A 57671-nucleotide genomic window follows, 5' to 3' on the forward strand; every position below is an offset into this window, starting at 1 on the left:
GCAGGGTCGGCAGATCCCGTTGAAGGCACCAGGCCAGTCAGGCGTTGGGCCAGACCCCAGCGGGAGGCGCTCACCTACATCATCACTGTCAGGCGTCGGTGGAGAAACGGATGGCGGTCGGGGGAAGCTCGATGCCGGGCCAGACGCGCAGGCCGGGGCGCAGCTCGTTGCCCGGACCGACGATCGCGGCGTCTCCCAGGACCACTCCGTCCAGGACGGCGCCGGGGCCGACGCGGGCGCCTCGGCTCAGGACCGAGTCGCGGACGGTGGCGCCTTCGGCGACGAACGCGTCCTCCAAGAGCACGCTGCCGGTCACCGTGGCACCCGACTCGATCACGGCGTTGCGGCCCACCGTGGTACCGCCGCGCACCACGGCGCCCTTGGCCACCCGGGCACCAGAGAGGGTCAGGCGCTCGCCAGGGTCACCGGGCATGGCGGGGGAAGTGAGGGCACCCAAGACCAGGTCCCGTGAACCCTGGACGAATGCTTCGGGGGTACCGACGTCCAGCCAGTAGCCCGACTCCACATGTCCCATGACCACGGCGCCCGACGAGATCAGCGACGGGAAGGTCTCGCGCTCGACGGAGACCACTTCGTCCTCGGGGATCGTGTCGATGGCGGAGCGGCGGAAGACGTAGCATCCCGCGTTGATCTGGTTCGTCACCGGATGCTGCGTCTTCTCCAGGAAGGCGGTCACGCGGCCGTCGGAGGACGTCGGGACGCAGCCGAAGCGGGACGGGTCGTCGACCTCGGTGAGATGGAGCGTGACCGCGGCGCCGGCCTCCTCGTGCAGCTTCACCTGGGCGCGGACGTCATGCCCGGACAGGATGTCGCCGTTCAGGATCAGGACGGGGTCGTCCGGCCCGCAGGTCAGCGCGCGCGCCGCGTTCCGGATGGCGCCGCCGGTGCCGAGCGGCTCGCGCTCGCTCACATAGGCGAGGTCGACGCCGTAGGCATGGTCGCCGAAGGCGGCCTCGAACATCTCGGCCCGGTAGGACGTCGCGAACACGATCCGCTCGACGCCCGATGCGTGCGCGCGGGCCAGCTGGTGGGCCAGGAACGCCACACCCGCGGTCGGGAGCAGGGGTTTCGGGGTGGAGATCGTCAGCGGGCGCAGGCGGGTGCCCTGGCCGCCCACCAGGAGGATCGCTTCCACTCGGTTCCTTTCTCCGGGTTGGAGAGAGAGCCTAGTGGGTGCGAGTGGCGGCGTATTGGGCGACTGCGCGCTGGTATGAGGCCATGTGGGCGGTTGCGGAGGCCGACCAGGAGAACTCCTTCGCGCGGACGTGCGCGGCCTCGGCCAGGCCCGCGCGGCGGGACGGGTCGTCCATGAGCGCGGTCAGGGCCTCGGCGATCCCGGCGGCGTCCGGTTCGGTGTAGGCGACCGCGTCGCCGCCGACCTCGGGCAGCGGGCCCCGGTGGGTGGTGAGGACGGGCGCCCCGCACGACATCGCTTCGAGGACGGGCAGGCCGAAGCCCTCACCGCGGCTCGGCAGCGCCACGACCAGGGCCCCGCCGAAGAAGCCCGGCAGGGACGGCCACGGCAGGTAGCCGGGGCGCAGCACCCGCAGGCCCAGCGGGACGGTGGCGAGCGCCGCGTCGACCTCGTCGTCCCAGCCGCCGCTGCCCGCGAGGACGAGCGCGGGCGGGTCCTCGCGTCCGGCGCAGGCGCGCACCCAGCCGCGGATCAGGTTCGGGACGTTCTTGCGCGGCTCCAGCGCCCCCAGATAGGCGACGTAGGGGCGGCCGTGCAGGCCGAGCCGGTCGGAGACCTGCTTGACCTCCGCCTCCGACGGGCGGTGGAACACCTCGTGGTCGACGCCGTGGTAGGCCACGTCGATGTGCGACGGGTCGGCGCCGAGGCGGCCGACCAACTCGTCGCGGGTCGCGCGGGACGGCACGATCAGCCGGGTCGCCCGGCGCGCGGCGCTGCGGGTCGCCGACTTGATGTAGGACGTGCGCACCGGGTCGTGCGGCTCGGGCTCGGCGAACAGGGTGACGTCGTGGATCGTCACGACGGTCGGCAGGGCCGCGCTCACCGGCATCGTGTACGTCGGCAGATGGATGACGTCCGCGCCGACGCTCTCGGCGACGCGGGGCAGGCCAGACTGCTCCCAGGCGAGGCGGCTGGCGCGGTGCGCCAGCGTCGCCGGCCCGGCGACGACCCGGGCCCCCGGGACGAGGCCCTCATAGCGTTTCTCGTCCGCCCGCTGGCACGCGACGGCGAGGTCGGCGCCCTGCGCGTGCAGAGCGGTCAGGAGCCCGTCCACGTACCGTCCGAGCCCGCCGCGGTCGGCAGGCACGGCGGTGGCGTCGAGGAGAATTCGAGGCGCCACGGTCCACTCCCCCATCCAGCGTGGTGGCGTAGATCACCCTTTACGTTCCGAGCCTACGCCCGCCGGGCGCGCGCTCGGGTGACCTCGTTCCACGCGATTCACGAGGGCCCCTACCCGATGGTCGCGTTTTATCTGTGGGGGGGCGACCCCCCACACCCCCCGCAACTACCTCTCACCTGTGGGGGGCCGACCCCCCACACCCCCCGCAACTACCTTTTGCGCGCCTGGACCAGCACAATGCTGCCGCGCTCGTTGGGCGCCTTGCGGTCGGCGAGGGCGACGAGCGGGGTCAGCGGCGCCGCGGCGTTGAAGCCGACCTTCCCGCCGTAGGTGGAAAGCGACAGGTAGAGGCGCTCGGTGGCGGCCGTGCGGAACTGGTAGCTGTGCCGGACGAGGTCGAGGCCGCGCTCGTCCATCAGCTTGCGCAGGCTGTCGTGCGTGTAGGTGTGCTGCACGTGGTACTTGGCCTTGTGCGCGTCGCGCAGCTTCGGCCAGGCGTCGGCGCGGCTGAGGACGTCGGCGGACATGAAGATCTGGCCGCCGGGCTTCAGAACTCGCGCCATCTCGTCCAGCGACTTGCCGCCGTCGTCGAAGTGCTCGATCGCGCAGACCGACAGGATCGCGTCGAACGAGCCGTCGGCGAACGGCAGCTTCAGGGCGTCGCACTCGATCAGCGCGGGCGCGTGCGCGAGCGTGCGCCCGTAGGTCATCTTGCCGCGGGCGAGGTCGATCGAGACGGCGTCGGCGCCGCGCCGGCGCGCCTGCCCGGCCCAGTACCCGTCGCCGCCCGCGACGTCGAGGACGCGCCTGCCGCGCAGGTCGCGCCCCATCCAGCCGAGCAGCGTCCCCGCCTCCCGGTACCGGCACACGTGCACCTGGTGCCCCATGAAGGCGACCACATCCGAAATCTTCATCGCCCCCAACTCTAGGGCGAGCGCGCGGGTGGCAGGCCGCGTTCGCCTACCCTGGGCGGGTGAAGATGAAGGTCGTCGCCGTCCGGGCGCTGCGGGTGCTGCTGGTGCTGCTCGCGCTGGCGTTCTGCGGCTACAGCGTGGCGTCCCAGTGGGACGCGACGGTCCGCGCGTTCCAGCAGATGTCCTGGCCGACGCTCGCCGGCGCGCTGGCCGCGGGGCTGGCGGGGCTCTTCGTCTGGATGCTCGGCTGGCGGGAGTTCCTCGCCGGGCTCGGGTCGCCGCTGCCGGTGCGCGCCATCTTCCGGATCTCCGGGATCTCCCAGCTCGGCAAGTACGTGCCGGGCAAGGTGTGGGCGCTGGTCACGCAGATCGAGATGACCCGCGAGCACAAGGTGCCGCCGGAGCGCAGCTTCGGCTCGACGCTGCTGGCGGTGGCGACGTCCACCGCGTGCGGGCTGGCCGTCGCGGCGGTCACGCTGCCGCTGACGTCGCAGACCGCGCGGGACGAGTACTGGTACCTGTTCCTGCTCGCGCCCGTCCTGCTCGCGCTGCTGCACCCGAAGATCGTGACGTGGGCGCTCGGCACGATGCTCCGCCTCATCCGCCGCCCGCCGCTGGAGCACCCGGTCAGCCTCGCCGCCACGCTGCGCGCCGTCGGCTGGACGGTGCTGGGCTGGGCGCTGTTCGGCGTCCACACCTGGCTGCTGTGCATGGCGGTGGGCGGCGACGGCGCGGGCCTGCCGTTCGTGGCGACCGGCGCCTACGCGCTGGCGTTCGTCGCCGGGTTCCTGGTGTTCATCGCGCCGGGCGGCATCGGGGCGCGGGAGGCGGCCCTGACGGTGGTGCTGACGCCGGTGCTGCCGGCGGGCGCGCCGGTCGTGGTCGCGATCGCGTCGCGGGTGCTGCTGACCGCCGCCGACCTGATCAACGCGGGGGTGGCGCTGCTGCTGGGGCGTACGACACCGGCCCCGGGGAATGAACCGCCGTCCGAGGCGCTTGTGACGGGTACACAGCCAACGAAGGAGGGACCGTGACGGCCCCGATCACCGTGACCGACGCGACATTCGCCGACGAGGTCCTCAAGAGCGACATCCCGGTGCTGGTCGACTTCTGGGCCGACTGGTGCGGGCCCTGCCGCATGATCGCCCCGATCCTGGAGCAGATCGCCGAGGAGCACGACGGCAAGATCAAGATCGCGAAGATGGACTACGACGCGAACCCGGACACGCCGAACCAGTACGGCGTGATGGGCCTGCCGACCCTGCTGCTCGTGAAGGACGGCGAGGCCAAGAAGCAGATCGTCGGCGCCAAGCCGAAGCGGGCGCTGCTCAAGGAGCTCGAAGAGTACCTGTGAGCGCCTCGACGTAGGCGGCCCACAGCGGGCCGTGGTCGACCGGGCGGACGCCGGAGCGCAGGCGCTCCGGCTCCCCCGGCTCGTAGAAGCGGCGCAGCGCGCCCGCCAGCGACGCGACGTCGTCCGGCGCGCAGATCAGCCCGTCGACGCCGTCCCGGACCTGGCTTGCGAAACCGCCCACATCGGTCGCGATCACCGGCAGGCCGTGCTCGTGGGCCATCCATACGTTCTGCGACGCGGTCGCCGTCCGGTACGGCAGGACGAGCGCGTCGGCGGCGGCGAACAGCCCCGGGACGTCGGCGGCGGGGACGTAGCCGGGCCGCAGCTCCACCCGCGAGGCGAGGTCCAGCGAGCCGATCAGCTCGCGGGTCTCGTCGAGCCCGCCCCAGAACTCCCCCGCGACGGTCAGCGACACGCCGTCCGGGCCTTCGGCGAGGGCGCGCAGCAGGACGTCCAGCCCCTTGTACGGGCGGACGATCCCGAAGAACAGCAGCCGCCGGCGCACCTTGTCGTCACCGGGCGCGGCGGCCCCCGCCGACGGCAGGTGCGCGGCCATCTCCGCGACCCGCACGGGACGGTCCGTGAGGCCGCGCGCGACCTCCGCCTGCGCCTCGGTGTGGACGAGGACGCCGTCCACCTTGCGCAGCAGGCGCTTCATCAGCGGCTCGTCGTAGGGCTTGCGCTCGTGCGGCAGGACGTTGTGGCACAGCGCCACCACCCGCGTCCCCCGCCGGACACCGGCGAGGATCCCCAGGTAGGACGGCACCTGCACGGTGCTCAGCACCACCAGCACGACCAGGTCGTGGGACCGCAGCGCGCGGCCCGTCCGCCACCAGCCGTCCGGGCGGCGCCAGTCGAGTCGGTGCCGGGTACCGGGGAACGGCTCGCCCTCGGGCTCGGCGATCGTCTGCTGCCCCGGATACAGGAACGACGGGTACTGCGCCCGCCACGACTCGATGGCGACCTCGTGCCCGGCCGCCGCGAGCCGGTGCGCCAGCTCGGTCGTGTGCCGGGCGCCGCCGCCCTTGTACGGGAACGCCGGCCCGACGATCGCGATGCGCATGCCGCTGGACGCCACCGCTAGACGTCGCCGCGGGACCGGACGATCAGGTCCGCGAGCAGCGCCAGCGACGCGATGATCAACCCCGTCACGAAGATCATGATGGTGTTGTTGGCGAAGTAGCCGAAGTGCACCACCATGTCGAACACGCCCTTGCCCAGCCCGATGACGATCAGCCACAGCGCGGGCGGCATCAGCACCTTGAGCGGGTTGAAGTACATCACCATCCGCAGCACCTGCAGGATGTAGCGGTAGGCGTCCTTGGTGAAGTGGAACTTGGACTTCCCGGCCCGCTTGGCATAGTCGATCGGCATGTACCGGACCGGGTGCTGGTTCGACAGGAACGCGATCGTGATCGTGGTGACGCAGGAGAACCCGGGCGGCAGCAGCCGCAGGTACGGCAGCGACACCTCGCGGCGGAACGCGCGCAACCCCGAGTTCAGGTCCGGGATCTTGGAGTTGGTGAGCCGCTCGGCGACCTTGCGGATGAACCACTTGGCGGGCACCCGCAGCACCTTGTGCGTGCCCTCCTCGGTGGTGCGCGCCCCGACGACCTGGTCGATGGACGGGTCGTCGTCGAGGGCGTCCACGAGCTCGGGGATCCGCTCGTTCGGGTACGACATGTCGGCGTCGGTCCACACGACGATGTCGCCGCGGGCCTGCTGGGAGCCGATGCGCCGGACGGTGCCCGAGCCGCTGTTGTGCTGGAACGCCATCACCCGCATGTTCGGGAAGCGCGGCTCCGCCTCCCGCAGCCGGGCGAGCGTGTCGTCCGTCGAGCAGTCGTCGACGGCCAGCAGCTCGTAGGTCTTGCCGCTGGCGTCCATCGCGGCGCAGATGCGCTCGACCTCGGCGATCACGTGGTCCTGCTCGTTGTAGCAGGGCAGGACGATCGTGACGTGGACGGGCCCGTCCTCCGGCGGGGCGGGCTCGGGCTCGGCCCGGGGCTCGGGCGGCGCGGCGGCCTCCGCCTGCGCGGCGGCCTCGGGCTGGACGGGCTCGGCCGCGGGCTGCGCGGCGGGCGCGCTCGCGGTCGCGGTCTCGGTCGTCGGCTCGGCAGACTGGGTGCTCACGCAGCGCGAGGATACTCGTCCAGCCGACCCTCGGCAGCCGCTAAGCCACGGATGGCGCGGCCGCCAAGCCACGAATGGCGCAGCCGTTAGGCCATGAACAGCGCAGCCGCTAAGCCGCGGACGGCTCCGCGATCCAGACCTCCATGGCCAGTCCCCACGTCCCGCCGGGCGGCTTGGTGAGGGTGCGCCCGTCCTGCCGCGTCCGCACCATCAGCACGCGTTCCGGGGTGCCGTAGGGCGCCACCTGCTCCCGCTTCGCCGCCATGATCACCGGACGGCGCCCGGCCCCGGTGACACCGGCGATGACGCGCCGGACATCGGCGGCCGTGGCGCCGCCGCTCACCCGCGCGGCGGGCAGCCCGCACATGCCGCGCACGACCTGGAGGAACCGGTCGGCGGTCGACTGCTCGACCACCACGACGGAGCTGCGCGGCTTCAGCGCGTCGCACATGCCGCGGACGGCGCCCACCTCGTGCTGCTCGGTCCGGGTCACCAGGAACCCGCCGGACGTCAGCACGATCGGCACCAGCATCAGCGCGACGCCCGTGACCGTGCCCCGGTTCACCATCTTCGGGCCGTACCCGACCCGGCGGACGCGGCGCACCGTCCACGCCGACGCGAACACGGTGAACAGCAGCAGCCCGGGGATGACCAGGCCGATCAGCCGCCGCGACGCCCACGGATGGTCGGGCGTGATGCCCGGACGCAGCAGCACCTGCGCGGTCGTCCAGACGACCATCGCGTAGGGAAGCAGCCACTCGGGCGACTGCCCGCGCAGCAGCCGCCGCACCAGCAGCGCCGCACCGAGCGTCGCGAACAGCAGCGCGGGGACGCCGATGTACCAGACGACCCAGTAGAGCGACAGCTCCGAGTACTGGCGGGTGCCGTCGACGGGCAGGTGCTGGATGCGCTGGATCGTCTCGATGAACTGCACGTTCATCTGGTCGTCGCGGGTGGCGGGCACCCGGCGGACGGTCTGCACCAGCGGCCGCACCGCGAAGCCCGCCATCACCAGCACGGTGAGGACGGCGGCGGCGCCGGGCAGCCTGCCCCGCGCGACCGCCGCGCCGAGCCGCCGCAGCCGCGTGCCGGTCCGGTCGGCACGCAGCAGCACGACCAGGGCGACGGCGGCGACGACGATCGCCGCGCTGATGGCCAGCAGCGGTTTCAGCGACGATTCCAGATAAGTGAGGTAGGGCCGCGACAGCGTGAAGCCCTCGACGAGGCCCGCGCCCGTGCCGAGCAGCAGCCCGCCGGCCAGCCAGTAGCCGGTGCTCCGCCGGCGTCCTATGAGCAGGCCCGCGAACACGAGGACCGGCAGGACGTCCCGCAGCCCGTCGATCCGTACCAGCACGATCAGCCCGAGCGCGGCGCCGCCCAGCAACGCCTTCAGGCGCGCGCTCCGCTCCTCCTCGCGGCGCATGTCGTACAGCAGCGACAGGCCGCCCAGCAGCAGGACGATCGCGGGCAGCTCGCTGAACGTGCTGCGCGAGACGTAGAGCATCGGCAGCGTCAGCCCCAGCAGCAGCGCCCCGGCGGGAGCCCAGCGCGGGCCCGCGAGCCGCGCGACGAGCCCGGCGAACGCGAGCACGCAGCACGCGCCGATCAGCGGCGCCATCAGCAGGATGCCGTGGGTGCCGCCGAGCCAGCCGCCCAGCGCGAGGATCAGCGGCAGGCCCGCCATGAACTGCGGGACGACCGCGCCGCCGTCCTCGTAGAAGGCGGGGCTGGCGAACCCGAGGACGGGGTCCGGCCCGCCGAACGCCGCCGCCGACTCCGGGATGGGCAGCGACCCGTGCCCGGCCAGCCACGTCGCGAACTGGACGTACGACGCCGGGTCGCGGCGGACGACGATCTGCTCCGCGCACATCACCACCTGGAGCACCAGGAACGCGGCGGTGATGCCGAGGACGCTCCAGGTCACCCACCGCGGCACCGCGTCGACCCCGCCGGGGGCGTTGAGGCTCCCGCGCTTCGCGGCGCCGTCCTCACCCGGACGGGACCGCAGGCCGAGCCACAGCACCACGGCCGCGACCGGCACGAACAACCCGATCGCCGGGGCCGGCCGGAACACGCCCGCCAGCAGCAGCGGCAGCGACACCGCCAGCCACGCCACCAGGAGCAGCGCGGGGGCGACCGTGACGCGGACGAGCAGCCGGCCAGCGTTCATCGTCCCGCCCCGTGTTCGTGTGCGCCGTGGTTACTTGCGCGGTGGTTACTTGCGCCGTGGTTACTTGCGCGGTGGTCGTGTGGGTGGTCGTCCACCCGTGCGGAGCGTAGCGGCACCCGGCGGGTGGTGGGCCTCGGGCGATCACGCGGGCATACGCTCGGGCCATGAGCGAACCCGACCCGAGCGCGGCCACGCCCGCCGAGCTGCTGCGGCGGCGGGTGGCCGAGGACCCCGCCAACCCGCTGGTCACCTTCTACGACGACGCGACCGGGGAGCGCGTCGAGCTGTCCGCGCGGACGTTCGACAACTGGGTCGCCAAGACGGCGAACTTCCTCGTGGACGGGCTCGGCGCCGAGCCGGGGACCCGCGCGGTGCTCGTCCTGCCGCCGCACTGGCAGACGGCCGTGTGGCTGATGGCCTGCTGGTCGGCGGGGCTCGTCGCGGAGCCGGTGGACCCGGAGGCGGTGAAGGGCCGCGCCGGCGAACCGATCGGCGGTTCTGGGCCGTATTCAGGTGGGGGGACGACCCCCCACACCCCCCGGAAGGGCCCGTACCTCCTGGCGGCGGCGCAGGAGGTGCTGGACGACGTGGTCGGCGACACGGAGGCCGAGGAGATCGTCGGGCTGTCGCTGCACGCGCTCGGCGGCCCGCTCGCCGACTGCCCGCCCGGGGTGACCGACTACGCCGACGAGGTCCGCGGCCACGGTGACCGGTTCACCGCACTACCCACTGTGACGCCGGAGACTCCTGCGCTCGATGTGACAAAGACCACACTCGGCCAGGGGGAGCTGGTGGCCGCCGCCCGCGAGGCGGCCGAGAAATGGGAGCTGGACGCGCGCGACCGCCTGTTGGTTGACATGCCGTTCACCACACTGGAGGGGGTACTGGCGGGTCTACTCGCACCACTAGCCTCGGGTGCTTCCGTCATAATTCAACGAAACTTTGACAAAGCCATCCTAGATCAACGCGTGAACGTGGAGCATGTGACGGTGGTGGCCGGAACGCCGGGTCCGAATGACGCATCCGGGTCCCCGTACCGGCTCTCCTGACCTACGCTCTCCTTGCCCTCGTCCAGACCCCGACCCCGGAAAGCGGGCGATCCCGTGTGGGAGGCCACCGCCCCCCACGCCCCCAAGAACCGCTGAGACCCCGGACCACGGAGCCGATGAACAGCAATCCGATGTACATGGAGTACGTCGACGACGCCGATCCCCAACCGGCGCCGCGACGCGGGTGGCGCATCCTCGGATGGGTGTGCATCGGGCTGTCGGCGGTCATGGTGGCCGGCTCCCTGACGGCCTACGGCCTGTACCGCAAGGCGTTCGGGAACATCTCGCACGAGGACGTCAACGCGCAGCTCGGCCCCAACCGGCCGAAGAAGCTGAACAGCGCGATGAACATCCTGCTGCTCGGGTCCGACACCCGCGCCGGGGCGAACGGCAAGTACGGGCGCAGCCTGAAGAACGAGCTGCCCCGCTCCGACACGATGATCCTGCTGCACCTGTCGCCGGGCGGCGGGCAGGCGATGGGGATCAGCTTCCCCCGCGACCTGATGATCCCGATGCCGTCCTGCAAGGGCCGCAAGGGCGGGACGATCCCGGCCACGTCCCGGGGGCAGATCAACTCGGCGTTCACCAACGGCGGCGCGGCCTGCGTGATCAAGACGATCGAGAGCATCTCCAACATCCGGATCGACCACTTCATGCAGGTCGACTTCACCGGGTTCAAGACGATCACCAACGCGGTCGGCGGCGTCCCGGTGTGCCTGCCGAAGTCCGTCAACGACCCGAAGTCCGGGCTCCGGCTGAGCAAGGGCAAGCACAAGATCAAGGGCGAGACGGCGCTGGCCTACGTGCGCGTCCGGCACGGCCTCGGCGACGGCTCCGACACCGACCGCATCAAGCGCCAGCAGAAGTTCATGGGCTCCCTCGCCAACCAGGCGATGAGCGCGGGCGTGCTGAGCAACCCCAAGAAGCTCTACTCGCTGATGAACGCGGTCACCAAGTCGCTCACCACCGACAAGGAGCTCACCCCGGACGTCATGATGGACATCGCCCGCGAGATGCAGGGCATGACCTCCGGCAAGCTCCGCTTCGTGACCGTCCCGTCCGGCCCGGACCCGCAGGACCCGAACCGCGTCGCGCTCCGCGACGCCGCGCAGCCGTTCTTCGCGGCGGTCCGCAACGACAAGACCGTCCCGAAGGAGCCCAAGGCCGGGACGCCGAAGATCGCCCCCAGCCAGGTCCGGGTGCGCGTCTACAACGGCAGCGGCGTCCAGGGGCAGGCCGGGCGCGTCGCCGACGACCTGGAGTCGCAGGGCTTCCAGGTGACGGTCGGCGGGAACGCACCGTCCGCCACCCAGACCACCAAGGTGTTGTACGGTGCCGGTGCCGACCAGCACGCCCAGACGCTCGCCGACCTGATCCCGAGCAAGCCCCAGCCCACGGCGCGCAAGGGCGGTACGCCCGGCGTCGTCGACCTCGTCGTCGGGAGCGACTGGACGGTCCTGAAGAGCGCCGGCGCCGGCATCCCGAAGCAGCAGGGCGAGATCCGGGCCAGCGACAGCATCTGCTAAGAACCCCTGACCGGACAGGCTCATGACTTACTCCAGCAGGCCCCCCGGAGCCGAACCGCCCCCCGCCCACGAGCCGCCGCCCAACGGCGCAGTCCCGGACGGCCCGATCCCGAACGGCACGGTGTCCAACGGCGCGGTGTCGAACGGCGCGGTGTCGAACGGCACGGTGTCGAACGGCGCGGTGCCCCCCGCACCCCGCTCGCCGGGCACGGCGGCCATGGCGCCGCCCGCGCCGGGCACGGCACCGGGCACCGCACCGGGCGGCGCGCCGGGCACGGCCTCACCGGGGCAGAAGCAGCGCCCGCGCAAGCCGCGCGACCCCTTCTTCGACAACGCCAAGTACTTCGCGATCCTGCTGGTGGTGGCGGGCCACGCCATCGCCAACGTCCGGTCGGACGTGCCGGTCGCCAAGGCGCTGTACCTGTTCATCTACATGTTCCACATGCCCCTGTTCATCGTGATCACGGGCTACCTCTCCCGGAACTGGACGTTCTCCTCGGGCAAGGCGCGCAAGCTCATCACCCACGTCGGCGTGCCGTACGTGGTGTTCGAGGTCGCGTACGAGCTCTACACCTGGCACGGCAGCGGCGAGCTGACGATCAGCCTGCTGAAGCCGTACTGGCTGATGTGGTTCATGTGCGCGCTGTTCCTGTGGCGGCTGTCCACCCCGGTGTGGCAGCAGATCCGCTGGCCGCTCGGGGTCGCGCTGCTGTTCTCGCTGCTGTCCTACATGAGCGACCTCGGTGGAACGTTCAACATCCACCGGGTGCTCGGGCTGCTCCCGCTGTACGTCCTCGGCCTCACGCTGAAGCCCGAGCACTTCGAGCTGCTCAAGAAGCCGATCGCCCGGCCGATCGGCGCCGCGGTGCTCGCCGGCGGGCTCGCCACGGCGTACGTCGCCAAGGACCACATGACGGAGGCGTGGATCTTCTGGAAGACCCCCTACGAGGACCTCCACGTCAGCAACGTCACCGGCACCGTCATGACGCTGGCGATGTTCGTCTGCGCGACGGTGCTGGTCGCGGCGTTCCTCGCGATCGTCCCGCGCGGGCGGCACTGGTTCAGCGCACTCGGCGCCACCACGCTCTACACGTACCTTTTGCACGGGTTCGTCATTCGACTGATCGACTACCTCGATTGGTGGGAGTTCAGCTGGATGCACACCGTTCCGGGGACGATCATTCTGCTCGGCGGATCCGCCGTCCTCGGCACCGTGCTGTGCAGCCCGCCGGTCGTGCGCTGCATGAGCTGGGCCATCGAACCCAAGATGACCTGGGCTTTCACGTCCCTGCGCCGTCCCGCCGGGCGCGCCGGGCCGGGCAAGGCCGCCCCGCGGGCGGCCGAACGGCAGGCCCGCTAGCCGGCCCCGGAGACGCTCCCGCCGGCGCTCCCGCTGAGCGGAATCTCGGCTTGTGTCATGTCGGATATCATCAACTCGGCCTTATCCGCCTCTTAATCCCGCAGTGAAGCGGATTTCACCACCCGCCACCATTTTGGCGCTCGTCCCCCTGGGGAGAACCGGTTGTCACCGCTGCTGAGCATCGTCGTACCGTTCTACAACGTCGAGGCCTATCTCGAGGCCTGCCTTGAGTCCGTCGCCCAGCAGACGCTGAGCGACCTCGAAGTCGTCATGATCGACGACGGGTCCACGGACGCGAGCGCCACGATCGCCAAGGAGTTCGAGACCCGCGACCCCCGCTTCCGGCTCGTCCGCCAGGAGAACCAGGGGCTCGGTCTCGCCCGCAACGCGGGGCTGCCGCACACCTCGGGCCGCTACCTGGCGTTCATCGACAGCGACGACATCATCCCCCGGTACGCCTTCGACCTGATGGTCGGCTCGCTGGAGGAGACCGGCTCCGACATCGCCTGCGGCGCCGTGCGGCGGATCGGCATCAACGGCCTGCAGCGGTCGGCCATGCACGACGACATCTTCCCCATCGACCGCAAGGGCACCCACGTCCGCGAGTTCCCCGAACTGCTCTGCGACCGGACCGCCTGGAACAAGGTCTTCCGCCGCTCCTTCTGGGACAAGCACGACTTCCAGTTCCCCGCCGGGCTGTACGAGGACATCCCAGTGACGATCCCGGCGCACGTCCTCGCCTCGAAGGTGGACGTGCTGCGCGAGGTCGTCTACCACTGGCGCATCCGCGAGACCGGCACCCGGTCGATCACGCAGCGGCGCACCGAGCCGGGCAACCTCGCCGACCGGATCCGCTCGGTGCGCGCCGCCTCCCACTTCCTGGCGAAGCACGCGCCCGACCTGAAGGACGCATACGACCGGTCGGCGCTCGCCGACGACATCCGCATCTACGTCAACGTCGTCGACCAGGGCGACGACGCCTACCGCGAGACGTTCCTGGAGCTCGTCAACGGGTTCCTCGACGAGATCGACCCGAAGCTCATCAACGACCTCGCCGCCATCGACCGGCTGAAGTTCCACGCCGTCCGCGAGCGGCTGATGGACGAGCTGATCGACATCGTCTCGTTCGCCAAGAGCAACCCGATGCGGCACAGCGCCATCCAGCGGGACGGCGGCGGCGACACCTGGTACGGCGACTACCCCTACCTCGGCGATCCGCGGTTCCCCGACCACCTCTACGCGCTGTCCGACGAGCTCAAGCTCCAGACCGGCGTCGACGAGATCATGTGGCACAACGGCCGGCTGCGGATCGAGGGGCACGCCTACATCGACCGCATGGACGCCCCCGGCCCGGACGACAGCACGATCGAGGTGGAGTTCCGCAAGCGGCGCGTGGTGCTCGTCCCGAAGATCCTGCGGCCGAAGCCGGAGCGGATCCGGCGGCCGGACGTCACCGCGCAGAGCGGCCAGGCCACCGCCTGCCACGACTGGTCGGGCTTCGCCGTGGAGATCGACCCCGCCCAGCTCGGGACGAGCGAGGGCACCTGGCACATCTTCGTCACGGTGACCACCAACGGCATCAAGCGCCGGGGCAGGCTCACCACGCCGCGCGGCGCGGGGCTGTGGCCGCCGCACCGCGAGGTCGCCCCCGGCATGCTGATCAAGCCGAAGTACACCCCGGCCAAGGAGCTGATCGTCGGGGTGCAGCCGGTGCGCGCCCTGGTGACCGACGTCAAGGTGGACGGGGAGCGGCTGCTGCTCAGCGGCCGGGTCCGGCAGGCCGACGCCGCCTACGTGCGCAAGGGCAAGGTCACCGCGGCGTACCGGCAGGGCACCACCACGGTGTCGTGGCCGATGACGGTGACGAACGACGCCCCCTCAGGGCACCTCGGCTTCACCGCCGTCGCCGACCTCAGGCAGCTCGCCGAGGGCCTCGGCGCCGGGGGCGCGGCGGCGTCCGGCGCGTCCGTCACCGACAGCATCGAGTGGGACTTCTCCCTCACCGCCAAGGGCCAGAGCAAGCTGCGGCTCGCGGTCGAGGCCGACCTGCTCGACCTGCGCGCGGACGTGGCCGGCCGCGAGTACGACGTCATCGCCACCAACTACGGCAACCTCACGCTGGTGGAGCGCGCCCCCCGGCCCACCATCACCCATGTGGAGTGGCTGGACGGCACCACGATCCGCGTGACGGGCACGAGCGCCGACGAGGGCACCCGCCCGGACCGGGTGATCATGCGCCGCCGCCGCACGTCCGACGTCCACGAGGTGCCGCTCAGCTGGGACGGGCCCGCGTTCACCGCGCTGCTCAACGCCCGCCGCGAGAGCGGGTTCCCGCTGCCGACCGGCCGCTGGGACCTGTACGTCCCCGGCCCGCACGGCGAGATCAACATGGGCATCGACCGGGCGACGCGCAAGGCGCTGCCCGAGCCGCGGTTCGTGGGCGTGCACGAGCTGTCGATCCAGTCCCACCGCGGCGACCTGCTCCACCTGTGGATCAGGACGGCGCTGAGCGACGACGAGCGCGGCCCCTACGCGCAGCGCAGGCTCCAGCGCCAGTACTACGGCTCCGCCAACACCGCGCCGCTGCGCGACCTGGTGGTGTTCGAGAGCTACTTCGGCCGCCAGTACTCGTGCAACCCGCGGGCCATCTTCGAGGAGATGCGGCGGCGCGAGCCGGGGCTGGAGTACGTCTGGTTCACCGCCGAGGGCCAGTTCAACGTCCCCGAGGGCGCCCGGACGGTGCTGCGCGGCACCCGCGAGTACTACGAGCTGTCCGCGTCGGCGCGCATCGTCGTCAACAACTGCCTCCAGATGCAGGGCTACGCCAAGCGGCCCGGCCAGGTCTACCTCCAGACCTGGCACGGGACGCCGTACAAGCACATCGGCTACGACCTGGTGAAGAACGGCCGCATCGCGAGCAACACCACCAAGCTGAGCCGCTACGAGGAGGACGTCCCGCTCTGGGACCACCTCATCTCGCCGTCCCCGCACGTCACCGGCATGCTCCGGCAGGCGTTCCGGTACGAGGGCGACGTCCTGGAGGTCGGCTACCCCCGCAACGACCTGCTGTTCGCCCTCGACCGGGAGGAACGGGCGCGCGAGGTGCGCGAGCGGCTCGGCGTCCCGCCGGGGCGCCGGGTGGCCCTGTACGTCCCGACGTGGCGCGAGGACATCTGGCTCACCCGCGGGCGGCAGGCCGAGCTGGTGCTCGACACCGAGCGCCTCAGCGCGGCGGTCGGCGACGAGTTCTCGATCCTGGTGCGCCAGCACCACATGGTCGCCGACCGGACGGCCGGCATCGGCGGCGACGTCATCGACGTGACCCGCCACCCCGACATCACCGAGCTGTACCTGATCGCGGACGTGGTCATCACCGACTACTCCTCGGTGATGTTCGACTTCGCCGCGACGGGCCGGCCGCTGCTGTTCTTCACCCCGGACCTGGAGTTCTACCAGGAGGAGCTGCGGGGCACCTACTTCGACCTCACCGCCGAGGCGCCGGGCCCGCTGCTGCGGGAGGTCGACGAGGTCGCCGAGGCGCTGCGCGACCTCGACGGCGTCACCTCGACCCACCTCCGCGCCTACACGGCGTTCCAGAACCGCTACTGTGCGATGGACGTCGGCCAGGCCGCCGCCCGCATCGCGGACCGGCTGCTGGGCTGACGATCATCGGTGACAAGTCGGCAACGACGGGCCGGGCCCGCTCCCGGGGGGAGTAGATTCTCCCTTCGGGAGCGGGCCCGGGCGCGTCATCGTCCCTTGTCAGCGGCCGGTTCCGCGTCTGCCACCCCGCGGCCGGGGCCCGAATCTCCCATCACGAAAGGACGGCTCTTCAATGGCGGACTTCACGCTCGACGACGTCCGGCAACGGACGTACAAAGCGCGTGACGCATGGTGGACGGTCCTGCTGGTCGACCCCCTCGCCTCCCGGCTGGTCAAATTCACCGCCAACCGGACACGCATCACCCCCAACCAGCTCACCGTCGGAGCACTCATCCTCGGCCTGGCAGCCGGCGCCTGCTTCGCCGCCGCCACCCCCCTCTACCTCGCCATCGGCGCCCTGCTCTACCACCTGTCCTTCACCCTCGACTGCATGGACGGCAAGATCGCCCGCCTCAAGGGCACCGGCTCGGTCTTCGGCGCCTGGCTCGACTACATCTTCGACCGCATCCGCGTCCTCGCCTGCGCCATCACCCTCATGGCCGGCCAATACCACCACACCGGCAACACCGCCTACATCTGGACCGCACTCGCCGTCGTCTTCCTCGACATGCTCCGCTACATGGACGCCCTCGAGATCTACAAGGTCCGCAACCAGATGCGGAACACGCTGCGCACGGCGCAGGAGCGGGCGCAGGAGCTGCTGGACGAGGCCGCGCGGGCGGAGGGCGGGCCGTCCGCGGCCACGGCCGACGACCGGCTCCGCTCGGCGCGGGCCGGCCTGGAGCCCTCCGAGGCCGACCTCGAGGACCAGGTCGTCGCGGAGAACCCGAACATCGCGCTGCAGCAGGGGTTCAACCAGCGGTTCCCCTGGTACGCGCGGATCCGCAACGTGCTGATGCGCGGCCGCATCCGCCCGCACCTGATCAGCGGCATCGAGTTCCAGATGGGCGTTTTCATCGTCGCGCCGCTCATCGCGGCGGTCGTCTCCGGCGCGATCATCCCGGTGGTGGCGGTCAGCGCGGCCGGGATGCTGTTCTTCGAGCTCGTGATCATCTACAAGTTCTGGCTGTCCAGCCGGGACTACGGCCGCAAGCTCGCCGATGTCCAGGCGGTCATCGCCGAGCAGGAGGCCCGGTTTCCCGAGCGGGCGGCCATGACCGCCGGTCAGCAGGCCTGACCCGACGGCTCCGGATCCGCAGGCGTCCCCCGGGAGACCATCCCGGGGGACGTCTCCTTTTCTCCGGCCTTCTCCCCCGGCTTCTCCCCCGGCTTCTCCCCCGGCTTCTCCCCCGGCTTCTCCCCCGGCTTCTCCTCCGCGGCCTTCTCTCCGGCCGCGTCCGCGGGTCCGCCCGCGTCCCCGCCCGTCTCCTGGCCCGTCTCCTGGCCCGTCTCCTGGCCCGTCTCCTGGCCCGCGTCCTGCCCTGACGCTCCGGGGGCGGCCCCGGCCTCGGGGACGAGCGGGCGGCGGGCGAAGGCCAGTCCGGCGGCGAGCGCGGCGAACGGGATGGACGGCAGCACGTACCGGTAGTCGAAGTCGGCCGTCGCCGCCGGGACGACCAGCAGCGCCAGCGCCGTGCCGAAGGGCAGCAGGACGGCGCCGCCGAGCCGCCGGACCCGCAGCAGGACCCCGATCAGCCCGATCGCCATCAGTGCGCCGAGCACGGGGCCGCGCGTGTAGTACCGGTCCTGGTAGTCGCGCATCCAGTCGCTGTACGGGCCGACCACGCGCGCCTGGGCGGTGTCGCCCCCGTAGGGGTAGGCGACCAGGGCGTCCCAGTCGCGGAGCGACGCGCCCACCGGGAACTCGTACTCCTCGACCGTGCCCGGGGTCGGGTATTCGTGCCGCTCCCATTCGAACGCGCGGAACGTGTCCCGCAGGACGGTACCGAGGTAGTCGCCGGGCTGCTCGGTGATGGCCTCCTTGGCGAACTCGCCGGCCAGCTCGTTGGCCCGCGGGTCGCGGATCCCGTCGGGGTACTGGAGGAAGGGCGAGTCGTCGCCCCACAGCGCGGTGAAGGCCGGGGCGATGTCCTCGTTCGGCGGCAGGTGGTCGCGGCAGAAGGCGGCGACCTCCGGGTCCGGCTTCATGACGGTGCAGTCGGCGAAGTCGGCGGTGCGGCCGTACAGCCAGACGTTGCTGGTGTTCGTCATGGTGAACTCGCCGTGGACGGCGTTGAACCAGGACATGTAGGCCACGACCGGGATCGCCGCCGCCGCCACCGCCGCCGTGACGGCGCGCCACCCGGCCCGCCGCACCAGCATGCAGAACAGCACGACCAGCAGCATCGGCAGCCCCACCGAGCGGACGAGCGCGCCGCAGGCGACGAGCAGCCCGGCCAGCGCGCCCGTCCACCAGCGCATCCGCACCCGCCACAGGACGACCGCGACGGCGGCGAACAGCAGGAACGTGAACAGCCCGTCCGCCATCACCAGGTGTTCGAGCTGGATCTGGTAGGCGTCGTACAGGACCGGCACGGTGACGAGGGCCGCGACGATGCCGGCCGGCCACCGCACCCGCCGCGCGCCCGCGCGGACGGCCCGCCACACCAGGACGTAGACCAGCACGCCGGTGAGGAGGCCGAGCAGGTGCTGCGTCCACAGCACGACCGTGAAGCTGTGGAAGGGGCCCAGCGCCCACAGGAAGATCGAGTACCCGCTCGGCCGGAGCACCGAGGGCTCCAGGTGGAGCGCGCCTTCCAGATAGGAGTGCGAGTCTCCGAACCACAGCGGGGACGGGTACCCCTTCATCGTGACCCAGCGGACCGCGAACGCGCCCGCGAGGAGGATCAGGAAGAGGCCGTGGGTGAGGAGTGCTCCTCCGGCGGCTCGCACCAGCACGGGCAATTTCGGACGCTGTCCCATCGTCTCCCCGCCAGGGTGGCCTTGCGGCACCACGTTATGCCAACGGCCCGGACGACCATGCCCGGTCCGGTAAATCACCTCATGCATGGACGGGCACCGACTGCGCGGCGGCCCGTCCGGCCTTTCGCCCGGCTGACGCCGCCCGGCCTCGCGCCGGGCCGCGTCAGCCCTTCGCGGCCACGAGTTCGGCGAAGAGCCGCTCCCACTGGTCGCCGATGACGTCCGGGCCGTACCGCGCCGCCGTCTTGCGCGCCCCGGCGGCGAGCCCGGCGCGCAGGCCGGCGTCCTCGATCACGCGGATCAGGCCGTCCGCGAGCGCGCCGGTGTCGCCGGTCGGGACCAGCAGGCCGTCCTCGCCGTGCGTCAGGATCTCGCGCGGCCCCACCGGGCAGTCGAAGCTCACCGCGGGCAGGCCGCAGTTCAGCGCCTCCAGCAGCACCATCCCGAACCCCTCCGACCGCGAGCTCATCGCGAAGACCGACGCCTTGGCGAGCGCCTCGTCCAGCTCGCTGGTCGGGCCCATCATGAAGACGTGGTTGTAGAGGTGCATGTCCAGGACCATTTTGCGGAGCCGCTCCTCCTCCGGGCCGCTGCCGTAGATGCGCAGCGTCCAGTCGGGGTGCCGCTCGGCGACGGCCGCGAACGCGCGGATCATGTGGTCGAAGCCCTTGGCGCGGTCGAGCCGCCCGGCCGAGACCACCACCTTGCGGCTCAGGTCGGACTGCGGGACGTCCAGCGAGTGCAGCGCGTTCGGGATCCGCTCGACGCGCCCCATGCCGGGGAACGCCTCGGCGTAGGAGGCGTGGTCGGCGGCCGTGAGGGTGACCAGCGCGTCGAAGTCGGGGTAGGCGGCGTCGATGGCGGCCCGCCACTCCGGGTTGTGCCAGGACAGGTGCGCGTGCTCCTGGACGACCCGCACCAGCCGGGGGTCGCTGAAGTGCTTGGCGATCAGCGTGATCGTCGGGCGGGTGCAGACGAGGATGCCGTCGTGGACGCCCCGCAGGTACTCGATGAGGGCGTTGACGCGGGCGCGGCTCTCGGCCGTCGCCGACATCTTCCCCGGGAAGAGGGAGTGCCAGGAGGTGTCCTCGGCGGCGGGGTCCGGCGGCGTGTGGTCGGTCCCGGGGCGCCCGTCCACGAGGGGCGTCAGCCGCACCCGCGGATCGAGGTGGAACGGGACGTTGTCATGGGACCGCCACATGGTGACGATGTCGACCTCGTGGCCGCGCTCCACCATCGTGTTGGCCTGGGTGAAGACCGTGCGGACCGTTCCGCCGACCCCGTGGGCGTTGTAGAGCAGGTAGATGATGCGCAAGGGTCCCCTCACCGCTCCTTCTGGTCGCGCCGTGCGCAGCGGATGGCCAGGTGGTCGCCGTCGGTGTAGTAGGGGCGGACGGCGACCTTCGCGGACCCCTCGACGGTCTGCTGAGGGAAGGTGACGATGTGCTTCTTGCCCGGCATGTCGTCGAGGTGGCGGCCCAGCCGGAGCCGGACGTCCCGCTCGTCGGCCACCGTGACGAGGTAGAGGTCCCACAGCTGCTTCGGCGGGGCGTCGCGCGGGGCGAACACGCTGAGCGGGATCTCCACTTCGAAGCCGCCGCCGTCGGTCGCCGCCGGGAGCGTCAGGACCGAGGGGGACGGCGCGGACGGCGCCTTCCGCGTGACCTTCGCGCGGGCCTTGGCCAGCACCCGCCGGCCCAGCGAGGGGCGGGCGGCGTCCCGCTGCGGCCGGGACGCGAGCCGCAGCCGCCACCGGGCGCCCTGCGCCGCGGACGGCGGCTCGACGACCTCACCCTTGATCAGAATGCGGCCGTCCCGGGGCCACACTTCGGAGATCTCCGCATGCGCCATGGTCCCGCCCCCTTTCGCCGACTCCGCGCGAGCCCGCGACCGCGCGACCCCGGGGCCGCACCGCCGCGCCGGCGAACCGAGGCGGCCGAAGGCCCGGGATCAAGATCCTAATCCCCAGGGCTCGCCATAAATGACAAGTCGCTGCAAAATACCGCAGTCCGGGTACTGGGTGGCATTTCGCGAGTTTCGCGCGGGTTCGGAACGGGGGCTCAGCGCGCCCGGAAACGCCGCACCATGCGGCGGGACCGGGACACCACGCCGGTCTGCGCGACCCGCACGGCCAGGGCGCCGCGCTTGGTCCGGTAGGGCATCGCCTCGCGGCGGAACCAGGCCGCGGCCGGCAGGTCGCCGTCCGGGCACGGCGGCCGGCCGCGCACCGTCCGGCCGTCGAGGGTGATCTCCAGCCGGGGGTCGAAGCGGCCGGGCGGGCAGTCGGCCAGGTCGAACTCCGCCGTCAGCACGAGTGCCCCGTAGCGGACCTGGCAGTCCGCGGTGCCGGCGCGGGCGGCGCCCCCGTCGCGGGGCACCAGCTCGGCGGCCGCCTGGACGGGATGGCCCGCGGGCAGGGCGCTCGGCACCTGGACGCGGACGCGCAGCCGGGCCCGCTCGTCCCAGGCCACCTCGTCCACCGCGCCGAGCCTGCCGAGGCCGGCCTCCGTGACCGCGAGCTCAAGGCCCCGCCGCCCCGCCCCGAGCCGGGGCTGGACGGCCAGCGCCCCGCGAGTGAGCCTGGTGCCGGGCGGCTCCATGTCACCGGCGGCGGTGAGCCGCTTCACCTTCACGAGGTCGTGCACCCGCACCTCGACCTCCGCCGACCAGGTCCCGGGGCCGACCGGCGAGCCGGGGCCGAACTCGACGTGGGCGCGGAACGCGCCCTCCTCCCCGCCGCCGCGCCGGGCCGCCGGGACGCGGTGGACGGTCCCGTCCGGGTCGCGCAGGAGGAGGCTCACCCGGTGCTCCGCCGTCTCGACGCCCGCGATCCCCGCCACGCCGTCCACGCGCAGCCGGTCGCGCTCCCAGGCGACGCCGGTCAGCTCCGACCGGACGCCGATCCGCTCGGTGATGTCGTAGCAGGAGTCGGGGATGCCGGCGGACGGGTCGCGGAACCGGGGGAAGGCCATGTAGGCGCGGTCGCCGTCGACCACGGTGGCGGGCCGGACCCCGTCGATCCAGGTCGGGACGACCTCCTCCAGGACGTCGTCGAGGTCGGCGCGCAGGCAGTGGGCGATCAGCCGGGTCCGCGGGCCGAACTCGGCGGCGACGCCGTCGGTGTACCAGGAGTCGACGAGCTTGCGGCCCCACAGGCGGGTGAACGCCTTCTCCTCCTCGGACGCCGCCAGGTACCGGGCGCCGAACCGGTTGAACACCTCGAACCGGAAATGGCGGAACATCAGGCGGTCGCGCAGCGGCCCGGCCTCCACCCGGCTCGCCACCATCGACATCACGTCCGCGATCACGGGGAAGTACTGCTCGGCGGGGGCGCCGCCCGACTGGAGGCTGCTCGTCCCGTCCTCGCGGTCGACCCAGTAGTAGCAGTCATAGGAGGCCAGGACGGAGATGCCCGCAGCCTCGAAGTAGGCCCGCGAGGTGAAGGGCTGGTCCTCGTGCGAGGACAGGCCCTCGACGAAGCGCAGCCCGTGCTCGATCAGGAACGAGCGGCGGAACAGCTTGAGCGGCGACAGGGTGTCGTAGACGAACGGGCTCTCGGCGAGGGTCGTCCGCGGGACGTCGCGCGGGAACACCGGCGGCCTGCGGCCGATGCCCACGCACTGGCCCACCACCACGTCGGTGCCGTTGTCGTCGGCGAGCGCGCACATCCGCTCCAGCGCCTCGGGGCCGAGGTAGTCGTCGGCGTCCAGGAAGAAGACGTACTCCCCCGCCGCCTCCTCGATGCCCCGGTTGCGCGGCGCCCCCGGGCCGCCGGAGTTCTCCTGGTGCAGCACCGTGAAGCGCGGCCGCTGCCCGGCCATCCGCCGCAGTTCGTCCAGGCCGCCGTCGGTGGACCCGTCGTCCACGGCGATGATCTCGATGTCGGCCGCGGGCAGGGACTGCTCGAAAACCGAGGTGAAGGTCCGCTCCAGCGACGCCCGGCAGTTGTAGACCGGGACCACCACGGACACTTTCGGACGATCTTCCATTGCCTCCCCCGACACGTTCATTCCGGGAGCGCGCTCGCCGTCGCCGCCCGCGTCCGGGCACGGCCCGGGGCGCGGCGCCTCCCCCCAGGAACCCTACCGAAGCCCTAGGACCCGCGAGTTCACCGTGAACGCGCGAATTGTCACCTTATTGAGTGTTATGCCACGCCATTTGTCGGCAATTATTCGCCGGGGTGACGGGCGCACGCTACAGCCGATCGGGCACGCCGCGCATTGGAACGGCGACACCGGGGATACCGATCCGGGATCGGAAAGGACGGCTCTGCAATGGCGGACTTCACGCTCGACGACGTCCGGCAACGGACGTACAAAGCGCGTGACGCATGGTGGACGGTCCTGCTGGTCGACCCCCTCGCCTCCCGGCTGGTCAAATTCACCGCCAACCGGACACGCATCACCCCCAACCAGCTCACCGTCGGAGCACTCATCCTCGGCCTGGCAGCCGGCGCCTGCTTCGCCGCCGCCACCCCCCTCTACCTCGCCATCGGCGCCCTGCTCTACCACCTGTCCTTCACCCTCGACTGCATGGACGGCAAGATCGCCCGCCTCAAGGGCACCGGCTCGGTCTTCGGCGCCTGGCTCGACTACATCTTCGACCGCATCCGCGTCCTCGCCTGCGCCATCACCCTCATGGCCGGCCAATACCACCACACCGGCAACACCGCCTACATCTGGACCGCACTCGCCGTCGTCTTCCTCGACATGCTCCGCTACATGGACGCCCTCGAGATCTACAAGGTCCGCGACCGGATGCGCACCGAACTCGCGGCGGCCCGCGCCGAGCGGGCTGCCCTCCATGCCGTCCGGACGACACGCGAAGAGAAGGGGCGCGAGGAGAGCGTGGGCCAGGAGGACCTGGGCGCGGAGGACGTGGCGGCTGAAGAGCCAGACGCAGAGGAACTGGGCGCGGAGGATCTGGCGGCGGAGGGCCTGGACGCGGAGGAGCATCTGGACGCGGAGCGCCTCGCGGACGGCTCCGATGCGCGGGTCGGCGTGGCGGAGCCCTCCGCCGAGGCCCGGCTCCACCGCGACTTCGCCCGGCGCTTCCCCTGGTACGCGGGCGCCCGCGACCGGCTGCGGCGGGCGCGCGTCCGGCCGCACCTCGTCAGCGGCATCGAGTTCCAGATGGCGATCTTCATCATCGGGCCGCTCGCCGCCGCGTTCGCGCCGGGCGCGCTGATCCCGGTGGTGGCCGCGGCCGGCGCCGCGCTGCTCGCCTTCGAGCTGGTGATCGTCTACAAGTTCCGGCTGGCGGCCGGCGCCTACGGACGGGAACTCGCCCGGCTGCGGGCGGCGGGCGGCACCGCGGACGGCACGGGCGGCACCGCGCGGAGCCCGGGCGGCGGCGCCGGGCCGGCCGGCGTGCCGCCGCCCGGCACGTCCGTGGGCGGTACCGCCTGACCGGCGGTACCGCCCGCGGGACGGCGTTCAGGGGACGGCGTTCAGACGCGCCAGGCGAGCGCCTTGGCGTTCCCTCCGACGAGCCGCCCGGTCTCGGTGCCGTGCTGGACGACCTGGAACCGGACCCGCCGGCCCGAGCTCACCGTGTCCGCCGGCAGCGAGTAGTTGATGTAGGTGCTGCCGTCGGCGGCCACGTACTCGGCGATGGGCCCGTTCTCCTCGTCGCCGTCGGAGTCGGCGCGCTCGATCGCGCGCGCCTGGACCCGGGTGCCCGGCGGGACGCCCTCGATCCGCACGTTGGCATTGAGGGTGTACCGCGCCGGGCCCTCGACCACGGACGGCCCGCCCTCGTTGCGGTGGTGGTGGGCGGAGTCGGAGTACTCGTAGTCCCACCTGACCGTGACCCACGTGCCCGGTGGCAGGTTCTGCGCGTCCTTGACCCCGACGCTGACGTAATCCGGCATGTCGTCCTCCTCGTCGCTGCGGTCCGGTCCTCGGCGCTCACACCGGAGCAGGGCACGACCCTACGGCGTTCGGATGGCCCGCCGCTGCCCCGTCGGCGAGAAGACCGAAGGAACCGCAGGTGAGAAGGGTGTAGCCGGAGGCGGGAGCCGCGGCCGGTCAGGGCGCCCCGCGGCGGCACTGGTCGCGGACCGTGTAGAAGTAGCTCAGGTAGGAGGCGTGGTAGGCGGCGCTGGTGATCCGCAGCAGCGTCTCGTCGGCCAGCCGCAGGGCGCTGATGTTGAAGTTGTGGCTGCCGGTGTAGACGCGCGGGGTGATCGAGCCGTTGTAGTCGCCGTCGATCATCATGATCTTGTTGTGCGGCTGGACGCCGCGTCCCGCGTAGGTGAACTGGCACGGGACGAGCTGCGGGCCGCCGCTCCAGTCCAGTTCGTCGTGGACGGCGGCGCTCATGCCGCCGGTGTCGTAGACGACGTCCACCCAGCAGCCGGCGCGGCGGAGCCGGGACAGCTCTCCGGCGATGGCCGTGCGGGTGAAGGACGACATGACGATCCGCACGTCGGTCTGGTGGCGCTTGCCGTCCGTGCCGGTGTAGGCGCAGCTCACCTCCTTGAGCGCGTTGGCCACCGTGTCGGTCTGGTTGCCGGTGCTGAACGGCTCTCCCGAGTTCTCCTTGCGCGGGAAGAAGAACGCGCGGTAGGTGCCGCCGCTCGGTGTGCTGCGGTAGTAGTTGTCGTTTCCGTAGCCGTACCGGTTGGCGCGCATGTCCTGGTGGTACTGGTAGTAGCCGTCGTAGACGGTCGGGTCCACGAAGGTGACGGCGTCGTTGTAGGACTGGACCTTGTACCAGTTCGTCAGGTTGGACGAGGTCTGCAGGACGACCTTCTGGTAGCTCGTCCCGTCGTCGAATCCGGTGATGCGGGAGAACAGGAAGAACTTGTTGTGGTTGTAACCGGTGGCCTTGCCGCCGGTCGAGTACGTGTAGGTGCGCGAGGTGCTGCACCCGCGCCGGTAGTCGTCGTGGCCGTCGTCCAGCTCGTACCGGTCGTCGCAGACGATCAGCCATGACGCCTTCGAGTCGTCCATGCCGAGGCCGTTCGGCTGGGCCTGGCGGAGTAGGTCGAAGGCGGGGCTGGCCTTGCGGTTCGCGTTCCCGTCCAGGTACGAGGAGTCGTCGATGATCACCTTGACCTTGACGCCGCGCTGGAAGGCCGACATCAGGTGCTGCGCGACCTCCAGGTCGGTGAAGTCGAAGACGGAGGCGCGGATCTCCTCGCCGGCCGGGGTCGCGTCGATCAGCTTGATGATCTGGTCGAAGATGGCGCGCTGCTGCGCGGCCGTCCCCATCGGGTAGTTGAACACCGGCCCGCCGAGCACGGGCTTCGGGAGGGCGGCCCGCGCGGGCGGGGCCGCCACGAGCGCGGCGAGCGCGCCCGCCAGCAGGAGGAGCAGCGCCGCCGCGGCGGCTAACGGTCGTGCGGAGATGCGCACCGACATGCCGGGACCTTTCGGATGGCCGATACCGAGATCAGTTGATCAAGGTGAGTCCGGCTCAAGCTAGGCACCCCGGCGGGGCCGGTCAACGGGTCCGGCGGGCGGGACCGGCACGCTGACCGCTACAGGTCATCCTCCCCGGCCGGGCGGGCTCGGGCGGCCGGGGAGGCTCGGCGGGGGCGCGGGCTACGGGCGTCCGGCCAGCAGATCGGTCCACTGGCGGCAGACCTCGGGCAGCGCATAGGCGGCCCTGACCTGCTCCCTCGCCAGGTCGCCGTCCTGCCGCCAGCGGCCGAGCGACACCGTCTCCGCGATGGACGCGGCCATCGCGCGCGGACTCTCGTGGATCCAGCGGGCGTCGTAGATCGTTCCGGCGCCCGGCCAGTTCAGCAGCGCCGGGACGGCACCGGACGCCATGCCCTCGGCCGGGGCCAGGTGGAAGCTCTCGTCGTCGCTCGTCGACAGCACGAAGCCGATGCGGCGCAGCCAGGACGCCACGTCCCGCCCGTAACTGTCGAAGACGACGCCGCCGGAGAGGAGCCGCGACCGGCGGATCCGGCGGAACACCTTCTCGTAGTGGTCCCGCTCCTCCGGCTTCTGCCAGATCCACCAGTAGTCCCAGGGCAGCTTCGACTTGACGAAGAGGGTGAAGCGCGGGTCGTCGCCGCGGAGCTCTTCGAGGACGTCCAGCGCCCGGTCGAGGCGCTTGCGGGACGGGGCGATCCCGATCATGCCGAGGTGGTGCTCGGCGCCGGGGAGCTTGGCGCGGTCGAGCTGGGCGTCGTCCACCCAGTTCGGGATCGTGACGACCTTCGCGGCCGGCCAGCCGGTCACCTCGCGGGTGAGGTCGCCGTAGTGCGGGCTGACGCAGACGACCCGGTCGACCGCGTCGATGTCGAGCTGCCTCGGCCAGGCCGCGTACAGCTCGAAGCGGTGCAGGCGGACGACGAGGCGCTGGCCGGGACGCTTGCGGCTCGCGTACCAGAGCGCGTTCGGGCCGCACCACTCGCAGACGATGACGTCCGCCCAGTCGACGAGGTCCTGGCTGCGCTTCTCGTCGTGCGCCTTGAGCGCCGCCCAGTGGTCGACGCGGACCTCCATGTCCGAACGGGAGCGCAGGTAGTCGAGCAGGCGGTCGAAGAACTTGAGGTCGTGGCCCGCCACGCCCACCCGCAGCGGGCGCTCCTTCACCGCCAGGACGCTCGCGGACGGCTCCGGGAACGCCTGCGCGAGGTGGCCGCGCAGCCGCTCGGCGGCGGCGTCCAGGGTGAACCCGGCGGCGGCCGCGCGGCAGCGGTCGGCGGCGAGGGTGTGGACGTCCGGGTTCTTGCCGATGAGGGTGAGGGCGTCCAGGACGTCGTCCTCGGTGGCGGCGAACAGCGGGTAGTCGGCGCCGAGGAGGCGCTCGTGCATGGGCGTCCGGTTGAGGACGACCGGCACCCCGAGCATGCCGCACTCCAGCACCTTCGTGGACAACTCCAGGCTCGCGTCCATGGACGGGTCGCGCCAGGACAGCCCGACGTCGCAGCCCGCGGTGAGGCGCATCGCCTCGGCGCGGGGGTGGCCGCCGTGCCAGACGACGCCCTCGCCGGTCTCCAGCGCGGTCCGCATCCGGGCCGCGAAGCCGGGGTCGGCGGGGTCGTCGTGGATCTTGTCGCCGACCATGTGCAGCTCGGCGTGCACGCCGCGCACGGCGAGCAGGCGCGGCAGCGAGGTCATCTCATGGGTGTTCCAGCGCGGCGCGAACTTGCCGGTGTAGACGAGCCGGAGCGGGCCCTCGGGAGCGCCCGGGGCGCGGGCCTCCAGGCCGTCCGGGAGGACGACGACCGGCGGGAACAGCACGGACTTGCCCGCCGTCGCGGGGACGGCCGCCTCCAGGAAGCCGCGCAGCTCCTCGGTCTGGCACAGCAGGACGCGGGAGGCGTCCGCGATGCGGCGCAGGTCGGCCTTCGCGGCGGCGTCGAACCCGGCGGCCGACTGCGGGACGTCGGTGAGGTACGTCCACAGGCGTCCGGCGAGGGGGCCCGAGGCCAGCCGCGCGGCGAGCCGGCGGCCCCGGACCACGACCAGGTCGTGCGGGGCCTCCGCGTCGAGCCGCGCGAGCACCTCCGCGGCCTGCCGCGGCGCCATCGGCGCGTCGGCGAGCCCCTCGGCGTGCGGGCTGCGGACGGTGACGCCGGGCAGGTCGCGCAGCGGGTCGACGAGCCGCCCGGTGCGCACGGGCGCCTTGAGGACGAGCGTCGCCGCGCAGCCCGCGCAGGCGAGGGCCTGGACGATGGCCTGGGCCCAGATCGCCGATCCGTCGATGATGTTCAGGTCGACGTCGCCGTAGACGAGGGCGCGTGGTCGCACGGTGGCTCCTTTCAACGGGCCGGTGCCGTCTCGGCGGCCCCTGTGGTCTGGGCGGACCCTGTGGTCTGGGCGTCGGCCGACCCGGCGATCTCGGTGAGCCGGGCGGGGGCGGTGGCGGTCGCGTCCCAGGGCAGCGCCGCCAGGGCCGGGGGCACCGCGGCGCCGCCGCCGGTCCACAGGACGCGCGGGAGGCGGCGGGCGGCGGCGATCTCGCGGATCTCGTGCAGCGCGAGGTCTCGGTCGTACATGCCGGGCACGCCCAGGTACGCCCAGGGTCCGCCGGGTTCGCCGGCCGCCGCGTCCACGACGAGCAGGTCGGCGTCGGCGGAGCCGAGCACGAGCGCCGCATCGTGCGGGTAGAGCCGGATGACCCTCGCGTGTTCGGCGAGGAGCACCGCCGTCGCCGGGCCGAGCACACCCGCGATGATGAGCCTGTCGCAGGGGTTGGCGATGAGGAGGCGGTCCTCGGGGCGGTCGACCCGTTCGGGCGGGGCGCCGCCACGGCCCGTACCGGAGCCCGCCGCCACGGGCGCGTTCCGCCTGCGCCACAGCCGGTACAGCTCCTTCGGCAGCCGCCTGCCGCGGCGCGGGTCGCGCGCGGCGCCCGCGACCAGCCGCCCGAACTGGACGGCGGTGGACGCCTCCAGCGCGGCGAGCCGCCCCTCCAGTTCCGCGATCCGCGCCTCGCGCTCGCGCAGCGTCGACCTCAGCCGGCCGAGCCGCCGGTGCGCCTTCGCGTCCTCGACCTCACTCACCCAGATACTCCATGATCACTTCAGCGATGCGGGGACCGGCCTTCCCGTCCCACAGGGGCGGGGTCCGGTCGCTCTTCGGCGGGCCCTCCTCCAGCGCCTTGCGCGCCGCGGGCACCAGTTCCTCGAAGGTGACGAGGCGGTTCGTGCCGTGCGTGATGGTGATCGGCCGCTCGGTGTTCGGCCGGACGGTCAGGCACGGCACGCCGAGGATCGTCGTCTCCTCCTGGAGGCCGCCCGAGTCGGTGACGACCGCCGCCGCGCCCCGGACGGCCGCGACGAAGTCGATGTACCCGAGCGGCTCCAGGACGTGCACGCCCGCGTGGTCGTCCAGCCCGGCGGCCAGCAGGTTGGCCCGGCCGCGCGGGTGCACGGGGATGACCAGGTCGGCGAGGTCGGCGACGCCGTGCAGGTGCCGGACGAGCGCGGCGGCCGTCTCCGGCGCGTCCACGTTCGCGGGGCGGTGCACGGTCGCGAGGACGTACCGGTCCGGAAGGCCGTGCGCGGCCCGCACCCGGGCGGTGTCGAAGGAGTCCAGGTTCCCCAGCAGCGTGTCGATCATCGGGTTGCCGACGAGGTGCGTGCGGGACACCGGGACGCCCTCCGCGGCCAGGTGCCCGATCCCCTCGGGGCTCGTGACCAGGCACAGGTCGGAGAGCTGGTCGGTGACCCGCCGGTTGACCTCCTCCGGCATGGTCATGTCGAAGCTGCGCAGCCCGGCCTCCACATGGGCGACCGGGATGTGCAGCTTGGCCGCGACGAGGGCGGCGGCGATGGTGGAGTTCACGTCGCCGTACACGATGACCAGCGCGGGTGAACGGCTCGTGAACTCCGCCTCCAGGCCGATCATCAGGGCGGCCGTCTGCTCGGCGTGCCCGCCGGAGCCGACGCCGAGGTTCACGTCCGGCTCGGGCAGCCCCAGCTCGGTGAAGAAGATCTCCGACATCCGCGCGTCGTAGTGCTGCCCGGTGTGGACGACGGCCTGCTCGGCCCCGGCGGCGCGCAGCGCGGAGATCACCGGGGCCGCCTTGACGAAGTTCGGCCGCGCCCCGAGGACGTGCACGATGGGTGCCAACACAATTTCCCTTCTGTTCATCGAGGTCGCCTAACGTCCGGCCCCGTGACGAAAAAGCCCGTGGTGAAGAGGGCGGTCTACCTGGCCGGGCTGGCCTGGCGGCAGGTGCGGGACGATCCCGGGCGGGCGCCGCGGCTGGCCGTCCGGCTCGCCGCGCGGACCCCGGTCGGCGGGCGGCTCCGGCGCTCCCGCCTGGCCGTGCCGAAGCCCCGGGACGTCCAGCGAGAGGTCGCGGATCTGCGGGCCCTGCTGGCGCAGCCGGTGCGCCCGGTGCGGGCCGCGCCCCGGCCAGGCGACGGCGTGCTCAAGTTCGTCACGAACGCGCTGCCCTGCACGAACGCCGGCTACACCGTCCGGACGCACCGCATCGCGCTCGCCCAGCGGGAGGCGGGCCTCGACACCCACGTGGTCACCCGGCTCGGCTACCCCCTCAGCCAGGGCGTCGGCGACGCGCGGGCGCGGGTGGACATCGACGGCGTCCCGTACCACCGGCTGCTGCCGTGGCTCCCCAGCGCGGACCCGCGGGACGCCGTCGCCAAGAGCGCCGACCTGGCCGGACGGCTGGTCGAGGAGCTGCGCCCGGCCGTCCTGCACGCGGTCAGCAACCACCTCAACGCGGCCGTGGCGCTGGAGCTGGGGCGGCGGCACGGGATCCCGGTCGTCTACGAGGTGCGCGGGTTCCTGGAGGACTCCTGGCTCTCCCGCGACCCGGCGCACCGCGAGACCGACGACTTCTACCGGCTGACGCGCGAGCTGGAGACGCGCCGGATGGCCGAGGCGGGCGCGGTGGTGACGCTCGGCGAGGCGATGCGGGCGGAGATCGCGTCGCGCGGCATCCCCGAAGAGAAGATCTTCACGGTTCCGAACGGTGTGGACGAGGCGTTCCTGCGCCCGCTCCCCGACCCCGGCGACCTGCGCGCGCGCCTCGGCATCCCGGACGGCGCCACGGTCGTCGGCCTCACGTCCTCGTTCTACGGCTACGAGGGCATCGACACGCTCATCGACGCCGCCGCGCTGCTGCGCGGCCGCGGGGCGCCCGTCACGCTGCTGCTGGTCGGCGACGGCCCCGAGCGCGGCGCGCTGGAGCGGCGCGCCGCCGGGCACGGCGTCCATGCCGTGTTCACCGGCCGGGTGCCGATGGAGTCGGTTCGCCGATACCACGCCGTCCTCGATGTGTTCGCGGTTCCGCGCCGGGCGGACCGGGTGTGCCAGTTGGTGACGCCCCTGAAGCCGATCGAGGCGATGGCAGGGGGAATCCCGGTAATAGCCAGTGATGTCAAGGCTCTTCGGGAAATCGTGGAACCGGGCGTGACGGGGACGTTAACAGTTCCGGAAGACCCGGAAGCATGGGCGAATTGTCTGGAAGACCTGGCTTACGCTCCCGAACTGAGACGGAAAATCGGGCGGTCGGCCCGGGAATGGGTCGCGGCTGAGCGCACCTGGCGCGCCGTGACCGCGCGATACCGGGCGGCCTACCGGCGGACATAGATTCTTCTGAAGGGGGCCGGGGCGCATGGATCTCGTGGTCATCGGACTCGGCTACGTGGGCCTGCCGCTCGCGCGGGAGGCGTGCCTGGCCGGCCTGCGGGTCGGCGGGCTGGACCGGAACGCGCGGGTGGTGGCCGGGCTCAAGGCCGGGCTGTCGCACATCGACGACGTCTCGCCCGCCGAGATCGCCGACATGCTGGAGGCCGGGTTCGCGCCGAGCCTGGACGAGGACATCCTGGACGGCGCCCGCACCGTGGTCATCTGCGTGCCGACGCCGCTGTCCCCGGAGGGCGGCCCCGACCTGACCGCGGTGCGCGGCGCGGCCGAGACGGTCGCCCGGCACCTGGTGCCGGGGACGCTGGTGGTGCTGGAGTCGACCACCTACCCGGGCACGACCGAGGAGGTCGTCCGGCCGATCCTGGAGACGTCCGGCCTGGTCGCCGGGGAGGAGTTCCACCTGGCGTTCTCGCCGGAGCGGATCGACCCGGGCAACCCGGTCTACGGGGTCCGCAACACCCCGAAGATCGTCGGCGGGCTGTCCCCGGCGTGCGCGTCGGCGGCGTCGGCGTTCTACGGCAAGTTCGTCGAGCGCGTCGTGGAGGCCAAGGGCACCCGCGAGGCGGAGATGGCGAAGCTGCTGGAGAACACCTACCGGCACGTCAACATCGCGCTCGTCAACGAGATGGCGGTGTTCTGCAACGAACTGGGCATCGACCTGTGGGACGCGATCGACTGCGCCAGCACCAAGCCGTTCGGGTTCCAGGCGTTCCGGCCGGGGCCGGGCGTCGGCGGGCACTGCATCCCGATCGACCCGAACTACCTGTCGTACAAGGTCAGGTCGCTGGGCTACCCGTTCCGGTTCGTGGAGCTGGCCCAGGAGATCAACGACCGCATGCCCCGGTACGTCGCCGAGCGCGCGCAGCAGCTCCTCAACCGCGAGGGGCGCGCGCTCAAGGGCGCGAGGGTCCTGCTGCTCGGCGTCACCTACAAGGCCGACATCGCCGACCAGCGCGAGTCGCCCGCCCGCCCGGTCGCGCGGCGGCTGGCCCGGCTCGGCGCCGACCTGGCCTTCCACGACCCGTTCGTGACGTCCTGGGAGGTGGACGGCGAGCAGGTCCGGTACGCGGGCGACGACCTCACCGCCGCGCTGCGCGAGGCCGACCTCGCGATCGTGCTGGCCGCGCACGCCGCCTACGACGCCGGCACGCTGACCCGGCACGCGCGGCTGCTGTTCGACACCCGCGGGCGGACGCGCGACGCCCGCCGCGACTCCGTCGAACTCCTGTAGGCCCGCCACGCCCGCGGTGCTCGTCCGGGAACTCACGTACCGGCAGGAGCCGACGTACCGGCAGGAACTCGCGTACAGGGACGACCCGCCGGTCACCGGACATGTCACGGACGGCCGGAATTCATCGGCAATTTCCATCGGCGGCCGAGACTCGCACCGAGACGGTCGATTTCTGCGCCTTACGGAGTGAGTGTGATGCGGGTCTGCGTTTGCACGGTGGTGCACCATCCCGAGGACGCACGCATTCTGCACCGGCAGATCCGCGCGCTGCTCGACGCCGGTCACGAGGTCACATATATAGCGCCATTTCGGACTTGCAATGCGACCCCGTGGCGGGAGCTCAGCCCCGTGGACGTCCCGCGCGCCTCGGGCCGGCGGCGCCTGCGGGCGCTGCGCGCCGCGCGGCGGGCGCTCGCCGAGCACGCCCCGTACGCCGACGTCGTCCTGCTGCACGACCCCGAGCTGCTGGTGTCGCTGCCGCGCGAGGTCCGGCGGCGGACGGTCGTCTGGGACGTCCACGAGGACACCGCCGCCGCGCTGTCGGCCAAGGGCTGGCTGCCCGGCCCCCTGCGCCCGGTGCTGCGCCCGGCCGTCCGCCGGCTGGAGCGGCGCACCGAGCGGCGGCACCGGCTGCTGCTCGCCGAGGAGGGCTACCGGGCGCGGTTCCGCGGGGACCACCCGGTCGTGCCCAACACCACCTACGTCGCCGACCTGCCGCCAGGCCCGCCGGACGGCCGCCGCGCCGTCTACATCGGGCAGCTGTCCCGGGCGCGCGGCGCCCTCGACATGGTCGAGATGGCCCGGCCGCTGGCCGCCGAGGGGATCGTGGTCGAGCTGATCGGCGCCGCCGACGCCGACGTCCGCGACGCGCTGCGGGCGGCGCAGCGCGAGGGCGTCCTCCGCTGGTACGGGTTCGTCCCGAACGACCGCGCGCTGCGGATCGCCGAGGGCGCGATGGCCGGCCTGGCGCTGCTGCACGACGAGCCGAACTACCGGCACTCGATGCCGACGAAGGTCGTCGAGTACATGGCCCGCGGCATCCCGGTCGTCACCACGCCGAACCCGCCCGCGGTGGACATCGTCGAGCCGGCCGGCTGCGGCACCGTCGTGCCGTTCGGCGACCCGCAGGCCGCCGCCAAGGCCGTGCTGCGGCTGCGGGACGACCCCGAGCAGCGGGCCGAGCAGGGCCGGCGCGGCTACGAGGCGGCCCGCGCCCGGTTCCACTGGCCCGTCCACGCCGCGCGCTTCGTCGCGCAACTGGAGGCGTGGGCGAACCGTCCGGCCGACGTCGCCGCCGAGCCGGAGCCCGTCCCGGAATACTGACCCGGAGCACCGGCCCGGAGCACCGGCCCGCAGTACAGGCCCGCAGTACAGGCCCGGCCCGGGGATCAGGCCGGGTGGTGCAGCCGGTAGGCGACCGACCGGGCGATGCGCGCCGCCGCCCCCGGCGGGCGGTTCGCCTCCACCACCACCACGTACCGGCCGACGCGCAGCGCGATCATCCCGGCGGTCGGGCCGATCTCGTACGCCTCGTCCCCGCCGATGTCGCGGCGCTTCCTGGCCTGCGACTGCGCGGCCTGGAGGGCGTCCAGCATCCGCGCGGCGGCCTCGTCGGTCTCGCCCACCCACCGGACGCTCACGGTGAGCCCCCGCACGGGCGGTTCCGCGTCGGCTTCCTTGGTACTGCTCGCGGACGGCTTCGGCCGGCCCGATCCCGACGCGCTCGGGCTCGCCACCCGCTCCGGGTTCGGTTCCGGTTTCGGTTTCGCCTTCGGCGACGCGCTCGCGCTCTCCCGCGGGCCGTCCTTGGGGTCGGGCTCGTCGCGGCCCCCGCGCCGCTCGTAGCTGCACGACACCGGGCGCGGCAGCCGGACGCCTCCGGCGGCCGCGCGGTGCGGCTCGGCGGTGTAGCCGGTCATCCGCGCCGCCGCGAGGTCGGGCGCGGTGAGCAGCGAGCACGCGTCCGGCCAGTCGCCCGCGGGCACGCCGCCGAGCTCGGCCGGGCCGGTGCCGGTGCGCCCGCCGCGCAGCGCGACCAGCCGCGCCGCGCCGTCCGGGCGCGGCGCCGCCTGCGGGACGGCCGCGTACAGCAGCCCGCCCGCCGCCGCCAGCCACGGCCGCGCGCCCGGCAGGTCCGGGTCCATCGAGAACGGCGCGGGCGCGGTGGTCGTCTCCCCGCCGCCCGGCTCGACGATGTCGACCCCGGCGGGCAGCAGCCCCTCCGACAGCCGCGGGCGCAGCGCGAACACCTGCCCGCCCGCCTGCGCGAGCGCCGCGTACGCGGGGACGTCGCGGCGCCAGGCGACCCGCCCGGACGGCACGTCCACCGCCTCCATGCGGGTCGCGCCGGACCGTGACCCCTCGGGGTGGTAGACGACCAGGAGCCGCCCCGGCACCAGCACCCCGGGGCACATCAGGTCGCCGCAGACCCCGTCGCCCCGCCACAGCCCGAACTGGCGGCCCTTGTCGTCGTACGCGCGCAGCGCCGTGCCGTCCGAGACGAGCGTGGCCCCGTCCAGCATGGAGACCTCGGGCGACTCCTTGGAGCCGAGCGGCTCGTCCCAGGCGACGGTGCCCTTGGCCGGGTCGACCGCGAGCAGCCGGCTGCGGCGCCGCCCGCCCTCGCGGCAGTCCAGGCCGAACGCGGCGAGGGCCTCCCGGCCGTCGGCCGGGTGCGCGCCGCCCTCGAACAGCCGGCAGCCGCGCGGCAGCGCCAGCCGCCACACCCGCCTGCCGGTGACGGCCGAGACGCCGAACAGCGTCCGGTCGGCGTCGTCGGTGGTCAGCACGATGTCCGAGCCGGCGGGCCAGCGCAGCGTCGAGCGGGACACCGCGGCCGGACGCTCGCCCTCCCGCCGCCACAGCAGCCCGCCCGACAGGGCGTCGAACGCCACGAGCACCCGGTCGGCGCGCTCGCCGTTGCGCTCGAAGTAGGCGACCAGCCGGGCCCGGGTGGACGTCCAGCCGAGCATCGTCCACCCGGCCCGGCGGTAGCTCCACCGGTCGGCGCCGGTCCGCGCGTCGCGCACCTCGATCCCGTCCCCGGACGCGGTCACGACCTGGCCGAGCGCGACCTGGTAGGAGACGCCGTCGTAGCCCGCGACCGAGCCGTGGTGCGTCGGGGTGGTCTTCTCCCAGCTCACCGCGAGCGGCCCCGGCGGCGGCCCGACCTCGCGCTGCGGCGTGACGGGCTCGCCGGTCACCGTGTGCCGCACCTGCCACCACTCGGCGCGCAGCACGTACTTCTCGACGAGCACGACGCACAGCACGACGGAGACCGCGGCGGAGACCAGGCCGAGCGCGACGCGTACCCTGCCCACGGTCTCCGGTCGGCCACCAGGCCGCTGCCGGCTCCCGACCACGACCGCGCCGCCTCCCTCCGCCGGTCCCCCGGTGCCCGCCGCCGGGCGGGCCTGCTGATTACTGTGTCTTGGGACGACACCCACCATGCCGTGTGCGGGGCGTCCGGCGCGACAGAACGGAGTTGAACCATGGAGGTCTTCACTCGCTGGCACACCTGGGACACGGCCCGTGCGGACATCGCGGCGTCCGGCGCCCCGATCGACGTGGACGCCCTGGAAAAGGCCGTGGCCGCCGCGGAGCGCTGGCACGGCGACCAGAAGCGTCCCACGGGCGCACCCTATGTCGAGCATCTGCTCGAAGCCCTCGAAGTTCTGGTGCGCGGTGCCGGGATAGTCGCGCCCCCGGTGCTGACGGCCGCTGTGCTGCACGACGTCGTCGAGGACACCTCCGCGACGCTGCGGGACGTGGAGGAGGAGTTCGGCCCGGAGGTCACCGAACTGGTCGACTGGGTCACCAAGCCGCCCGCGGGCGGTGCCGGGCGCCAGGCCAAGCGCGCCGCCAGGGCCGCCTACCTGCGCCGCCTCGGCGAGGCCCCGCCCGAGGCCGTGCGGGTGAAGCTCGCCGACCGGGCCAGCAACGTGCAGACCCTCGACCGGATGCCGCCGGACTTCCAGCGCCGCTACTACGCGGAGACGATCACCTACATCGTCCCGCTGGCCGAGCCCGAGCCCTGGTTCCGGAGCTGGTACGCGGCCTGGCGGGCCGAGTACGCGCACCTGCTCTGACCGCGCCTGCTCTGACCGCGCCCGACCGCCCCCCTATGACCGGATGGTCATGAGGTGGGAGGATTCCGCCATGGAACGCGAGTGGGTGGTCGAGGAGAGCACGGCCGTCGCGGCCGGCGCCCGGGACGTGTACGCGGCCGTCGCCGACCTGCGCCGGATGGGCGACTGGAGCCCCGAGGTGTTCGCGGTCTGGGTGCGCGGGCGGGCGGTCGCGCCGGGCACGCGGTTCGTCGGGTTCAACCGGATCGGGTGGCGTGTGTGGTTCACCACATGCCAGGTGACGGCGGCGGTTCCGGGCGAGGCGTTCGCCTTCCGCGTGTCGAGCTTCGGCATGCCGGTCGCGCTGTGGGGCTACCGCTTCGAGGACGTCTCCGACGACCCGGCGGCGCCCCGGACGCGGCTCACCGAGTACTGGGAGGACCTGCGCCGCGACGGCCGGGGCGCGGCGTTCGTGTCGGTGCTCGGCAAGGTCTTCACCGGCGTCCCGGCGGAGCGGCGCGCCGCGGTGAACCGTGCGGGGATGCGCGCCACGCTCGACCGCATCCGGACGGCCGTCGAGCGGGGCTGAGGCCCCGGCCGTCCTTGGCAGCAAAACGAGAACCTGTTCTACTAAGCGGTGTGACAAGCACCGTGCAAGCGCATGCCGTCCAGGGCGAGCGGGTCACCCTCCCGGTGCGGATCCGGGACGCCGCGGTGGCCTCGGCGATGTTCGCCGTGCCCGCCCGCGCCGCCCAGGCCGTGATCGCCTACTCCGGGTTGAGCGTCGCCGAGCCGCTGCCAGGCCGCGCGATCTGCTCGCTGGCGTTCGTCCGGTACGCGGACGGCGACCTCGGGCCCTACCACGAGTTCGCCGTCGCGTTCCTGGTGCGCCCGCCCGGCGCGCCCGCGCCCGGGCGGCTCGGCGGGCTGCGCGGCATCGGCGCGTTCATCCACTGGCTGCCGGTCAACCAGGAGTTCACTCTGGAGGCCGGGCGGACGATCTGGGGCTTCCCCAAGGAGATCGCCGACATGCCCATGGACCTGTCCGGGCGCGTCAAGCGCTGCGCGGTGCGGTTCGGCGGGCGCACGGCGATCGAGCTGGCCGTGAAACCCGGCCTGCCGATGCCCGGGAGCACCGCCGCGCCCAAGGTCGACGCCTACTCGTGCCTGGACGGGGTCACGCGGCGCACGCCGTGGACGCTCACACCGTCCGACGTCCGGACCCGACCTGGCGGGGCCAAGGTCGTCCTGGGCGACCATCCCGTGGCGGAGGAACTGCGCGGCCTCGGCCTGGACCGGGCGCGCGCGCTGACCACCAGCAGCGTCGGCCACCTGCAGATGGTCTTCGAGGGCGCCGAGGAGGTGCACCCATGAGGCGGACGGCACTGGTCACCGGCGCGGCCCGCGGCCTCGGCGCGCTCGCCGCGCGGCGCCTCGCGGCGGCGGCCTGGGACGTCGTCGCGGTCGACATCGACGAGGTGGGGCTGGCGAAGACGGCCCTGCGCTCCCCCAACATGCACGTGCGGGCCTGCGACGTCGGCGACCCCGGCGCCGTGGCCGACCTGCTGGCGGTGACCGGCGCCGTGCACCGGGTCGTGCACGCCGCCGCGATCGCGCCCGCCGCCCCCGCGCTGGCCCAGCCGCTCACCGAGATAGAACATGTTCTCCGCACCGATGTGCTCGGCGCCGTGCACATCGCGCGGGCCACGCTGCCGGGCATGCTGGAGCGCGGCTCCGGCGAACTGGTGCTGTGCACGCCGCCGCCCGCGGCGGGCGCGACCGCCGCCGCGGCCGGGGCGGTGGCCGCCTACACCGAGAGCCTCTACCGCGACTACGGCGGGCGGGGCGTGGTGTTCCGGTGCGTCCGGCGGGACGGCGAGACGGCTCCGCGGCACGTCCTCGACGCGCTGGACCGCTCGTTCGCGCGCCCGCCCGGCGACCTGCACGTCCGGCCGGGCCGGGCCCGCGCGCCCCTGTCCGGACCGGGCCGCGCGGCACGCCGTCTCACCGGCGCCCGGACGTCCGCTCCGCGCTGAATCGAGGGCCGACCGCATAAGCTGTCTCCTTCGCCCCTTGGGCGGGCCGGGGGATGTCCCCGGCACGACACTCGTGCGAGGAGCAGCCTGCATGTCGTCCCAGGTGAACGGGCGGCCGACCGGTCCGGGCGGCACGGTCAAGGATCAAGAGATCGCCGCCGAGCAGCGCTACGTCGACATCGCCTACGCGCGCCTGGAGGAGATGCGCGCCGCCGCCCAGGCGATGATCCGCGAGGGCTACCGCCAGTCGCTGGCCGGCACCAAGGGCTCCCTCGTGGACCGCGACGCCATGGTCCACCAGGCGTCCCTGCGCGCCCAGGCCCTCGACGTCGCCGACGACGGGCTGGTGTTCGGCCGGCTCGACCTCGCCCCGGGCGAGAGCGGCGAGCGCGAGGTCCGCTACATCGGACGCATCGGGGTGCGCACCGGCGAGCACGACTCCCTGGTGATCGACTGGCGGGCGCCCGCCGCCGAGGACTTCTACCGCGCCACCCCCGAGGACCCGCGCGGCGTCGTCCGCCGCCGCGTGCTGCACTCGCGCGGCCACACCGTCGTCGACCTGGAGGACGACCTCCTCGACCCGGACGCGGCCGACGGCATGACCATCGTCGGCGACGGCGCGTTCCTCGCCTCGCTCGCCCGCGCCCGCGAGGGGGCGATGCGCGACATCGTCGCCACGATCCAGCGCGAGCAGGACGAGGTCATCCGCGCGCCCGCCGACGGCACCGTGCTGGTGCGCGGGGCCCCCGGCACCGGCAAGACCGCCGTCGCCCTGCACCGCGTCGCCTACCTGCTGTTCCGGCACCGCCGCCGGTTCGGGTCGCGGGGCGTGCTGGTGGTCGGCCCGAACCGCCGCTTCACCGCCTACATCGAGCGGGTGCTGCCCTCGCTCGGCGAGGGCTCGGCGACGCTGCGCTCGCTCGGCGACCTCGTCGACGGCGCCACCGCGACCGTCCACGACCCGCCGCGCCTCGCCCGCGTGAAGGGCGCCGAGGCGATGGCGGCCGTGCTGCGGCGCGCCGTCGCCGACCACGCCCCCGGCGCCCCGGACGAGCTGCGCGTGGTGTTCAAGGGCATCGTCGTCACCCTCGACCGGGCGCGGCTCGACCGGCTCCGCGCCGACCTGCACCGGCGCAGCCGCGGCTCCGTCAACGCGGCCCGCGGCCGGGCCGCCGAGGCGCTGCTGGACGCCCTGTGGCGCCGCTTCACCGACACCGGCGGGCCGGAGGCCGCCGCGGCCGAGGAGGACGCCGAGACCGGGCTGTGGAACGCGATCCTGGCCGCCGACGGCCTCGCCTCCCTCGACGACGAGCCCGCCGCCCGCGGCCGGCAGAACGGCGGCGACCCGGCGCGCGCGCAGTTCGAGGCCCGCGTCCGCGAGCAGCGCGCCTTCACCGACTTCCTCGTCGCCTGGTGGCCGCTGCGCCGCCCGCTGGACGTGCTCCGCTCCCTCGGCGACCCCGAGCGGCTGCGCCGCGCCGCAGGCCGCGACCTCGACCGCGCCGACATAGAGCCGCTCGCCGCGTCCTGGGCCGGGCCGGACGCCCCGCTCAGCTACCAGGACGTCGCGCTGCTCGACGAGCTCGACGCGCTGCTCGGCTCGCCGCCCCGCCCGTCCCGCCGCAAGGCCCCCGCCGAGGACGACCCCTTCGTGGTGGACGGCGTCAACATCCTCACCGGCGAGGAGGTCGCGGACGACACGTGGGAGCCGGAGATGCAGGAGCTGACCACGTCCATGGAGCGGCTCGAACGGTCCCGGCGCGTCGACGACGGCGTGGTGGAGGAGCGTCCCGAGTACGCGCACATCGTCGTCGACGAGGCGCAGGACCTCTCCCCCATGCAGTGGCGGATGCTCGGCCGCCGCGGCCGCCAGGCGAGCTGGACGATCGTCGAGGACCCGGCCCAGAGCGCCTGGGAGGACCTCGACGCCGCCCGCCGGGCGATGGAGGCCGCGCTCGGCGGCGAGAAGCCCGCCCGGGGCCGCCGCCGCGGCGGCCGCAAGCCCGCGCCGCGCGCCCGGCACGAGTACGAGCTGACGACGAACTACCGCAACTCCACCGAGATCGCGGCGGTGTCGGCGCGGGTGCTGGCCCGCGCGCTGCCCGAGGCCCGCCCGGCCCGCGCCGTCCGCACGTCCGGGATCGAGCCGGTCGTGCGGGTCGTGCCCGAGCCCGACCTGCCCGCCGCCGCCCGCGCCGCCGCCGAGGAGCTGCTCGGCCAGGTCGAGGGCACGATCGGCCTGATCGTCCCCATGCCCGCGGGCGACGCCGCCCGCGCGGTCGCGCCGCAACCCGCCCAGGCGTCCCTCTTCGACGCCCCCGCCGAGCCCGCGCCGGCGGGAGCCGCGCCCACTGGGACAGCGCCCGCGTGGACGGAGGCCGACCGGGAGCGGCTCGGCGGCGGGCTCCCCGACCGGGTGCAGGTGCTGGACGTCCTGGAGGCCAAGGGCCTGGAGTTCGACGCCGCCGTGATCGTGGCGCCGGAGACCGTCGCCTCCCAGTCGCCGCGCGGCCTGCGCGTCCTGTACGTGGCGGTGTCCCGCGCGACGCAGCGGCTGACCGTCCTCACCGCCGACCCGGAATGGCGCGACACCCTGCTGGACGGCTGATCGCGGCAGGACGGCCGACCGCGAGCGGGGCGCGGGCCCACCGCCCCGCCGCGCGGTGGTGATATCGGCCCGTGCGTGCGGGTTAGGCTGACGCTGCCCCCTTTCGCACGCACGGGTGAACGGAGACCAATGAGCGGCCGGAATCCCGCACCCAGGCGCAGCTACGGCGGCCGGTCGGCGGAGGAGCGCCGCGCCGAGCGGCGGGAGCGCCTGCTCGCCGCCGGGCTCGAACTGTTCGGCACCCGCGGCTACGCGGCGACCTCCATCGAGCGGCTGTGCGCCACCGCGAGCGTGTCCACCCGCAACTTCTACGAGGAGTTCTCCGGGCGCGAGGAACTCCTCACCGCGCTGCACACCGCCATCAACGAGCGCGCCGCGCAGGCCCTCGCCGACGCCTACGCGGAGGCGGCCGGGGCCGGTCTCGCCACCCGGATCGAGCGGGCCGTCCGCGCGTTCGTCACCGTCACCGCCAGCGACCCGCGCTGGGCCCGCATCGCCTTCGTCGAGGTCATCGGCGTCAGCGCCGACCTGGAGCGGCACCGCTTCGGCTGGCGCTCCCGGTGGGAGGACACCCTGCTCACGATGGCCCGGGAGGCGGTCGAGCGCGGCGAGGCCCCCGACCGCGACCACCGGCTCACGATGATCGCGGTGATCGGGGCGGTCAACAACCTCGTCCACCACTGGTCCGCCCGCGACCAGGACGTCCCGCTCGACGCCATCACCGCCGAGCTCACCCACCTGATCCTGGCCGCGGTCACGGCACCTAGATGATGGGCGGGCGGCCCGTCCGCGTCATCCGCCAGGCGGTGCGGTAGGAGATCGGGCGGCGCGGCCCGGCGGGCTTGCGCCAGCCCTCCGCGAAGCCCTTGAACCACGGCTTGAGCGCGCTCGGCTTGCGCTCGCGCAGGAGGGTCATGCCGACCCACACGGCGAGGTAGGTGAGCGCCAGCGGCCACGGCAGGTTGCGGCGCGCCAGCCAGACCCGGTTGCGGGCGTTGTAGCGGTAGAACATGTCGTGCCGCGTCGGCAGCACCGCCGGGTGGAACATCACCGCGGACGCGTCGTAGACGATGCGGTAGCCCGCGTTGAGGATCTGCCAGGCGAGGTCGGTCTCCTCATGGGCGTAGAAGAAGTCCTCGGGGAGGCCGCCGCCCGCGTCGAACGCCGCGCGGCGGATCGCGCAGGCGCCGCCGAGGAACGTCGTCACCGGGGACGACCGCTCCGGGTCGCCGGCGCGCAGCCGCGGCACGTGCCGGCGCTCGCCGCGCCCGCCCTCGGGGTCGCGGACGCGGAAGGAGACCACGCCGAGGTCGGGCTCGGCGGAGAACCGGTCGCGCAGGTGCGCGCCGAGGCGGGTGGAGCGGTACCAGCCGTCGTCGTCCAGGAACAGGATGACGTCGCCGCAGGACGCCTCCACGCCCCGGTTGCGCCCGCCCGGGATGCCCAGGTTCGTCGGGAGGCTGAGGGTCTTGACGCGCTCGTCGTCGAACGGCGGGGTGCCCGCGCGGTCGCCGACCGGGTCGACGCCGTTGCCGACGAGGACGACCTCGACGTCCACGTGCTCCTGCTCCAGGGCGCTGCTGACCGCGCGGGCCAGCTCCGCCGGCCGGTTGCCCATCGTCAGGACGACGACGCTGAGTTTCACTTCAGTCTCCGGGAGGCCAGGATGCTGACGAGGTGGAGCAGGGTCTGCAGCACCGCGACCGCGGCCACCGCGACCGTGAGGACGCGCACCGCGGCGGGGGTCTCGGTGCCGAGCACGGTGTCGAGCACGGCCGCCGCGAGGATCAGCAGCGACAGCTCGACCGCCCCGATGATCCGGTGGAAGCGCAGCATCGACGCCGCCTGCCGGGCGAGCGCGATGCCGGTGGAGCGGGGCCGCAGCGCCCGGTCGCCGCCGGTCGGGTCGGCGGCCAGCCCCGACTTCGCCCGCGCGACGACGACGTTGTCGGTCTCCGCCTTGATCAGCGCGGCGCCGAGCGCGGCGACGAGGCCGAGCTCCACCCAGCCGCCGTTGCGCCAGCCGCCCTGCGCCATGAAGCCGAGCCCGATCAGCAGCGAGACCTCGGACAGGTAGTGGCCGATGCGGTCGAGGAACACCCCGGCGACCGACGTCTGCCGCAGGTAGCGGGCGACCTCGCCGTCCACGCAGTCGAGCAGCAGGTACACCTGGACGAGGACGGCGCCGCCGATCGCCGTCCACAGCTCGGGGGCGGGCAGCGACACGACGGCGCCGGCGACGACGCCGCTCGCCATCATCATGTAGGTGAGCTGGTTCGGGCTGAAGCCGAGCCGCAGCGCCAGCCACCCGAAGTAGGGCGACACGTCCCGCATGTAGATGCGGCCCGCCCAGTGCTCCTCGTTGCGCCGGTCCTTCAGGCCGGGGGGCTGCCCGTACCGGCGGACGTCGGCGACCCTGGCGCCCTTGCGGTGCGGCCGCTGGTCGTCGCCGGGCGCCGGGGAGTCGTGCCGCCCCGGGACCTCAGCCTCCATGGGCCTGGACATACTCTTCCACCGCCTTGAGGGTCTCGCCCTCGTCGAGATCGAGGTATTCCAAGATGGTGTAGCGGCCGGGCCGGGTCTGCGGCGCGAGCCGCACGGCCTCGCCGAACTGCTCCACGGTCAGCCCGATGTCGCCCGGCACGCGCGGCAGGCCGTGCCGGCCGAGGCAGTCGAGGATCTCGCGCAGCCGCTCGCCCCCGGCGCCGAGGCGGGTGGCGCGCAGGTGGTAGCAGAACGCCGTGCCGATCCCGGCCAGCTCCCCGTGGTTCGCGGTGTCGGGGAAGAGCTGGTCGATGGCGTGCAGGATCTCGTGGTCGCCGCCGCTCGCCGGCCGCGAGTCGCCGGCGAACGCCATCGACATCCCGGACAGGACCAGGCTCTCGGCGAGGACGGTGAGGAACCGGTCGTCCTCGATCGACCCGGGCTGGTGCAGCAGCGCCTCGGCGGCGGTGCGCGCCACGGTGAGCGCCATCCGGTCGACCCGCTCGCCGCACTGCTCCGCCGCGAGCAGCCAGTCGTCCACCGCGGAGAAGTTGCTCACCACGTCGCCGATCCCGGCGCGGATCAGCCGGGCGGGCGCGGCGTGCACGTAGTCGAGGTCGACGACCATCGCGAGCGGCATCACCACGCCGAACGAGCCCTTGCCGCCGTCGTGCACGAGCGAGGCGACCGGCGAGCAGATGCCGTCGTGGGACAGGTTCGTCGCGACCGACACCATCGGGATGCCCGACAGCGTCGCCGCGTACTTGGTGGCGTCGATCGTCCGGCCGCCGCCGATGCCGACGACGGCCTCGTAGGACCCGGCGCGCAGCTTGGACGCCAGCGCGACCGCGGCGTCCACGGTGCCGCCCTCGACCTGGAACACGTCGCAGGCCGCCAGGGACGGGCGGACCTGCTCGGCGATCTGGTCGCCCTGGCCCGGGCCGACGGCGATCGCCACCCGTCCCTCGGTCGCGATCCGGCGGTCGGCGAGCAGCTCGCCGAGGGCGGCGACGGCACCGCGCCGCACGTCGATGGAGAGCGGCGCGTTGAGCATCCGCGTCAGCAGGGGCATGAGCCTCCTCGCTCGGGGTCGGGCGCCTGGTTCCGGGTCCGCGTCACCCGGAGGCGCGCCGCCGGGGTTCCGCGTCGCCCGGCGTCTGCGTCGTCCGGGGGTGCCGCGGGTCAGTAGCCCTTGGCGATGCGCCGGGCCTTCTCCAGGTCGTCGTGGTTGTCGACCTCCACCCACGCGACCTCGCCGATCGGCGCCACGCCGATGACGCCGCCGCGGTTCACGTGCTCCTGGTAGCCGTCCTCGTAGTAGAGGTCGGGGTCGCGCTCCCAGGTGGCCTTGAGCGCGTCGGCCAGCGCCTCGGCGGCGGCGGGCTCGATCAGGGTGGCGCCGATGTACTCGCCGCCCGCGGCGGACGGGTCCATCAGCTTGGTGATGGTCTTCAGGTGGCCCTCGCCGTCGAGGATGACCTTCATCTCCTCGTCGGCCAGGGGCTTCACGTCGTCCACCGCGAGCAGGATGTCCGGCCCGCGGTTGGCCAGCAGCGTCTTCTCGACGCCCACCGGGTGGACCGTGTCGCCGTTCACCATGAGGACGCCCTTGGCGAAGTGCTCCCGGGCCAGCCACATGGAGTAGGCGTTGTTCCACTCCTCGGCCTTGTCGTTGTGAACCAGCGTGATGCTCACGCCGTACCGCTCCTCGAGGGCGGCCTTGCGCTCCTCGACGGCGCCCGCGCAGTAGCCGACGACGATGACGACGTCCGTCAGCCCGACCTCGGCGAGGTTGCGGAGGGCGATGTCCAGGATGGTGGTCTCGCCGTCCACCGGGACCAGGGCCTTGGGGAGGGTGTCGGTGTAGGGCCGCAGCCTCCGGCCCGCACCCGCCGCCAGCACCATGCCGATCATGCTTCCTCTTTCCCTCACAGGTCGAACGGGTCCGCGCGCGGCGGCGTTCCCGCCGCCGGTCAGGACGCCAAGGTAGGCGGTCGGCGCGGCGCGCGCGAACGGGGCCGGGCCCTCGGCGGGAGCGCGGCGCGCGGGCGCCGCCGCGGCGGAGCGGCGGTGCCGGTACCGCCTGCACTGAGCCCTGCACGGCGAGGTAACCATACTCGATCCGGCGGGATCGGGCGGGCGGGCCGCTTCTTCCACCCTGCCTCCGGGGGCCGTCCGGTACGTTGAGCATGGCCGGTGATGCCCGGAAGGGCATGCCGGTGATGCCGGGAACGGGTGCCGGGGAGACCCGCCGGAGGAACCTGTCGGAGGAATGGGGACATGGCGGCGCGGACGGTGGCGGTGGTGCTCGCCGGCGGGGTCGGCGAGCGGATGGGCGCGGGGCGTCCCAAGCAGCTCATCGAGGTCGGCGGGCGGCCCATCCTGGCGCACGCGGTCGGCGCCTTCGACGCCCATCCCGGCGTCGACGAGGTCGTCGTCGTGATGGCGGCGGGCCACCTGCGCGACGCCGCCGCGATCGCCGCGCCGTTCGGCAAGACCGCCGCCGTGATCGAGGGCGGCGACACCCGCACCGCGTCCACGGTCGCCGCGCTGCGCGTGCTGGACGGGCGCCCCGACGACGTCCGCGTCCTGTTCCACGACGCCGCACGCCCGTTCGTCGACCGCCCCGTCATCGACCGCGTGCTGGCCGCGCTGGACGAGCACGAGGCCGTCGCCGTCGGGGTGCCGTCGTCCGACACGGTCGTGGTGGTGGACGGCGGCGTGGTCGCCTCGATGCCGCCCCGCGAGACGCTGACCCGGTTCCAGACCCCGCAGGGGTTCCGGCTCGGCACCATCCGCAAGGCGTACGAGCTGGCGCTCGCCGACCCCGCGCTGCGCGCCACCGACGACTGCGGCATCGTGCACCGCTACCTGCCGGACGTCCCCATCCGCGTGGTCGAGGGCAGCGAGCGCAACCTCAAGGTCACCCAGCCCCTCGACGCCGTCCTCGCCGAACATCTCGCCACCGAGGTAACCCCTTGATCTTCGAAAGCACCCCCACCGTCATCGGGCACCGCGGCTACGGGTCGGGCGACCTGCTGCCGCCCGGCGCCGCCGAACCCGTCGCGGAGAACACGCTGCCGTCGCTGCTCGCCGCCGCCGGCGCGCTCCGCGGCACGCCCGGCGGGGCCTGGGTCGAGATCGACGTGACCCGCACCGCCGACGACCACCTCGTCCTGCGGCACGACCCCACGACCGTCGACGGCGACCACCTGGTCGACCTGCCCGCCACCGACAGCGGGCTGCCGCTGCTCACCGACATCCTCGACGCGCTGCCCGCGGACGTCGCGGTCGACGTGGACGTCAAGACCGTCCTGGAGGACGCGCTGGACGAGCCGTCCCGCCGCACCGGCGCGCTGCTGGCCCCGGTCCTGCGCCGGGAGGCGGAGCGGCGCCGGCTGCTCGTCACCTCGTTCGACCCGTCGCTGCTGATGTTCCTGCGGGAGGAGCTGCCGGGCGTCCCGCTGGGGCTGCTGACGTGGCTGCGCTTCCCGCTGTGGCACGCCGTCCCGGCCGCCGCCGGGCTCGACCTGGACGTCGTCGCCGTCCACACCGGGTCGTGCGGGATCGAGCACCCCGACACGCGGCTGCGGCCGCTGGAGCACTGCGTGGACATCGCCCACAAGGCGGGCCTGGAGACGATCGCCTGGTGCCCCTCCGCGGAGGCGGCGCCGACTTACGCGGAGGCCGGGTTCGACGCGATGGTGGTCAACGACATCCCGGGCGTCCTCGCCGCCGTATAGCCGCGTCGTACTACTTGTTGCCGCCGTACATGCGGGTCCACTCGCCGGGGTTGCCGTCGTCCCCGTCGTCGTCGGCGGACGGCTCCCGCTTCTCCTGGGCGGGCGGCGGCGCCGGCGACGCGGAGGGCAGCGGCGGCGGGCCGGACGAGGCGGGCGGCGCGGGCGGCTGGCCGAACTGCGGCTGGGGCGGGTTCCAGGACGGGCTCTGCGCCGGGGCGCCCAGCGGCGCCGGAGCGCCGGGCATCGGCGACGCGGCGCCCGGCATGGGCGGCGGGCCCATCGGCGCGGGCGGCGGCCCCGCGAAGCTCGGTGCGGCGCCCGCGGCGGTGCGGGCCTTCCAGCGGGACGGCGCCAGCGACGCCACGAGGAGCATCACGCCGAGCAGGAAGAACACCCCGAGCGAGGCGAGCGTGGTGTAGCCGAGGGCCATGTCGCGCGAAAGCACGTCGCGCCCGGGGTGCTGCACGGCCCAGCTGGGGGACGCGAACCAGATCACGCCGACGATCGTGTAGCAGGCGCCGGGGATCAGCGACGCGAGCGGCGACAGCCGGCTGCCGCTCACCAGGCCGAGCAGGAGCCCCGCCACGAGGAGCATGCCGGCGCCGATCCACATCTCCTTGCCGTGGTAGCTCTGGAATCTCGCGTAGCCGAAGGTGAGGACCATGCGCAGCTTGTTCGCCCCGTACACCAGGGACGCCGCGACGGCCGGGGTCACGATCAGGCCGATCAACACGCCGAGTCCGTGGCGTGCTCCGTTGGTCATGTCCACCCTCCAGGGCCGAGTTCCGCGGGCGAGATCCCGTCGAACCTAACCCTGGGACGCACAGCATTGCACGTCGGTTCGGTGGTGGGTATACCTTCTGCCCGCTACTGGACGCTTTCGCCGGGTTTCACCGGAGTCGGCTGGCCGAGCCGCGGCGGGCTCGTCAGGAACCCGACGCCCCAGGTCACGTGCATCGTGGCGAACACCAGCGGCAGCCGCACCCAGGCGGCGAGCGGCAGCCCGCGCCCCTCCACGGCGGCGCCCGCGATCATCGCGGCCGCGTAGCCGCCGGGCAGCAGCCAGCCAGGCCAGAAGCCGAACGCCCCGGCGATCGCGCCCGCCGCCATCGCGACCACCGCGATCGGCGGCGCGAGGTAGCGCAGGTTCAGCGTCCCCTGGTGCTCGCGGCCGACGACGCGCCGCCAGCGCCCGGTGTGGAAGTACTGCTTGGCGAGGGCCCGCAGGTTCGGGCGGGGCCGGTAGGTGACCCGCATCCGCGGGGTGAAGAAGATCCGGCCGCCGGTCTCCCGGATGCGGTGGTTCATCTCCCAATCCTGCGCGCGGACGAACGTCTCGTCGTAGCCGCCGACCCGCTCCAGCGCGCTGCGGCGGAACGTGCCGAGGTAGACGGTCTCGACCTCGCCCGCCTCGCCGCCGGTGTGGAAGCGGGCGTTGCCGACGCCGAGCTTGGAGGTCATCGCGCGCGCCACGGCCTTCTCGAAGGAGGTGACGCCCTCCGCCGCCATGATGCCGCCGACGTTGTCGGCGCCGGTCTCCTCCATCGTCTCGACCGCGGCGCGGACGTAGTCGGCGGGCAGCAGCGAGTGCCCGTCCACCCGGACGATGATCGAGTACTGCGAGGCCTTGATCGCGATGTTGAGGCCCTGCGGGGTGCGCCCGGTCGGGTTGGCGACGACGAGGACGCGCGGGTCCTCGGCGGCGAGCTTGCGGGCGATCTCCTCGGTCCGGTCGCGGGACGGGCCGATCGCGAGCACGAGCTCCAGCTCGCCGGGGTACTCCTGGGACAGGATGCCGGCCACGGCGTCGGCGAGGTGCCGCTCCTCGTTGAGGACGGGCATCACCACCGAGACCGCCGGCCAGGTGCGTTCACCGGAGTCGGGACGGGTCTTCACGGCGTAGCGGGTTTCCTGGTTCGTGGCGCGATGGGCACGGGGAGACGAATTCATGTGGGCTCGCGGACGCGCGCCGTCCGGTAGCCGGAGGCGGGCGCCCCTTCCTCTCTCTTGCTCGCTTGCCTGACGCAGCCCACGCCACCCAGGTTCGCGTGCGGGCCGCCGGGGTGTGGTCAAGACGGCGCCACGTTACTGCAAGGACACGAGGTCCAGGTAGCGAACGGACGGGTGTCGCCCACTTTAGAGTGGTGGGGACGCACGGCGTAACGTGATCTTCGGGAGGCGGCGGCCGGCATGGCAGACGGGCACGATTCGGGTCGCGGCGGCCCACGCTCGCCGGAGCCGGACCCGCTGGAGCGCTACTTCCGGCCGCGTCCCGGCGCCCACGCGGCGCCGGACGACCAGGCGGGCGACGACATCGAGGGCGTCACGATCGACGGGATGCCCGCGCCGCGGGTGCCGGTCGACGGCCCGCGCGGCCCGCGCCGTCCCGGCCGGGGGCTGAGCCCGCGCGCCGCGATGAGCGCCCGCCGGCAGAAGCGCTTCCTCACCCTGACCGGCACGATGTCGGTGTTCGTGCTGCTGACCTCGGGCGGCGCGTGGGCGTTCCAGAACTACGTCACCGGCATGATCGACAAGGTGTCGGTGAACGGGCTCGGCAAGGGCGACGGCCCGAAGGGCGCGATGACGATCCTCGTCGCGGGCGTCGACCGGCGCGAAGGGCTGACCAAGGAGCAGCAGAAGGCGGCCAGGCTCGGGCACGAGCAGGGCGAGCGGTCCGACACGATGATGCTGGTGCACGTGTCCCGCGACCACGACCGGGTGTCGGTCGTCAGCCTGCCGCGCGACTCCTACGTGACGATCCCGGCGCACAAGTCGAACGGGTCGGAGGGGGCGAAGGGGGCACGCGTCCCGGCCCGTCCCGGCAAGCTGACCTGGGCGTACCAGTTCGGCGGGCCCGACCTCACCGTCAGCACGGTCAAGCAGGCGACGGGCGTGGCCATCGACCACTACGTCGAGGTGAACTTCTACGGCTTCGTGCACATGGTGGACGCGCTCGGCGGCGTGGACGTGTGCACCGAGGAGGCCGTGAACGACCCGAAGAGCGGGCTGAAGCTGCCCCCCGGCAAGTCCCACGTGGACGGCCTGAAGGCGCTGGCGTTCGCGCGCGCCCGCTACACCCTGACCGGGGGCAGCGACCTCGGCCGCATCGACCGGCAGCAGCAGTTCATGGCGTCGATGATGAAGCAGGCGCTGTCGACGAAGACGCTCGGCGACCCGGTGAAGTCGACGAAGTTCCTGAACGCGGCGCTGAAGTCGCTGCGCGTGGACGACAAGCTGGCCGACAACCTGCCGAAGCTCGCCGACCAGATGAAGAACCTGTCGACCGACGACCTGACGTTCGCGAAGGTGCCGCTCGCCAATCCCGACTACAACGCCGTGCTGTGGAACGCGCCGACCCCCCAGTCGACCGTCCAGTGGGACCGCGAGAAGGCGCGCGACCTGTTCACCCGCCTCCGGCGCGACCAGCCGCTGGCGAAGCAGACCCCGAAGCCGAGCGCCTCGCCGACGCAGAAGCCCGAGGACCGGCTGACGGTGCCGCCGGACGAGATCTCCGTCCGGGTGCTGAACGCGATCGGCACCCCGGGGCTCGCGACGAAGGCGGGCGGCCAGCTCCGCGACCTCGGCTTCAAGGTGACGGTCGTGCCGGGCGTGGCGCGGCGCGGCCTGCAGACGACGCAGATCCAGTACGGCCCCGACCGGGCCGACTCGGCCAAGACGCTGGCCGCGGCGATCCCGGGCGCCAAGCTGAAGAAGGTGAGCTCGCTCGGCTCGCGCGTGCAGGTCATGGTCGGCGCGAACTGGGACGGCGTCGAGAAGGTGAAGGTGACGCCGAGCACGTCGCCGTCGGCGTCTCCCGAGGTGGAGGCGGGCACGGCCACCTCCAAGCTCTGCGCCTGACGCTCCCGCCTCCGGATGCCCCCTGGATTCGGGCCCGCTCCTAGAATAATGTTCTGTAGAACAATGTTCTGGTGGACGTGGGAGGGAGCCGCATGATCGAGGAAGCGCCCGCGAAGGCGTTCTACGAGCCGCTCGGCGTGGGCCGGTTCGCGAGCACCGCCGCCACCGCCGGCCCCTGGTCGCCGGACTTCCAGCACGGCGGGCCGTTCTCCGGCCTGCTCGGCCGGGCGTTCGAGCGGCACGACCCCCTCCCCGGCACCCGGGTGGCCCGCGTGACGGTCGAGATCCTGAGCCCGGTGCCCGTCGCCGAGCTGGAGGTGCGCGTCCGGACCGTCCGGCCCGGCAAGCGGATCGCCCTGCTCGAAGGCGAGATCGTCCATGCGGGTCGGACGGTCGTGCGCGCCACCGCCTGGCGGATCATGGCGGCCCCGCCCGCGCTGGACTCGGTCGTGCACGCCCCGGGCCCGCCGCCCCTCCCCGCCACGACGCCGCCGTTCCCGTCCTGGCCCGGCGTGCACACCGGCGGCTACCTGTCGGCGATGGAGTGGCGCACGGTCGAGGGCAGCTTCGGGCAGCCGGGCCCCGGCACGGTCTGGGCCCGCGCCCGCGTCCCGCTGGTCGCGGGCGAGCCCGACACGCCGCTCGTCCGGGCGCTCACGCTGGCCGACAGCGCGTCCGGCATCGGCAGCCAGCTGGAGCACGCCGAGTGGATGATCATCAACACCGATCTGACCGTCGCGCTGCACCGCGACCCGGCCGGCGAGTGGCTGTGCATGGCCGCGTCGCTGGACGCGAGCGCCGGCGGCAGCGCGCTCTGCCAGGCGACCCTCGCGGACCGCGACGGTGAGATCGGCCGGGCCCTGCAGACCCTGCTGGTGGACGAGCACCGCTGAGCAGGTTTCCGCATTTGATCACTCTGGGTAGTGGGTCAGTGACAGAGTGCAGTCACCCATCCAGGAGACCCAGGATGTCGACAAGGATTCTCGGCCTGCTCACCACCACGGCCGCCGCGTCGGTGGCGCTCACCGCCGGCATCGCCGCCGCCGCGGCCGCCGCCGCGCCACCGCCCGCACCCGAGCCGGTGGCGCCCGCGGTGGCCCAGCCGCATGCGCCGGACCGGCCCACGGCACCGGACGCGCCGTCGGCTCCGGACCGGCCGTCCGCCGCCGAGGCGCCGTCCCAGGCGGCCCCGCCCGAGGCGGAGTCCGGGCCGGCCGCCAAGGACACCTCGGACGCGGCGGACGCGGCGGACGCGGCGGACGCGGCGTCCGGCAAGGTCCTCAAGGAGTGCGCGGACGCCGACTGCGAGGTCAAGGTCCGCGACGGCCAGGTGATCAAGTTCGACAAGAAGTTCAACATGGCCCCGGTCCGCATCGGGATCGTGCGCGACCAGATCAGCTTCACCAGCCGGGGCAAGGGCACCACGATGGTCAGCACGATGAACGCCTCGCGGTCCCACTCGAGCGTGGGCTACAACGGCATCACCTTCAGCCCCAGGATGAACAGGGACGGCTCGATCACCCTGCGGGTCTCCCACAACTGACCCGCGCCACTGGGGGACGGGCCGCGCCCGTCCCCCAGGCCGTCCGCTATCGCGGGTCCGGCAGGTACAACATGTTCTTCTTGCGAAGGTACGAAGCGAACGCGGCGCCCCAGATCCTGCGCCCCCGGAACGAATGGACGCTCTTGTCGGTCAGGTCGACCACCGCCGGCTGGACGAGGGCGGCGAATCCGCCGACGCCCTGCCGGAACGGCCTGCCCGCGATCACCTTGGCGGGCTCGTCCGCGTACTCCGTGACCAGCGCCGCGATGACCAGCACCCCCGACTGCGCCCCGCGCATCGCCCCTTTGCGCTCCTTCGCGAGCAAGCTCGCCTCGCGCGTGAACTGCTCCAGCGTCCCGGCGTCGACGCTTTCGCATTCCGCGACGACGGTGAACAGGTGCATCTTGGAGAGCGCCCGCCAGTTCGACCGATAGGCGACCAGGGCCGGGACCCCGGAAACCTCCTCGGTGGTCACCTCGCACCCATCGGCGACCACCCGTTCCCGCACCACTTCCATATAGTCCGCCAAGGCGCCTCCACCACTGCGAAAGCCGCACCGGAAATGTGCGAGCGCCTGATCTTCCACGGCGCATCGACCATCGGTCAACAGCGTGCAGTTCCGCCGTCACTTCACCACTCATTGGCTGTCACCCGAGTGGGTTCTGTGCCTCCTCGACAGGCTGGACGGCGTCCGGGGCCGTCCGCGGAGTGCGCAGGATGCCCGCCGAGGCCGCGGCGACCGCACACAGCGCGACCGGCAGGAAGAACGTCAGGTTCAGCGGCATCACATGCGTGAGCGGGCCGATGACGGCGGGTCCGGCGATCATGCCGAGGTAGCCCACCCCGGCGACGCGGGAGACGTTGGCGCCGACGGCGTCCCGGTCGTGGTGGCCGGCGGCGCTGAAGATCTGCGGCACGCAGCCGGAGAGCCCGGCCCCCGCCAGGGCCCAGCCGGCGAGCGCCGCCGGGATCCACGGCGACAGGGCCGCGACCGCCAGGCCGGACGCGGCGAGGGCGGCGCCGTAGCGCAGGACGGCGACCGGGCCGAAGCGCGCCGCCACCCGGTCGGCCAGCAGGCGTCCGGCGGTCATGGCGGTGGCGAAGGCCCCGTAGGCGAACGCGGCCGTGGAGGCGGACGCGTCCAGGGCATCGCGCAGATGCAGGGTGCTCCAATCGTTGGCCACACCTTCCGACAGCATCACCATCAGCGCGAGGGCGGCCATCATCCAGATGCGCCTGGGCGCCCTGGTACGGGCTCGGCCGCCAGGAGCGGCCCCTGGAGAAGAGTCACGCAGCAGTGCCGGAACGATGAGCACGGCCACGACGACTCCGGACACCGCCGCCGCTCCCAGCGACACCACCGGCGACCAGCCCCACCCGAGCGTGCGGGCACCCACCAGCGCGGCCAGGACGCCCCCGAGCGAGAACGTCGCATGGAACGCGGACATGACGGGCCGCCGGTAACCGTGCTCCACCTGCACGGCGTGGGAATTCATGGAGACGTTCAGCGCACCGTTGGTGACACCGAGCACCACCAGCGCCGCGCCGAGCGTCCAGGCGTTCACGGCGAAGGCGGGGAGAACCAGCGCGGCGCTGCACAGCACCCCGCTCAGCGGCACCACGGCGCGCGCACCCGCACGGTCGGTGAGCGGACCGGCGGTCTGCATCCCGACGAGCGCACCCGCGCCGAACAGCAGCAGGAGCCAGCCGAGGACGGCATGCCCCACGCCCGCCCGGTCCTCGATGACCGGGATGTGGACGATCCACATGCCCAGCACGAACCCGTCCAGCCCGAAGTAGGCGAAGGTGGCCGCGCGGCCCGCTCTCAACCTCCGCCGGTCAGACAAGGCGGACGTCCACACCGGCGTCGCGAAGGCGCGACGCGGCCGCCGCCGGAGCGGAGCTATCCGTCACCACCATGTCGAGCGAGTCGGCGGGGCACACGAGCCCGAGGCCGCTGCGCCCGAACTTGCCCCCGTCGCACACGGCGATGACCCGCCGCGCGGAGGCGATCGCGGCCCGCTTGACCGGGACCTCGTCCAGCTCATGGGCGGTGAGCCCGTGCCCGGCCGACAGGCCGCACACCCCGAGGACGGCGGTGTCCACGCGCAGCGAGGCCAGCGACGCCTCGGTCAGCGGCCCGGTGAACGCCAGCGCACCCGGCGCGGCCCGCCCGCCGGGGACCAGAAGCCGCACTTGCGGCGCGCCGCTGAGCGCGTTGGCCGCGTGCATGTCGAGCGGGACGACCGTGAGCCGCCGCCCCGCGATCGCGCGGGCGACGGCCAGCGTGGTGGTGCCGGCGTCCAGGACGACGGCCTCCCCGTCGGCGAGCAGGCCGTCCACCTCGGCGGCGATCCGCTCCTTGGCCGCGGCCGCCTCCTGCTCGCGGACGGCGAACGGCAGGGCCTCACCGCGCAGCAGCAGGCTCACCGCCCCGCCCCGCACCCGCCGCAGCACCCCGCGCTCGGCGAGCTGGTCGAGGTCGCGGCGGATCGTCATCTCGGACGCCCCGGTCTCCTCGGCCAGCTCCCCCACCGACACCCGCTCGGTGGTCCGCAACCGATCGATGAGCACAGCCACCCGTTCCGAACTCTCCATACGTGAGATCGAACATCGACCATGTTCGAAAGTCAAGACACCGACCGCACCACCCGCCCGAGGGCCTCATCCGCCCGCACCGCAGCCTGCGCGAACGCATGCGCTTTGGCCGCCATGCAGGTCTGGGGAAGCGGGTCCCGCCCATCCACCCCGGCGAGAATCGTCCAGTACCGCGACTGCCGGGCCAGCTCGTCCCGCAACTCCACGAGAGCGGCGACCACCGCACGCCGCTCCCGCCCCGCAGCCCATCGCGGGAGAACCATCAGGCGAGATCCCACGCCGCCCACACCACCTTGCCGACGGCCAGCGTGTACAACCCCCAGCCGGACGCGAGGGCCTCGGCCAGCATGAGACCCCGCCCGCCCTCATCGAGCAGAGCACCGTGCCCGACCTTCGGCAGCGCCGCACTGTCGTCACGCACCTCGACGACCAGATGGGCGGCGCACATCTGGAACCGCACGAGCATCATCGCGATCCCGCGCGCCTCGAAGTCCGTCCCGCCCGGTTCGCCCGTCGCCTCCAGCGCGTTGCCGACCAGTTCGGCGAGAACCTGCTGGCAGGCCCACCGGCGGGCTTCGTCCACCTCCCACGACCCGAGCAGGGCCCGAGCGAAGTACCGCGCGACCGGCACCGCGGACGGCAGGGCGGCCACACCGAGCACCTCCGCGCGCACCTCCCCACCACTCACCGGCGGCCGCGCCTCCACCACGGCGCCAACAGACACCGACATCGATCGTCTCCTTCGATTCCGGGGGCCGAGTCACCGACCGCAGGCGCGTCACGCACGCGACATCCACGCCAACGAATCCAAATCCCGACGAGCCACCGCACCATTTGGGCGAATCGGAAATCGCGCCGCGAACTACCCCGCGAAAATCTGCTCATCACGCAGATCCGTCTTGTTCGATGACCGAAGTTCGACGACCACCCTCACAGGCGGAGTTACTCTGTGCCACGACCCCAACACATCCCAGATGACACCCCAACCCCAGGCAGAGGCCCCCCAATGCCCGACGACCGAGACGGTTACACGCGAGACCCTCTCCTT

At 73.1% G+C, this 57671-nt stretch carries 49 protein-coding genes (1 of these 49 running past the window's edge); 23 read left to right on the top strand and 26 right to left on the bottom strand.

The window, feature by feature from the left end:
- Positions 1-88: 88 nt before the first annotated feature.
- From manB to CHF16_RS33155, 3 genes are all read right to left on the bottom strand, one after another.
- Positions 89-1156 (bottom strand): mannose-1-phosphate guanylyltransferase, encoded by a 1068-nt coding sequence (gene manB, locus CHF16_RS33145; RefSeq protein ID WP_089330120.1) that lies wholly within the window; start codon positions 1154-1156, stop codon positions 89-91.
- A gap of 31 nt (positions 1157-1187) precedes the next feature.
- Positions 1188-2336: a glycosyltransferase family 4 protein gene (locus CHF16_RS33150; RefSeq protein WP_089330171.1), complete on the bottom strand. Its 1149-nt coding sequence runs from the start codon at positions 2334-2336 to the stop codon at positions 1188-1190.
- Between the two features lie 209 nt (positions 2337-2545).
- Positions 2546-3250 (bottom strand): class I SAM-dependent methyltransferase, encoded by a 705-nt coding sequence (locus CHF16_RS33155; RefSeq protein WP_089330172.1) that lies wholly within the window; start codon positions 3248-3250, stop codon positions 2546-2548.
- Between the two features lie 65 nt (positions 3251-3315).
- Here CHF16_RS33155 and CHF16_RS33160 point away from each other — a divergent pair, with 65 nt between their 5' ends.
- Positions 3316-4284 carry a lysylphosphatidylglycerol synthase transmembrane domain-containing protein gene (locus tag CHF16_RS33160; RefSeq protein ID WP_089330121.1) on the top strand — a complete coding sequence of 323 codons (969 nt, stop codon included), beginning with the start codon at positions 3316-3318 and terminating at the stop codon, positions 4282-4284.
- Positions 4281-4604 carry a thioredoxin gene (gene trxA / locus CHF16_RS33165; RefSeq protein ID WP_089330122.1) on the top strand — a complete coding sequence of 108 codons (324 nt, stop codon included), beginning with the start codon at positions 4281-4283 and terminating at the stop codon, positions 4602-4604. Before CHF16_RS33160 ends, trxA begins: the two co-directional genes overlap by 4 nt.
- Here trxA and CHF16_RS33170 read toward each other — a convergent pair.
- From CHF16_RS33170 to CHF16_RS33180, 3 genes are all read right to left on the bottom strand, one after another.
- Positions 4579-5667 (bottom strand): glycosyltransferase family 4 protein, encoded by a 1089-nt coding sequence (locus CHF16_RS33170; protein WP_089330173.1) that lies wholly within the window; start codon positions 5665-5667, stop codon positions 4579-4581. The genes trxA and CHF16_RS33170 overlap by 26 nt on opposite strands.
- Positions 5668-5684: 17 nt before the next feature.
- Entirely contained in the window at positions 5685-6557 is an 873-nt protein-coding gene (locus CHF16_RS33175) for a glycosyltransferase family 2 protein (RefSeq protein ID WP_089330174.1), read from the bottom strand.
- 289 nt (positions 6558-6846) lie between these two features.
- Positions 6847-8907 (bottom strand): hypothetical protein, encoded by a 2061-nt coding sequence (locus tag CHF16_RS33180; protein WP_089330123.1) that lies wholly within the window; start codon positions 8905-8907, stop codon positions 6847-6849.
- Positions 8908-9071: 164 nt separating this feature from the next.
- On the opposite strand from CHF16_RS33180, the gene CHF16_RS33185 reads away from it, so the two are divergent.
- The 5 genes from CHF16_RS33185 to CHF16_RS33210 all read left to right on the top strand — a co-directional run bounded on the left by CHF16_RS33185 (position 9072) and on the right by CHF16_RS33210 (position 17682).
- Positions 9072-9956: a TIGR03089 family protein gene (locus CHF16_RS33185; protein WP_089330124.1), complete on the top strand. Its 885-nt coding sequence runs from the start codon at positions 9072-9074 to the stop codon at positions 9954-9956.
- A gap of 116 nt (positions 9957-10072) precedes the next feature.
- Entirely contained in the window at positions 10073-11482 is a 1410-nt protein-coding gene (locus CHF16_RS33190) for an LCP family protein (protein ID WP_089330125.1), read from the top strand.
- A 22-nt stretch (positions 11483-11504) separates the two neighbouring features.
- Positions 11505-12842: an acyltransferase family protein gene (locus tag CHF16_RS33200; protein WP_245869661.1), complete on the top strand. Its 1338-nt coding sequence runs from the start codon at positions 11505-11507 to the stop codon at positions 12840-12842.
- 162 nt (positions 12843-13004) lie between these two features.
- The gene (locus CHF16_RS33205) at positions 13005-16505 is read left to right on the top strand and encodes a bifunctional glycosyltransferase/CDP-glycerol:glycerophosphate glycerophosphotransferase (protein ID WP_089330128.1); all 3501 of its coding nucleotides are present in this window, start codon (positions 13005-13007) and stop codon (positions 16503-16505) included.
- Between the two features lie 172 nt (positions 16506-16677).
- Entirely contained in the window at positions 16678-17682 is a 1005-nt protein-coding gene (locus CHF16_RS33210) for a CDP-alcohol phosphatidyltransferase family protein (RefSeq protein ID WP_143228214.1), read from the top strand.
- Here the strand turns inward: CHF16_RS33210 and CHF16_RS33215 are convergent.
- From CHF16_RS33215 to CHF16_RS33230, 4 genes are all read right to left on the bottom strand, one after another.
- Entirely contained in the window at positions 17670-19343 is a 1674-nt protein-coding gene (locus CHF16_RS33215; RefSeq protein ID WP_089330129.1) for a hypothetical protein, read from the bottom strand. The genes CHF16_RS33210 and CHF16_RS33215 overlap by 13 nt on opposite strands.
- 187 nt (positions 19344-19530) lie before the next feature.
- Positions 19531-20694: a glycosyltransferase family 4 protein gene (locus tag CHF16_RS33220; RefSeq protein ID WP_245869662.1), complete on the bottom strand. Its 1164-nt coding sequence runs from the start codon at positions 20692-20694 to the stop codon at positions 19531-19533.
- Positions 20691-21218, bottom strand: coding sequence for a hypothetical protein (locus CHF16_RS33225; RefSeq protein ID WP_089330131.1), 528 nt, complete (start codon positions 21216-21218; stop codon positions 20691-20693). Before CHF16_RS33225 ends, CHF16_RS33220 begins: the two co-directional genes overlap by 4 nt.
- Before the next feature lie 209 nt (positions 21219-21427).
- Positions 21428-23338, bottom strand: coding sequence for a glycosyltransferase family 2 protein (locus CHF16_RS33230; RefSeq protein WP_179271823.1), 1911 nt, complete (start codon positions 23336-23338; stop codon positions 21428-21430).
- Positions 23339-23641: 303 nt separating this feature from the next.
- Between CHF16_RS33230 and CHF16_RS33235 the strand changes: the two genes are divergently transcribed.
- The gene (locus tag CHF16_RS33235) at positions 23642-24775 is read left to right on the top strand and encodes a CDP-alcohol phosphatidyltransferase family protein (RefSeq protein WP_089330133.1); all 1134 of its coding nucleotides are present in this window, start codon (positions 23642-23644) and stop codon (positions 24773-24775) included.
- A 41-nt stretch (positions 24776-24816) separates the two neighbouring features.
- Here CHF16_RS33235 and CHF16_RS33240 read toward each other — a convergent pair whose 3' ends face one another.
- From CHF16_RS33240 to wecB, 5 genes are all read right to left on the bottom strand, one after another.
- On the bottom strand, positions 24817-25239 hold the full coding sequence (locus CHF16_RS33240; protein ID WP_089330134.1) for a hypothetical protein: 423 nt from the start codon (positions 25237-25239) through the stop codon (positions 24817-24819).
- A gap of 157 nt (positions 25240-25396) precedes the next feature.
- Positions 25397-26734: a phospholipase D-like domain-containing protein gene (locus tag CHF16_RS33245; RefSeq protein ID WP_089330135.1), complete on the bottom strand. Its 1338-nt coding sequence runs from the start codon at positions 26732-26734 to the stop codon at positions 25397-25399.
- A 183-nt stretch (positions 26735-26917) separates the two neighbouring features.
- Positions 26918-29083 carry a glycosyltransferase gene (locus CHF16_RS33250; RefSeq protein WP_245869665.1) on the bottom strand — a complete coding sequence of 722 codons (2166 nt, stop codon included), beginning with the start codon at positions 29081-29083 and terminating at the stop codon, positions 26918-26920.
- A gap of 11 nt (positions 29084-29094) precedes the next feature.
- Positions 29095-29838 carry a hypothetical protein gene (locus CHF16_RS33255; RefSeq protein WP_089330137.1) on the bottom strand — a complete coding sequence of 248 codons (744 nt, stop codon included), beginning with the start codon at positions 29836-29838 and terminating at the stop codon, positions 29095-29097.
- Positions 29831-30901 carry a non-hydrolyzing UDP-N-acetylglucosamine 2-epimerase gene (gene wecB / locus CHF16_RS33260; RefSeq protein ID WP_245869671.1) on the bottom strand — a complete coding sequence of 357 codons (1071 nt, stop codon included), beginning with the start codon at positions 30899-30901 and terminating at the stop codon, positions 29831-29833. Before wecB ends, CHF16_RS33255 begins: the two co-directional genes overlap by 8 nt.
- 54 nt (positions 30902-30955) lie before the next feature.
- Between wecB and CHF16_RS33265 the strand changes: the two genes are divergently transcribed.
- The 3 genes from CHF16_RS33265 to CHF16_RS33275 all read left to right on the top strand — a co-directional run bounded on the left by CHF16_RS33265 (position 30956) and on the right by CHF16_RS33275 (position 35009).
- A complete protein-coding gene (locus CHF16_RS33265) occupies positions 30956-32398 on the top strand; it encodes a glycosyltransferase family 4 protein (RefSeq protein WP_245869667.1) in 1443 nt (480 codons plus the stop codon).
- A gap of 25 nt (positions 32399-32423) precedes the next feature.
- Complete coding sequence (locus CHF16_RS33270; RefSeq protein ID WP_089330139.1) at positions 32424-33686, top strand: nucleotide sugar dehydrogenase; 1263 nt, start codon at positions 32424-32426, stop codon at positions 33684-33686.
- Positions 33687-33881: 195 nt separating this feature from the next.
- Positions 33882-35009 (top strand): glycosyltransferase family 4 protein, encoded by a 1128-nt coding sequence (locus tag CHF16_RS33275; protein ID WP_089330140.1) that lies wholly within the window; start codon positions 33882-33884, stop codon positions 35007-35009.
- A 65-nt stretch (positions 35010-35074) separates the two neighbouring features.
- On the opposite strand, the gene CHF16_RS33280 is transcribed toward CHF16_RS33275, so the two are convergent.
- Positions 35075-37006: an outer membrane protein assembly factor BamB family protein gene (locus tag CHF16_RS33280; RefSeq protein WP_179271824.1), complete on the bottom strand. Its 1932-nt coding sequence runs from the start codon at positions 37004-37006 to the stop codon at positions 35075-35077.
- 171 nt (positions 37007-37177) lie between these two features.
- On the opposite strand from CHF16_RS33280, the gene CHF16_RS33285 reads away from it, so the two are divergent.
- The 6 genes from CHF16_RS33285 (at position 37178) to CHF16_RS33310 (ending at position 43168) form a co-directional block, all read left to right on the top strand.
- Positions 37178-37774 (top strand): HD domain-containing protein, encoded by a 597-nt coding sequence (locus CHF16_RS33285; protein ID WP_089330142.1) that lies wholly within the window; start codon positions 37178-37180, stop codon positions 37772-37774.
- A gap of 70 nt (positions 37775-37844) precedes the next feature.
- Complete coding sequence (locus CHF16_RS33290; protein ID WP_089330143.1) at positions 37845-38342, top strand: SRPBCC family protein; 498 nt, start codon at positions 37845-37847, stop codon at positions 38340-38342.
- 50 nt (positions 38343-38392) lie between these two features.
- Positions 38393-39127, top strand: a complete 735-nt coding sequence (locus tag CHF16_RS33295) for an acetoacetate decarboxylase family protein (RefSeq protein WP_245869669.1) — start codon at positions 38393-38395, stop codon at positions 39125-39127.
- Entirely contained in the window at positions 39124-39789 is a 666-nt protein-coding gene (locus CHF16_RS33300; protein WP_089330145.1) for an SDR family NAD(P)-dependent oxidoreductase, read from the top strand. The genes CHF16_RS33295 and CHF16_RS33300 overlap by 4 nt, the downstream gene beginning before the upstream one ends.
- A 91-nt stretch (positions 39790-39880) precedes the next feature.
- Positions 39881-42397: a HelD family protein gene (locus tag CHF16_RS33305; RefSeq protein ID WP_089330146.1), complete on the top strand. Its 2517-nt coding sequence runs from the start codon at positions 39881-39883 to the stop codon at positions 42395-42397.
- A 129-nt stretch (positions 42398-42526) separates the two neighbouring features.
- The gene (locus CHF16_RS33310; protein ID WP_089330147.1) at positions 42527-43168 is read left to right on the top strand and encodes a TetR/AcrR family transcriptional regulator; all 642 of its coding nucleotides are present in this window, start codon (positions 42527-42529) and stop codon (positions 43166-43168) included.
- Here the strand turns inward: CHF16_RS33310 and CHF16_RS33315 are convergent.
- The 4 genes from CHF16_RS33315 to CHF16_RS33330 form a co-directional block, all read right to left on the bottom strand.
- The gene (locus CHF16_RS33315) at positions 43161-44015 is read right to left on the bottom strand and encodes a glycosyltransferase family 2 protein (protein WP_089330176.1); all 855 of its coding nucleotides are present in this window, start codon (positions 44013-44015) and stop codon (positions 43161-43163) included. The two genes, CHF16_RS33310 and CHF16_RS33315, sit on opposite strands and share 8 nt — an antisense overlap.
- 23 nt (positions 44016-44038) lie before the next feature.
- A complete protein-coding gene (locus CHF16_RS33320) occupies positions 44039-44890 on the bottom strand; it encodes a CDP-alcohol phosphatidyltransferase family protein (protein WP_089330148.1) in 852 nt (283 codons plus the stop codon).
- A complete protein-coding gene (locus tag CHF16_RS33325) occupies positions 44880-45935 on the bottom strand; it encodes an iron-containing alcohol dehydrogenase family protein (RefSeq protein WP_179271826.1) in 1056 nt (351 codons plus the stop codon). Before CHF16_RS33325 ends, CHF16_RS33320 begins: the two co-directional genes overlap by 11 nt.
- 128 nt (positions 45936-46063) lie before the next feature.
- Positions 46064-46795, bottom strand: a complete 732-nt coding sequence (locus tag CHF16_RS33330) for a phosphocholine cytidylyltransferase family protein (RefSeq protein ID WP_089330150.1) — start codon at positions 46793-46795, stop codon at positions 46064-46066.
- A 366-nt stretch (positions 46796-47161) separates the two neighbouring features.
- Here CHF16_RS33330 and ispD point away from each other — a divergent pair, with 366 nt between their 5' ends.
- Together ispD and CHF16_RS33340 are read left to right on the top strand one after the other, a co-directional pair.
- On the top strand, positions 47162-47863 hold the full coding sequence (ispD, locus tag CHF16_RS33335; protein ID WP_089330151.1) for a 2-C-methyl-D-erythritol 4-phosphate cytidylyltransferase: 702 nt from the start codon (positions 47162-47164) through the stop codon (positions 47861-47863).
- On the top strand, positions 47860-48624 hold the full coding sequence (locus CHF16_RS33340) for a glycerophosphodiester phosphodiesterase (protein WP_089330152.1): 765 nt from the start codon (positions 47860-47862) through the stop codon (positions 48622-48624). The genes ispD and CHF16_RS33340 overlap by 4 nt, the downstream gene beginning before the upstream one ends.
- Before the next feature lie 10 nt (positions 48625-48634).
- On the opposite strand, the gene CHF16_RS33345 is transcribed toward CHF16_RS33340, so the two are convergent.
- Positions 48635-49387, bottom strand: coding sequence for a hypothetical protein (locus CHF16_RS33345; RefSeq protein ID WP_089330153.1), 753 nt, complete (start codon positions 49385-49387; stop codon positions 48635-48637).
- A gap of 104 nt (positions 49388-49491) precedes the next feature.
- On the bottom strand, positions 49492-50466 hold the full coding sequence (locus CHF16_RS33350) for a glycosyltransferase family 2 protein (protein ID WP_245869673.1): 975 nt from the start codon (positions 50464-50466) through the stop codon (positions 49492-49494).
- Positions 50467-50814: 348 nt separating this feature from the next.
- Here CHF16_RS33350 and CHF16_RS33355 point away from each other — a divergent pair, with 348 nt between their 5' ends.
- The 3 genes from CHF16_RS33355 to CHF16_RS33365 all read left to right on the top strand — a co-directional run bounded on the left by CHF16_RS33355 (position 50815) and on the right by CHF16_RS33365 (position 54025).
- A complete protein-coding gene (locus CHF16_RS33355; protein WP_089330155.1) occupies positions 50815-52482 on the top strand; it encodes an LCP family protein in 1668 nt (555 codons plus the stop codon).
- A 92-nt stretch (positions 52483-52574) separates the two neighbouring features.
- Positions 52575-53375 (top strand): thioesterase family protein, encoded by an 801-nt coding sequence (locus CHF16_RS33360; RefSeq protein WP_089330156.1) that lies wholly within the window; start codon positions 52575-52577, stop codon positions 53373-53375.
- A 74-nt stretch (positions 53376-53449) separates the two neighbouring features.
- Positions 53450-54025: a hypothetical protein gene (locus tag CHF16_RS33365; protein WP_089330157.1), complete on the top strand. Its 576-nt coding sequence runs from the start codon at positions 53450-53452 to the stop codon at positions 54023-54025.
- Positions 54026-54071: 46 nt separating this feature from the next.
- Here CHF16_RS33365 and CHF16_RS33370 read toward each other — a convergent pair whose 3' ends face one another.
- The 4 genes from CHF16_RS33370 to CHF16_RS33390 form a co-directional block, all read right to left on the bottom strand.
- Entirely contained in the window at positions 54072-54611 is a 540-nt protein-coding gene (locus tag CHF16_RS33370; protein ID WP_143228216.1) for a hypothetical protein, read from the bottom strand.
- A gap of 61 nt (positions 54612-54672) precedes the next feature.
- Positions 54673-55854 carry an MFS transporter gene (locus CHF16_RS33375; RefSeq protein ID WP_218826965.1) on the bottom strand — a complete coding sequence of 394 codons (1182 nt, stop codon included), beginning with the start codon at positions 55852-55854 and terminating at the stop codon, positions 54673-54675.
- Positions 55855-55864: 10 nt separating this feature from the next.
- Positions 55865-56605, bottom strand: a complete 741-nt coding sequence (locus CHF16_RS33380; RefSeq protein ID WP_342750151.1) for a DeoR/GlpR family DNA-binding transcription regulator — start codon at positions 56603-56605, stop codon at positions 55865-55867.
- A 280-nt stretch (positions 56606-56885) separates the two neighbouring features.
- The gene (locus CHF16_RS33390) at positions 56886-57353 is read right to left on the bottom strand and encodes an ATP-binding protein (RefSeq protein ID WP_089330161.1); all 468 of its coding nucleotides are present in this window, start codon (positions 57351-57353) and stop codon (positions 56886-56888) included.
- 276 nt (positions 57354-57629) lie between these two features.
- On the opposite strand from CHF16_RS33390, the gene CHF16_RS33395 reads away from it, so the two are divergent.
- Positions 57630-57671, top strand: partial view of a helix-turn-helix domain-containing protein gene (locus CHF16_RS33395; protein WP_089330162.1) — the 5' portion only. It continues 792 nt past the right edge of the window; only the first 42 of its 834 coding nucleotides appear in the window; its start codon is at positions 57630-57632; the stop codon falls past the right edge of the window.

The sequence above is a fragment of the Actinomadura meyerae genome (assembly GCF_900188445.1).
Lineage (GTDB): Bacteria > Actinomycetota > Actinomycetes > Streptosporangiales > Streptosporangiaceae > Spirillospora > Spirillospora meyerae.

Excerpts from the sequence above, each read along its gene's own strand:
- CHF16_RS33390 (WP_089330161.1), bottom strand. The coding sequence starts at position 57,353 with ATGTCGGTGTCTGTTGGCGCCGTGGTGGAGGCGCGGCCGCCGGTGAGT.
- CHF16_RS33320 (WP_089330148.1), bottom strand. The coding sequence starts at position 44,890 with ATGGAGGCTGAGGTCCCGGGGCGGCACGACTCCCCGGCGCCCGGCGAC.
- CHF16_RS33275 (WP_089330140.1), top strand. The coding sequence starts at position 33,882 with ATGCGGGTCTGCGTTTGCACGGTGGTGCACCATCCCGAGGACGCACGC.
- ispD (WP_089330151.1), top strand. The coding sequence starts at position 47,162 with ATGGCGGCGCGGACGGTGGCGGTGGTGCTCGCCGGCGGGGTCGGCGAG.
- CHF16_RS33315 (WP_089330176.1), bottom strand. The coding sequence starts at position 44,015 with ATGGGCAACCGGCCGGCGGAGCTGGCCCGCGCGGTCAGCAGCGCCCTG.
- CHF16_RS33345 (WP_089330153.1), bottom strand. The coding sequence starts at position 49,387 with ATGACCAACGGAGCACGCCACGGACTCGGCGTGTTGATCGGCCTGATC.
- CHF16_RS33325 (WP_179271826.1), bottom strand. The coding sequence starts at position 45,935 with ATGCTCAACGCGCCGCTCTCCATCGACGTGCGGCGCGGTGCCGTCGCC.
- CHF16_RS33170 (WP_089330173.1), bottom strand. The coding sequence starts at position 5,667 with ATGCGCATCGCGATCGTCGGGCCGGCGTTCCCGTACAAGGGCGGCGGC.
- CHF16_RS33365 (WP_089330157.1), top strand. The coding sequence starts at position 53,450 with ATGTCGACAAGGATTCTCGGCCTGCTCACCACCACGGCCGCCGCGTCG.
- CHF16_RS33330 (WP_089330150.1), bottom strand. The coding sequence starts at position 46,795 with ATGATCGGCATGGTGCTGGCGGCGGGTGCGGGCCGGAGGCTGCGGCCC.
- CHF16_RS33290 (WP_089330143.1), top strand. The coding sequence starts at position 37,845 with ATGGAACGCGAGTGGGTGGTCGAGGAGAGCACGGCCGTCGCGGCCGGC.
- CHF16_RS33360 (WP_089330156.1), top strand. The coding sequence starts at position 52,575 with ATGATCGAGGAAGCGCCCGCGAAGGCGTTCTACGAGCCGCTCGGCGTG.
- CHF16_RS33355 (WP_089330155.1), top strand. The coding sequence starts at position 50,815 with ATGGCAGACGGGCACGATTCGGGTCGCGGCGGCCCACGCTCGCCGGAG.
- CHF16_RS33350 (WP_245869673.1), bottom strand. The coding sequence starts at position 50,466 with ATGCCCGTCCTCAACGAGGAGCGGCACCTCGCCGACGCCGTGGCCGGC.
- CHF16_RS33225 (WP_089330131.1), bottom strand. The coding sequence starts at position 21,218 with ATGGCGCATGCGGAGATCTCCGAAGTGTGGCCCCGGGACGGCCGCATT.
- CHF16_RS33305 (WP_089330146.1), top strand. The coding sequence starts at position 39,881 with ATGTCGTCCCAGGTGAACGGGCGGCCGACCGGTCCGGGCGGCACGGTC.
- CHF16_RS33285 (WP_089330142.1), top strand. The coding sequence starts at position 37,178 with ATGGAGGTCTTCACTCGCTGGCACACCTGGGACACGGCCCGTGCGGAC.
- CHF16_RS33235 (WP_089330133.1), top strand. The coding sequence starts at position 23,642 with ATGGCGGACTTCACGCTCGACGACGTCCGGCAACGGACGTACAAAGCG.
- CHF16_RS33245 (WP_089330135.1), bottom strand. The coding sequence starts at position 26,734 with ATGTCGGTGCGCATCTCCGCACGACCGTTAGCCGCCGCGGCGGCGCTG.
- CHF16_RS33310 (WP_089330147.1), top strand. The coding sequence starts at position 42,527 with ATGAGCGGCCGGAATCCCGCACCCAGGCGCAGCTACGGCGGCCGGTCG.
- CHF16_RS33155 (WP_089330172.1), bottom strand. The coding sequence starts at position 3,250 with ATGAAGATTTCGGATGTGGTCGCCTTCATGGGGCACCAGGTGCACGTG.
- CHF16_RS33300 (WP_089330145.1), top strand. The coding sequence starts at position 39,124 with ATGAGGCGGACGGCACTGGTCACCGGCGCGGCCCGCGGCCTCGGCGCG.
- CHF16_RS33270 (WP_089330139.1), top strand. The coding sequence starts at position 32,424 with ATGGATCTCGTGGTCATCGGACTCGGCTACGTGGGCCTGCCGCTCGCG.
- CHF16_RS33210 (WP_143228214.1), top strand. The coding sequence starts at position 16,678 with ATGGCGGACTTCACGCTCGACGACGTCCGGCAACGGACGTACAAAGCG.
- CHF16_RS33180 (WP_089330123.1), bottom strand. The coding sequence starts at position 8,907 with ATGAACGCTGGCCGGCTGCTCGTCCGCGTCACGGTCGCCCCCGCGCTG.
- CHF16_RS33185 (WP_089330124.1), top strand. The coding sequence starts at position 9,072 with ATGAGCGAACCCGACCCGAGCGCGGCCACGCCCGCCGAGCTGCTGCGG.
- CHF16_RS33190 (WP_089330125.1), top strand. The coding sequence starts at position 10,073 with ATGAACAGCAATCCGATGTACATGGAGTACGTCGACGACGCCGATCCC.
- CHF16_RS33200 (WP_245869661.1), top strand. The coding sequence starts at position 11,505 with ATGACTTACTCCAGCAGGCCCCCCGGAGCCGAACCGCCCCCCGCCCAC.
- CHF16_RS33240 (WP_089330134.1), bottom strand. The coding sequence starts at position 25,239 with ATGCCGGATTACGTCAGCGTCGGGGTCAAGGACGCGCAGAACCTGCCA.
- CHF16_RS33160 (WP_089330121.1), top strand. The coding sequence starts at position 3,316 with ATGAAGGTCGTCGCCGTCCGGGCGCTGCGGGTGCTGCTGGTGCTGCTC.